We start from the raw sequence: 57,091 nt of genomic DNA, 5'->3' as shown, positions 1-57,091 counted from the left end.
TGCGCCGGGCGGCGGCAGGCGCGGAGTGGGCCGCCGCCGAGGAGGCCGCGGGCGGCGGCCTGGCCGTGCTGCTGGGCGAGGCGCGCGGCACGGAGGGTGTGGAGAGCTTCCAGCTGTACGACGCGGTGACCAGCGCTCTCGTCTCCGTCTCGCAGACACGGCCCGTGGTGGTCGTGCTCGACGACCTGCACTGGGCGGACACGGCCTCGCTCCGGCTGCTGGAGTTCGCGGCGCAGCACACCTGGTTCGAGCGGGTGCTGCTCGTCGGGACGTACCGGGACGTGGAGGTCGAGCCCGACGACCATCCGCTGCGCCCGTTGATCATGCCGCTGCTGGCGCGGGCGACGACCGTGACCCTGACCGGCCTGGCACCCGACGAGGTCGGCGCGCTCATGGCCCGTACGGCGGGCGAGGAACCGGACCCGGCGCTGGCCGCGGAGGTCCACCGGCGTACGGGCGGCAACCCGTTCTTCGTCGAGCAGACCGCCCGGCTGTGGCGCAGCGGCGGCACCGTCACCGGCGTCGCGCCGGGCGTGCGGGACGCGCTGCGGCGGCGGCTGTCGCTGCTGCCCGCGCCGGTGGAGCGGCTGCTCACGGACGCGGCGGTGCTGGGCCGCGAGTTCCACCGGCGGGTGCTGGCGGCCGCGGCGGGCGCGCCCGTGCCGCAGGTGGACCGGCTGCTGGAGCAGGCCGTGGCGGCGCGGCTCGTCGTGGCGCACGGCGCGGGCCGCTTCGCGTTCGCCCACGACCTGGTGCGCGAGACGTTGTACGGCGCGCTCGACGACACCGGCGAGGACGGGCGCGCCGAGCGGCACGCGGCGGTCGTCCGCGCCCTGGAGGGCGACGCGGTGCCCGCGGGCCACGTGGGGCCGGCCGACCTGGCGCACCACGCCCGGCTCGCGGGCGACACGCTCGAGCCGTCCCGCGCGGTGGACCACCTGCTGGCGGCGGCGCGGGACGCGGGCGTCCGGCTCGCCTTCGAGGAGAGCATCGGGCACCTGTGGAGCGCGCTGGAGCGGGCGGCGCAGGACGAGCCGCGGCGCCACGTCGTCATCGGGCTCGACCTGGGCGTCGAGCTGCACGCCAGGGGCGAGTGGCAGCAGAGCTCGCGGGTGCTGCGGGAGGCGGTCGAGCGCGCCCGCGCGCTCGACGACGACGAGCTGCTCGCGCGGGTGGCGCTCACCCTGCACCGGCTGGGCTGGCGCGGCGAGACCGACCAGCGGCTGGCCGGGGAGCTGGTGGTGGAGGCGCACCGCAGGCTGGTGCGGGACGTGCCGGGGGAGGGCGGCCCGTACGGCAGGGAGGGGCGCCCCGGCGCGCAGGGCGGGCGTACGGCGGGTGCGGGCGGTGCGGCGGGTGCGGGCGGGCGTGCGGCACGGGCCGAGGCGGCCGGTGCGGAGCTGGACGGGCCGCAGCTGGAGCGGCTCGCGCGTGAACTGGCCGTCCGCGCCGTCGTGCTGGCCCGCCGCGGCGAGGACGACGAGGCGCTGTCCTTCAGCCTGTGGAGCCGCCACGACCTGATGTGGGGGCCCGGTACCGCGGCGGAACGGGAGGCGCTGACCGAGGAGATGATCGCCGTCGCCCGCCGCGCCTCGGACGACGAGACGGAGCGGATCGCGGTCTCCCTGAGCTGGGTGGCGCTGCTGGAGCAGGGCGACCCGCGCTATCTCGAACGCTTCCACGCCTTCGTCACCATGGCGGAGCAGGACGCGGGGGAGCGGATGCGGATGGCGGCGGCGATGGACCGTTGCATCATCGCGGCGCTGGGCGCCCGCTTCGAGGAGGCGGAGGCCCGGTTCGCGGAGGCGGTCGGCGCCGGCGACCACCACGAGGACGAGCACCCGGGCTTCGCGTTCGTGACGGACCATGTGTACTGGTCGATGCTGCTGGCGCAGGGCCGGTTCGACGAGCTGGACGCCACGCACCGCCGGCTTGTCGAGCGCGGCCACCCCAACCCGCAGCTGGTGGCGGGTATCACGGCCGCCGAGCGGGGCGACGTGGACGGCGCGCTGCGGCGGCTGGCCGAGGTGTCGGCCCGGCCCGAATCGCTGTCCCGCAGCGAGGAGTCCCTGTGGCTGCGCTTCCAGGCGCAGGCGGCGGCGGTCTCGCGGGACCCGGAGCTGTGCGAGCGGGCGCGCCGCGCCATCGCGCCGTACGCGGACGAGTGGGCCGTGTCGTTCTACGGCTGCGACATCAGCGGCCCCATGGCGTACTGGCTGGGGCGGCTCGACGCGGCGCAGGAGCGCTGGGACGAGGCGGTCGACGAGTTCACCGCCGCGGCCGAGTCCGCCGACCGGCTGCGGGCCGTCGTATGGGCGGTCACCGCGCGGGCGCACCTCGGCGAGGCGCTGCTGGCGCGCGGGGCGCCCGGCGACGCGGACGCCGCCGCGGCGCTGCTGGAGGACGCCGAACGGGAGGCCGTGGCCGTCGGCATGCGGCATGTCGCCGAACGGGCCCGGCAGGCACGGCTGGCCCCGGCACCGCCGCCGGCGGTGCGCGTCGCGGACGGGCCGGACGCCCCGTACGCAGCCCGGGAGGAGTCGGACACCGCACGGGGTGGGGCCGTACGGGGCGAGGCTGGGCCCGTACGCGAGGACGCGGTCCGGGGCGGCGCCGTACGGGGCGCGCCCGGGGCGGTGTCCGGTCCCGCGGCCGGCGCCCAAGAGGAGGCTCCCGCGCGTGAGTTCCGTCGCGAGGGCGCGGTGTGGACGCTCCGGCTCGGCGGCCGTACGGTCCACATGCCCGACGCCAAAGGGCTGCGCGACCTGCACACCCTGCTCGCCAACCCCGGCACGGACATCCCGGCGGTGCGGCTGCTCGACCCCGAGGGCGGCGAACTGGTCGTCGCCGCCCGGCAGCTGGGCGGCGACGACGTGCTGGACGAGGAGGCCAAGGCGCGGTACAAGAAGCGGCTGACGCAGCTCGACCAGGAGATCGACCGCGCCGTCGAGCGCGGTGACGACCGGCGGGCCGCCGACTACGACCGGGAACGGGAGGCGCTGCTGCACGAGTTGCGCGCGGCGGCCGGTCTCGGGGGACGCAGCCGCCGCCTCGGCGACGAGGCCGAGCGGGCCCGTAAGACGGTCACCGCCCGCATCCGGGACACCCTGCGCAAGCTGGACGAGCGCCACCCGGAGCTCGCGGCCCATCTCCGTGCCACCGTCTCCACCGGTGCCGCATGCCGCTATCAGCCCGACAGCGGCACCGGTTGGCGACTCTGACCGGTGCCGCTGTTTCTGACCGGTGCGCCGGCTCTGACCGCCCTTGCGGGCCCGGTCACTTGCGGTTGTAGAGCCTCATCGTGATCGTGCCGAAGACCACCACGAGCCGTCCCTCCCTGTCCGCACCCCGTCCGCTCGAAGGGCCGGTCCCGCCGCAGGCGGCAGGCCGTCCGGCGGACACCACAGCGGCCGCGGGCGCTCAACTGACCAGGGGCGCCCGCGGCACCGGCCGTACCCGCCTCCGGGCGGGTACGGCTGTCCGTGTCCGCACCGGCTCGGCCGGGTGGGTGGTCCTCGGCACCGCCCTGATCGCCGTACGGGCCGCGCACCATTCCCCGTACGCCGCCCATTCCCCGTACGCCGCGCACCCCTTCTCGTACGTCCAGCTGGTCGCGCTGCTCTGTACGGCGGGCCTGCTCGCCGCCGTCGCCGGTACGGCGCGTGCGCTGCCGCACCTGCCCGCCCGGCCCGCGGTGCTGCTCGCCGCATGCGCGCTCGCCTGGCACGAACCGGCCGCGGCCTGGCTGTTCTCCGGGCCCCGCAGCCCGGTGTACGCGCTCGCCGTGGCGCTCCTCACCCTCACCCTCGTCCGCGGGATCACGTACGGGCGGCTGCTGAGCCCCCGTACGGCGGTGACCGAGGGCCTGCTCGCCGCGCTTACGGCGGGCGTACGGCCGGATGCCGCCGGGTTCGCCGCCGCGTACCCGCTGCTGGTCCTGCTCCGGCTGCCGCGCGGGCACCCGCACGCGCTGCTGCGTGCGGCGGCCGGCTACGTGCTCGCTTGCGGACTCCCGTTGTGCGCCGTGCCGCTGTGGCAGCACGCGGCGGCCGGGCCCTGGCCCGCGGGCGCCGGCGCGCGCCCCGGGGCTGCCGCGGTGCCGCTGCTCGCGTCCGCCGTACTGGCCCTGGCGCTCACGCGGGGCGGCAGGGGGCGGCACCTGCTGGGCGCGCTGCTGCGGCAGGCCGAACGCCCGTACGCGCACGGCGCGTTGACGATTGCCCTCGGCTGCGCGCTGGCGCTCTCCCTGGCCGCGCACCCGGAGCCCGCCACCGGTGTCCTGGCTCCGGGACCGTGCGCCCGTACGGAACGGCCTGGCGAGGCACGGCAGGCCGCGCTGTTCGCCGCGTACGCGCACCGGCTGGGCCTGGCACGGAGCACCGTCGTGCTCGCCGCACCGGACGGCGCCCCGGACACCGGCACCGGCACCGCCCGTGTACGCGTACGCGTCCTGGACCTGGCCGACGGGCGTGCCGGACCCGTGCCGGGCGGCGGCTCCCGTACGGGCTCGGGGGCGCTTCGTGCGCACGTCCTGGGCGCGCTCGTACTGGAGCGGGTGCGTCCGGAGTTCGTACGCGCCGACGGCCCGCTTGCCCGCGCCGCCGGCCTCACCCCGGAGCGGCTCGAGGCGCACGGCTACCGCCCGCTGCTGCGCGAGCGGAGCGGCGGCGACTACGTGCACCGCAGCGCCCTCACCGGCCCCGAACGCCTGCCCCAGCTGCGGGACTGGGCACGGAGCACGGCACAGCGACTATCGTCGGCCGATCGGAAGGCTTCAGTCTGCGGATGAGAGCCTGTGCGGGCCCGGTCATCCGGAAGATCCGCTTCCGGTGACCGGGGCCACATCCGCTGGCTTCCGGTCGCAGTCAGCAGAAGGAAGAGTCTATGAACGGTCGTGTCCCCGAATGAGCCCTCGTCTCACCGTCGTCGTCCCCGTCCGGAACGCCGGACCCCACCTCCCGGAGTGCCTGCGCTCCCTCGCCGCCCAGACCATGGGCGACCTCGAGGTGATACTGGTCGACGACCCGCGCGTGAGCAGCCCCGCGGACGGTGCCCCCGCGGACGGACAGCTCGCGCCCGCCCTGGAGTTCGCCGAAGGCGACGACCGGTTCCGCGTGGTGCGGCTCGCGGCGGACGAGACCGCCGACGCCCGCGCCGCGGGCACCCGGCACGCCGACTCCGGCAGCACCTACCTCGCGTTCGCCGACGGCGCGGACACCGTGCCGCCCCGCGCGTACGAGCTGCTCCTCGGCACCCTGGACGAGACCGGCTCCGACTTCGCCACCGGCGGCATCCTGCGGCTGGGCACGGACGACAGCGGACAGCCCCTGCTGAGCCCGTACGGCCCGGTCAAGAAGGCGACCGCCAAGAACCGCCCGCGTACGCACCTCAACCAGCACCGGCCGCTGATCCACGACCGGACCGTCCGGAACAAAGTCTTCCGCCGTACGTTCTGGGACTGGCTCGACCTCGGCTGGCCCGCCGGCGTGGCCGGAGAGGGCGCGCTCGCCCCGGACACCGCCGTGGCGCTGCCCGCGCACTACCTCGCCACCTCCGTCGACGTGCTGAGCGACGCCGTGTGCCACTGGCGCGAGCCGGGCGACGGGCACACCCCGCGCCCGCGCACCGACCCGGGGGCCCTGCGGGACGCGATGACCGTCGCGGACGGCGTGAGCCGCCTGCTGGGCGGCTGGACGTCCGACGCGCGGCAGGGCGCCAAGGCCGACTACGACGCGACGGCTCTGACCGGCGACCTGATGCCGTTCATGAAGGAACTCCCGGGCGCCGGCGAGGAGTTCCGCGCCCTCTTCGCCGAACTCGCCGCCGACTTCGTCTCGCGCGTCACCACGGACGTGTTCGAGGGCCTGCCGGTGGCCGCCCGCATGAAGTGGGAGCTGGCCCGTACGGGCCGCATGGCCGATCTGCTCGACGCGCTCGCCTTCGAGCGGGACAACCCGCGCGTGTTCCGTGTCACCGGCGCACGGGCGCGCGGCGCGGCGTTCCTGCGCCCCGACGGCAGCGAGATCGACGTCCCGCGCCGGCTCGCCCGCCCCGCCAAGGACGACCTGCCGCTGATCGCCCGGCTCCAGGAGTGCCGCTGGCTGCCGGACGGCACGCTGCGGCTGCGCGGCTACGCGTACGTGCGCTCCCTCGACGCCGAACACCCCCGCCAGTCACGGAAGATCGGCTGGCTGCGCCGGCGCGGCAGCAGGATGCGTACGCCGGTGCGCGTGCGTACGGTCCCGGCGCCCGAGGCGACGTCGTACTCGCGGCAGCGGCTGCACTCGTACGACTCGTCCGGCTTCGAGATCACCGTGGACCCCGCCCGGCTGCTCAAGGCGCTCGGGCGGGACGAGCGGACCGGCGTCTGGACGCTGGGCCTCGGCGTCCTCACCGGCGGACTGCTGCGGCACGCCGGCGTGGGCCCGGGCGGCGACGGCTCGGGGAAGCAGCCGCTGGCGCTCGAGACGGGCGACGGGCGGCGGATCGTGCCGGTGTTCCGGCACGGGCAGCTCCGGATCAGCGTCGAGGAGATCGGCGCGCGGCTCACCGGACACCGCATGGAAGGCGGCGAACTGGAGCTGACCGGCACCGTACGGGAAGGGCGCAAGCCCGCCACCATGGTGCTGCGCACCGGGCACGGGGAGGCGGAGACCAGCCGCGAGTACCCGGTGCGGACGGTACGGACGGAGGCCGACGGCCGGGACGTCTTCACGATACGAGTCCCGCTCGCGGACCTCGCGGCGGCCGGCACCGCGCAGAGCGCGGCGCACGGGGACGACACGGATGACGCAGACATCACCGATAATTCGAGCAGTACAGACAACGGAGACAACGGAGACAACGGGGAGCGGGCCACCGAGGACGGCGCCAACGGGGCGGACCCCGCCGCCCCCGCCGACCCCGCCGACCCCGCCGATACAGCGGACACAGCCGATACAGCCGCCGCGGACACGGCGGACGGCCCCCGCCCGGCCGAGGCGGACGCCGCCGCGGAGACCGCCACGCCCGCTCCCGTACCGGCCCCCTCGCACACCTGGCGCGCGAGCCTGGTCTTCAAGGACAGCTCGCAGTGCCGGATCGTCGCCCCGGAGGACACGGCCCTCGGCCGCTACCCCCTGACCGGCGACGGCACCTTCCGCGAACTGTGCCTGACCCCCGACGCGTCCGGCCACCTCGTCCTCACCGACCGGGCCGTCCAGCCCGTCGCGGACGCGCTCGCCTGGAGCCCGGACGGCGAACTCACCGTGTCCGGCACCTTCCCCGAGGCCCCGGAGGGCGTACGCGCGGCCGCCGCCGTCGAGCTGATCTGGCAGCACAGCGGCCACCGCGAGGAGGTGGCCGTGCCCGTCGAGCGGGACGGCGGCCGCTTCACCGCACGGCTGCGCCCGGAGGACGCGGCGCCCGGCGGGCTGCCGCTGCGCCAGGGCCGCTGGTACCCGTTCTTCCGCGCGCTGGGCGCGGACACCCGCGACGGGGACGTTCCGCTGCGGCTGCGCCCCGCGCTGCTCGGCACGCTGCCGGAGACGTACGCGGGCGAGCGGGACTTCACCCTCGAACGGCGGTTCCACGACCGGCTGTTCCTGCTCTCCGGCTCCGTCCTGGGCGTACGCGAGCGGGGCACGTACCGCCAGCACCAGTTGCAGACCGTCCTCTACCCGGCGGCCCGCCGCCGCCCGCTGCGCGACGCCGTCCTCTACAACAGCTTCGACGGCCGCCAGTTCTCGGACTCGCCGCGCGCGCTGCACGAGGAGCTGCTGCGCCGCGGCACCGAGGTCGAGCACCTGTGGGCCGTACGCGACGGGCAGGCCCTCGTACCTCCCGGCGCCCGCGCGGTGGTGCAGGGCAGCGCCGAGTGGCACGAGGCGCTCGCCCGCAGCCGGTGGCTCGTCGGCAACACACACTTCCCGCGCTGGTTCGAGCGGCGCGAGGGGCAGACCGCCGTACAGACCTGGCACGGCACCCCGCTCAAGCGCATCGGGCTGGACCTGGCGGACATGACGTTCGCGAACCACGAGTACCTGGCCAGCCTGACCGAGCGGTCCGCGCAGTGGAGCCTGCTGCTGTCGCCCAACCGGTTCAGCACCCCGATCCTGCGCCGTGCCTTCGGCTACGAGGGCGAGATCCTCGAGTCCGGCTACCCGCGCAACGATCTGCTGTACGCCGAGGACCGCGACAAGCACGCCCGCGAGGTGCGCAAGCGGCTCGACATCCCCGAGGACAAGCGCATCGTGCTGTACGCGCCGACCTGGCGGGACGACAACCGCTTCGACCGCAGCAACTGCAAGTTCGACCTGCGCCTCGACCTGGACGCGGCACACGCGGCACTCGGCGCCGACCACGTGCTGCTGGTCCGCAAGCACTACCTGGTGGCGGACGCGGTGCCGGGCACGGGCGACGGCTTCGTACGCGACGTGTCGGCCTGGCCGGACATCGCGGAGCTGCTGCTCATCTCGGACGTGCTGATCACGGACTACTCGTCGCTGATGTTCGACTTCGCGCACACCGGGCGGCCCATACTGTTCTTCACGTACGACCTGGAGCGCTACCGCGACGTCCTGCGCGGCTTCTACTTCGACTTCGAGGAACGCGCACCGGGCCCGCTGCTCGCCCGCTCCGACGAGGTGATCGCGGCCCTGACGGACGCGGACGCGGTCGCGGCGGCGCACGAGGAGCGGTACGCGCAGTTCCGGCAGGCGTTCTGCGACCTGGACGACGGGCAGGCGGCGGCCCGCGTCGTGGACCGCATGCTGGCCGGCCGCGGCGAGCCCGCTGCCACGGCGGCACCCGCCGCCGCACCGGTGCCGCCCGCCCAGCAGCAGGCGCCGGCCCCGGAGGGCCCGGAAAACGCCGAACCCGCCGCGGGTTCCGCGGCGGGCTCGGCGACTGCTGCCGACTGATTCTCAAGTAACGGACGGGACGCGCACCTTGGACGACTCGGGCGGCGGCTCCGCGAGCCTCGGCGGCTTCGCGGGCTGCCGCTCGGCCACCGGCACCACCTGCGGCAGAGCGCTCTCGCCCTCGCGCAGGAAGACCCGGCGTACGACCCGCTCGGCGGCGTGCCCGTCGTCGTACGGGCAGAACCGCTCGCGGAACGCCGCCCGCAGTTCCGTCGTACGCGGGCTGTCCCAGGCGCCCGAGGTGAACGTCTCGATCAGCTCGTCCTCGCTGCGGGCGACCGCGCCGGGCGTCTCGCCCTTGCGGCCGGAGACCAGGTCGAAGTACGTGCCGCGGGATGCGCGGTACGCCTCCCAGTCGGGGACGTAGCTGACGATCGGGCGGTCGAGCACGGCGTAGTCGAACATCACCGACGAGTAGTCCGTGATGATCGCGTCCGACGCGAGGTTCAGCTCCTCGATGCTCGGGTAGCGCGACACGTCCCTCAGCACGCCGCGCTCCTGCAGCTCGCTGAGCGCCTGGTTGGCACCGTAGAAGTAGTGGGTGCGGACCAGCAGCACGTACTTGTCGCCCAGTTCACGGCTGACCCGCTCCAGGTCGAGCTGCGGCACGAAGCCCTTGCGGTAGTCCCGCATCGTGGGCGCGTACAGCAGCGCGATCTTGTCCGGGGCGATGCCCAGCTTGCTCCGGATCTCCAGGACGTCCTCTTCGGTGGCGGTGGCGTAGACGTCGTTCCGCGGGTAGCCCGTCTCCAGGTGCTCGTACGGGCACGGGTAGACCCGGTCCCACACCTCGGTGGAGTGCGGGTTGGCGGACACGCTGTAGTCCCAGCGGGCCGCGCGCCGCAGGAGCGCGCGGAAGCTCATCCCGGCGGCCGGGAACTGCTGCTGGTCCAGGCCCATCGACTTCAGCGGCGTGCCGTGGTGCGTCTGCAGATGGATCTGCCCGGCGCGCTTCTCCACGAAGTCGGGGAAGTTGACGTTGTTCACCAGGTACTTGGCGCGGGCCATCGTCCGCCAGTAGCGCGGCGAGCGCGGCAGCACGTAGTCGGTGCCCTTGGGCAGGTCCGCCGCCGCGCTGGGGCGCACGACCCACACGGCCTTCAGGTCCGGCGCCAGCTCCGCGGCCTTGCGCTGGATCGCGGCCGGGTTGCAGGAGACCCCGCGGTCCCAGTACGCGCTGTAGACGACGAGCTTCTCGTCCAGCGGCAGCTTCCGCTGGAACGCGTAGTACGCCTTGTACACAGCGCGGCCCAGCCCGTGCTTGACCTTCCGCGCCTGCTTGCGCAGTGACCGGCGGGCCTGCTTCGCGGTCTCGAGCAGCGCGAAGCCCAGGTACGAGCGGGCGGCCATCAGCCGGAACGGCAGACCCGCGCGGCCCGAGGGCGGCGTGAACCCGTCGGGACGGTAGCGGCGGTAGTGCCGGGCGGCGATACGGAAGTACTTCCGCCGGTCGTGCGGGTGCACCCGGTCGGGCCGCTGGATGCAGAACCCGTAGTGGCTGATCATCCGCTCGAACAGCAGCGGACGCAGCGAGTCCAGGTGCGGCCGCTTGTCGATGAACGCGAACAGCGACTCGTACTGCGGGAAGATGTCGAAGTGCTTCTTGCCGGGCGACCTGGTGATGGCGCCCTGCGGCCGCTGACGGTAGATGACGCAGGGGCGCGACAGGCAGCCGATGGTCTCCGCGGAGATCATCGCCTCGTACGCGAGCGGCGCGTCCTCGTACAGGCCGGGCTCGAACGACAGCTCGTGCTCCTGGTAGAACTCCCGGCGGTACGCCTTGTTCCAGGCCACCGCGAACAGCCGGAGCAGCTCCGGGTTCTCGAAGACGCTCTCCGCACGGGTGCCCGTGGAGGCCAGCAGGTCGCCGAAGATGCTCTCCCGCACACCGTTCCACCAGTAGTGCCGGACGTGGTCGAAGACCAGCACGTCCGGCTCCCCGCAGGCATCCAGCTGGCGGACGATGGCGTCCAGCGCGCCGTCCGAGTAGCTGTCGTCGCTGTCGAGAAAGAGCAGATAGTCACCGGTGGCGTGCTCCACCCCGGCGTTGCGGGCGCGCCCGAGACCGACGTTCTCGGGTAGGTGGAGCACGGTGACACGGTCGTCACGCGCGGCGTACTCGTCGAGAATGCGGCCGCTGCCGTCCGGGGAGCAGTCGTCTACCGCGATCACTTCGAGGTCTCTGAACGACTGGCCGAGCACCGAGTCCATGCACTCGCGCAGATAACCCTGAACTTTGAATACGGGGACGATGACGCTGAGACGGGGCATTATCACCATTCCTTGGCGGACAAGATCGCCAAGTGCCTGCTGTCGGGCGGGCAGAAACGATCACCTGGAAGCGGCCGAAGGATCAACGGCCGTCGACCAGGGAGAGTCCTATATCCATGCGTATGTCGATGTGTTGGGAGATCTTCCCACATGGGGGCCGTAAGACCCCCATGTCCTGGCTTCAGAACGCCGGCCAGCAGCCTCACCTGCCGCGCTTCCGTGCCCGCACCACCGCCCGGGTGACCACCGGCGGCAGCACGTCGATCGCCACCTTGCGCAGCCGGGACCGCGGGCGCCGCGGCGCCGGGGCGGGCTTGGCCGCCGCCTTGGACTGCGAGGCCTGCCCGGACTTCGGGGCCTGCGCGGCCGCGCCGTCGGCGGCGGTGTCGGCGGTGGCCTTGTGCTTGGAGACGGGCAGCTTCGGCGGCGTCGCCTTGCGCCCGCCGACCAGCAGCATCCGGTGCCCGGCGACCTCCTGCCACTGGAGCCAGAAGTTGCCCCGCTCCTTCAGCTCCGCGTGCAGCCGGTCCTGGACCGGCTTCGGGTCACCCCAGGTGCCGTAGAACTTGTTGCTGCTGACGCAGATCGGCTTCAGCCCGCCCTCGAGCACTGCCTGCCAGGTGGCGCAGGCGACGCCGGGGGTGTGGCTGGAGCGGTAGTCGTCCAGCACCACGAGGCCGTCCCCGGACAGCGCCTCGCGGGCGTTGCCGATGTCGGGGTGCACGTGCTCGTACAGGTGCGAGGCGTCCACGTGCACGAAGCGGCAGCTGTCCGCCTTGACCTCCTCGGGCACCACGGAGGTCGGGGCCTGGATGACACGCGGCAGCTCGTCGTGGAACGAGAGGAAGTTGGCCTCGAACGAGCGACGCGTCAGCGTGGAGTACGAGCCGCTCATCTCGCGCTCGTTGTGCTCGTCCGGCGCGTCCGAGTCGAAGAGGTCGCAGACGGTGAACGTCTCGTCGTCGCGCAGGTACGCGCGCATGAGGATGGCGCTCTTCCCCATGTACGCGCCCATCTCCAGCAGATCGCCGTGGATGTCCTCGGTCTCCTGGCGCTTCAGAAACCAGTCGAAGAGGACGACGTCTGTGTTGTAGAACCAGCCCGGGACGTCGTAGAAGGACTTCGGGGCGGGCAGCTCTTCAGCCGTGGAAGCGGTGGCGGCTGCAGTCATAACGGAGGGGGCCTCCTCGGCGGTGGACATATCTGAAGACTGTATAGAGGACGGTTGCCGGTAGCCGATGGTTGCCCTGGACTTCACACGGGAATGTTCCATCGTTGGCCGGGTGTTGGACATCTGGTGTTCAACTTGTCTGAGCGAAGCCGCTACGGCGAGTTGACTCCGGTCGACTTCAGAGGCTGCTGTGGCTCGGGTGGCCGCGGAGGCCCGTGTGACTGTGCGTCCGCCGGACTCCACAGCCACCGCGGAAGCCGCGGCTCGACGAGCGGCCAGGCCACACGCCGTACGGGCGCGCTGCTCAGCACTACCGCCAGCACACCCGCGAGGACCGTCAGCAACGCGGCCACCGGGAGTCCGCCGGCCGCGATCACGTCGTATCCGCCGCTGCCCTCCACGGTCTTCACGAACAGCCCGTGCATCAAGTACGGATACAGCGTGACCGCTCCGAGCGCAGTGTAAACAGTAGCCCTTCCCGGTACGAGCGCGAGAAATGCGCACATCAGAACCGCCGCGAGCCCGAACAGCGCGAGCCGCATCAGCACGTACGTGGCCGCCGGCACACCCATGTCCGCGCCGCTCCACTGCATCAGCAGCCAGCCGCCGCTGGTGCGCGGCGCCGCCCAGTACGCGCCCGCGCCCGCGCAGAGCAGCACCGGCACCGCCAGCCAGCGCGCTCCCCGGGTGCGCAGCGGCGCGAACTGCTCGCGGCGCAGCCGCAGCCCCAGCACGAACCACGGCAGGAACATCAGCACCCGCGGCAGCGCGAGGTCGTAGCCCATGCCCGTGATGCCCGCCGCCACGGACACCAGCGCGGCCACCGCGACCGGGTGGCGCAGCGCGCGCCACAGGGGCACCGTGAGCCGCCACAAAAACAGCGCCAGCAGGAACCAGGTGAGGTAGCGCGGCTCCGTCGGCGTGATCGAGAACGGCTGGTCCCACACCACCGCGTACATCCCCGCGTACAGCGTCTCGAAGATCAGATACGGCACCAGGACATTGCTGACGAGCTTTCTGATCTGGTCCGGGCGCCCCGTGAAGCTCCGCGCGAGATGGCCGCACAGCAGCGCGAAGGCGGGCATGTGGAAGGCGTAGACGAGGAGGTACCCCGCCTTCACCGCTCTTATCTCGTCCTCCAGCGGTCCCCAGCTGTGCCCGATCACCACCAGCACGATGAGCAGGAACTTCGCGTTGTCGAGGAACGGGTCACGGCTCCGTGCCGCGGCGCTCCCCGTCCCCGCGGACGCGCGGGCGTGGGAGAGAGTGTCGGACGCCATCTGACCGAAAGTACGCAGGGTGGAAGGACTCAACCGGGAGCAATCGCCGGTGTGGCTCGAATGAGGGATGTGATCGCTGCCACTCGCGTCCGGAACGTCCCGAAGGACCCCGAACGCGCCGTGGAACGCCGTGTACGGACGCCTGAACGGCCCGGAGGCACAGGGGGCGCCCGGGTGCGCGCGGCACCGGGACGCCCCCTGTGTCAGCCGGTCACAGCCGCCGTGGGGGCAGCGGGCTCAACGGGCTCAGCGGTTCGACCGCAGCAGCGTGCGCATGGTGCGCATCGCCACCGATAGGTTGGCCAGATCGAACGTGTCCGAGGCGTGGATCTCGTCGAGCGTCGCGCGGGCACGGGAGAGGATCGCGGAGTTCTTCTCCTCCCACGCCGCGTAGCGCTGCTCCGCCGTCTGCGCGCCGCTGCCCGCCGCCAGCACGTCGGCGGTGAGCAACTGGTGTGCGGCGTACAGGTCTTCGCGGATCGCCGCCCGCGCGGTGGACTGCCAGCGGTCCGCGCGGGGCAGCGCGCCGACCCGCTCCTGGAGCTGCGTGATGCCGAGCCGGTCGGCCAGGTCGTAGTAGACCGCGGCGACGTCCAGCAGCTCGTTGCCCGTACGGCCCGCCACCGCGACCACGTCCAGCGCCGGGAAGGCCGCCGAGAAGCCCGCGACCCGCAGCGACAGCTCGGCCGGAACGCCCGCGGCGGCCAGCTCGTCGTGCACCTTCTGGTACCACTCCAGGTCGTCGCCCTTGAGCAGCTTCGGCAGCTCCGCCCACACCGTGGCGACCCGGTCGCTGAACAGCTCGATGGTGTCGGCGAGCAGCAGCGGCTGCGGCCGGTTGTTGAGCAGCCAGCGGGTGGCGCGCTCGACGAGCCGCCGCGAGTGCAGCCGGATCTTGGTCTGGATGTCGGCCGCCACCACGTTGTCCAGCGACTCGACCTCGTCCCAGATGGCGCCGAGGCCGTAGATCGCGCGGGCCGCGGTGTGCGCCCGTACGATCTCCTCGGTGCTGGCGCCGCTCTCCTCCTTGATCCGGTGCAGGAACGTCGAACCGCCCGTGTTGACCGTGTCGTTGACGAGCAGCGTCGTCACGATCTCGCGGCGCAGCGCGTGGTGGTCGATCTCGTCCGGGAAGCGCTCGCGCAGCTGCCGCGGGAAGTACGCGTGCGCCAGCCGCTGGAGGTGCGGATCGTCCGGCAGCGGGCTCTGGACCAGCTCCTCCGTCACCGTGATCTTGGTGTAGGCGAGCATCACGGCCAGCTCGGGCTGGGTCAGGCCCAGACCGCCGGCGAGCCGCTCCCGGATCTGCTTGTCGGACGGCAGGAACTCCAGCCCGCGGTCGAGCCGGCCCTCCTTGCTCAGCGCCCGCATATGGCGCTGGTTGGCCTGGAGGAGACTGGGCGCCTGCTCCAGGGAGTTGCCGAGGGCGGCGTTCTGCGCGTAGTTGTTCCGCAGGACGAGCTCGCCGACCTCGTCGGTCATCTCGGCCAGCAGGGCGTTGCGCTGCTTGACGGTCATGTCGCCGTTGCTGACGACCGCGTTGAGCAGGATCTTGATGTTCACCTCGTGGTCGGAGGTGTCCACACCGGCGCTGTTGTCGATCGCGTCGGTGTTGATCCGGCCGCCGTGCGTGGCGAACTCGATGCGGCCCAGCTGGGTCAGGCCCAGGTTGCCGCCCTCCCCCACGACCTTCACGCGCAGCTCCTGGCCGTCCACCCGGATCGCGTCGTTGGCCTTGTCGCCGACGTCCGCGTGCGTCTCCGTGTGCGCCTTCACGTACGTGCCGATGCCGCCGTTCCACAGCAGGTCGACGGGCGCCCGCAGGATCGCCTTCATCAGCTCCGCCGGGGTCATCTTGGAGATGCCCGCCGCGATGCCCAGTGCCGTACGCACCTGCGGGGTGATCGGGATGGCCTTGGCGCTCCGCGGGTGGACTCCGCCGCCCGCGGAGATCGTCCCGGTGTCGTAGTCCGCCCAGGAGGAGCGCGGCAGCTCGAAGACCCGGCGGCGCTCGGCGTACGACACGGCCGCGCCCGGGTTCGGGTCGAGGAAGATGTGCCGGTGGTCGAAGGCGGCCACCAGCCGGATGTGCTCGGAGAGCAGCATGCCGTTCCCGAACACGTCGCCGGACATGTCACCGATGCCGACCACGCTGAAGTCCTGCGTCTGCGTGTCGTGCTCCAGCTCGCGGAAGTGCCGCTTCACGGACTCCCAGGCGCCGCGCGCGGTGATGCCCATGCCCTTGTGGTCGTACCCCGCCGAGCCGCCGGAGGCGAACGCGTCGCCCAGCCAGTACCCGTACGCCACCGCCACCTCGTTGGCGATGTCGGAGAACTGCGCGGTGCCCTTGTCGGCCGCGACCACCAGGTACGTGTCGTCGCCGTCGTGCCGCACGACGTCCGCGGGGTGCTCGACCTCGCCGCCGACGAGGTTGTCGGTGATGTCCAGGAGCCCCGAGATGAACGTCTTGTAGCAGGCGATGCCCTCCGCCTGCCAGGCGTCCCGGTCCGTGCCCGGGTCGGGCAGCTGCTTGCCGACGAAGCCGCCCTTGGCGCCGACCGGCACGATGACGGTGTTCTTCACCTCCTGCGCCTTCACCAGGCCGAGGATCTCCGTACGGAAGTCCTCCCGCCGGTCGGACCAGCGCAGCCCGCCGCGTGCGACCTTGCCGAACCGCAGGTGGACGCCCTCGACCCGGGGCGAGTACACCCAGATCTCGTACGCGGGCCGCGGCGCCGGCAGATCGGGGATCTGCTGCGGGTCCAGCTTCATCGAGACGTACGTGTGCGGACTGCCGGCGCTGTCCTGCTGGAAGTAGTTGGTGCGCAGGGTCGCCTTGATGACGGTCAGGAACGAACGCAGGATGCGGTCCTCGTCCAGGCTGGCCACCTGGTCCAGGGCGCCCTCCACCTCCTCCAGCAGCCCGTCGGTCAGCTCGTGCCCGGCGGAGACGCGCTCCGGGGACATCCGCGCCTCGAACAGGTTCACCAGCAGCCGGGTGGTGTGGACGTTGTGCCGGAGGGTGTCCTCCATGTAGTCCTGGCTGAACGTGGCGCCCGCCTGGCGCAGGTACTTCGCGTACGCCCGCAGCACCATCGCCTGCCGCCAGTCGAGACCGGCGGAGAAGACCAGGGTGTTGAAGCCGTCGTTCTCGGCCTGCCCGGTCCAGACGGCGGCGAACGCCTCCTGGAAGCGGTCCCGTGCGTCGTCCCCGAACTCCTGCAGCTGGGCGGCGGGCATCCGCAGCCCGAAGTCGTAGATCCACGCCTTGCTGCGGTCGGCGCACCGCAGCTCGTACGGGCGCTCGTCGACGACCTCCACGCCCAGCGCCTGGAGCACCGGGAGGACGGCGGAGAGCGAGACGGGCTCGCCCGTGCGGTAGATCTTGAAGCGGCGCTCGCCGGGCCCGGCGCCCACCGGCTCGTACAGGCTCAGCGCGAAGTCCTCGGCGCGGTCCGCCGCCTCCACGTCCTCGCGAGTGCTGAGGGATTGCAGGTACTGCAGGTCGGCCACGGCGGCACGGGGCGGGAAGTCCGCCTTGTACCCCTCCGGGAAGGCGTTGGCGTAGCGGTGCGCCAGCTCGGCGGCCTGCTCCTCGCCGCACTCGGCGACCAGCGCCTCGTTGAAGCCGTCCTGCCAGGAGCGGGCCGCCTCGGCCAGCCTCGCCTCGATCCGGTCGGCGTCCTCGTCGGTCAGCTCGGGCAGCTCGCTGCCGGGCGTGACGCGGATGACGAAGTGCAGCCGGGAGAGGATCGACTCGGTGTTCCAGGCGGTGAAGTCGACGTTGGTGCCGCCCAGTTCCTCGGTGAGGATGTCGATCAGGCGGAGGCGTACGCCCGTTGTGTAGCGGTCGCGGGGCAGGTAGACCAGCGCGGAGTAGTACCGCCCGTACTCGTCCTGCCGCAGATACAGCCGCAGCTTGCGGCGCTCCTGGAGGTAGAGCACGGAGGTGGCGATGGAGCGCAGCTGCTCAACGCCCGTCTGGAACAGCTCGTCGCGCGGATACGTCTCGAGGATCTGCAGCAGGTCGCGGCCGTCGTGGCTGTCCGGCGTGAAGCCCGCCGTGGACAGCACCTCGGCGACCTTGCGGCGGATGACGGGCACCCGGCGGACGGACTCGGTGTAGGCGGACGACGAGAACAGGCCGAGGAAGCGGCGCTCCCCGATGACGTTGCCGTCGGCGTCGAACTTCTTCACCCCGACGTAGTCGAGATACGAGCGGCGGTGCACGGTCGAGCGGCTGTTCGCCTTCGTCAGCACCAGCAGCTTGTGCTCGCGCGCCTTCGCGCGGGCGTCGGCCGGAAGCCGGTTGAACGACGGCGAGACCGGGTGGCCCTGGTCGTCGGTGTGGCGCGGGTCGGCGCGCAGGATGCCCAGCCCCGTGCCGGGCACGGCGGACAGCAGCAGCTCCTCACCGCCGTCGGAGGGCTCGGACGCCAGCTCGTACTCGCGGTAGCCCAGGAACGTGAAGTGGTCGTCCGCGAGCCAGTTCAGCAGCTCGCGGGCCTCCTCCACCTCCAGGTCCCGCAGGTCGTCGGCGGTCGGCTCGGCGGGCAGCTCCTCGGCGATGCGCAGCGCGGCGGCGCGCATCTTGTGCCAGTCCTCCACGGCCTCCCGCACGTCGGAGAGGATGCGCAGCAGATCGGAGTTGATCTGCTTGAGGTCCTCCCGGTCCGTCTCGCGGTCGATCTCGACGTGGATCCAGGACTCCGTCACGGCGTCGTGCGGCAGCTCGCGGGAGGGCGCGTCACGGTCCGAGCGCGTGTCCCGGCCGACGTCCAGCACCTCCAGCAGCTTGCCGGTCACATCGCGGCGGACGGTGATCTGCGGGTGGATGACCACGTGGATGCCACGGCCCTGCCGGGACAGCTCGTTGGTGACCGAGTCGACGAGGAAGGGCATGTCGTCCGTGACGACTTCGACGACGGTGTGGGTGCAGGTCCAGCCGTGCTCGTCGACGGTCGGGGTGTAGGCCCGTACGTTCGCCGTGCCCTGCGGCCGGTGCTCCGCGAGGCGGTGGTGGGCGAGCGCTGCGCCGAGGATGTCGACCGGGTCGCGGTCGGTCAGGTCCTCGGGGGCGGTGTGCAGGTAGTAGCGCCGGAGGTAGACGGCGAGGGTGTCACTCCCCAGTCCCTGCTCCGCCTGACCTCCGATCGGATTCTGCTCGGCTACCCGTACGGCCTCCGCGAGCCGCTCGGCCTTTGCTTCGTCCAGCTTGGTTGGCATGTCCTCTGGCTCCTGTCGCGCGCCGTTGCGTGACGTCGGTGTGGCGGGGGCATGACGTCGAAACGCGGTGTGTCCGCTCAGGCTCGACGGTATGCCACGAGAGGTGAACAGCGGCAGCCCGAGCGCTGTCGCACGGTGGGCGCGGGGCCGAGGCTTCGTCGCCTCCGGCGGATATGGCGCTGATCACGAGCGCAAGGCTATCTCCCCGGAGCAGGGGCCCGTCATGGCCCGTATGCGTACAAAACCGGGGGGCGAACTTGGCCGAAGTGGCCAGCGGCGCTAGAGAGATGAGGCGATACGCTCTGCGGTTTCGACGGCCTCGGCAAGGCTGTCGACGACCGGAACCCCGGCCTCCGACAGGCTGGCCCGGCTGTGCGAACCCCCCGTGTACAGCACCGCCCCCGCGCCCACGTGCGCGGCCGCGAGCGCGTCGTCCAGGGCGTCCCCCACCACGACCGTACGGGCCGCCTCGACGCCGTCCAGCGCCCCCAGATGGCGCGCCATCTGCTCCGCCTTGCTGCCGCCGGATCTGCCGCCGCGCACGCCGTCCACGCGCAGAAAGTGCCCGTCGATGCCGTGCGTCCGCACCAGCGGCACCAGTCTGTCGTGCGGGGCCAGCGAACACAGCGACTGCGTGTGCCCGGCCTCCTGGCGCGCGGCGAGCAGCTCGGCGGCGCCCTCGGTCAGTCCGACGCCCTCGGCCTGCTGCCAGTAGTGCCGGTGGAAGATGGTGTCCATCACCTCCCACTCCTCGTCCGTCGGCAGCCGCCCCATCAGCCGCTCGTAGAAGCGCGGCACCGGCACGCAGTACAGCTCGCGGTAGCGGTCGAGGGTGATCGGCGGCAGGCCGAGCTCCGTGAAGGAGGCGTTGGTCGCGGCGATCACCGCGTGGATGTCGTGCAGGAGCGTGCCGTTCCAGTCCCAGACGATGTGGGTGGCACCGGCGGTGCGGTCCTTGTGGTCTCCGTGATCCTGGTGCTTGCCGTGGTCATCGTGGCCCCGCTTGTGTCCGTTCTCGTTCCCCGATCCCATGAGCACGACGGTACGCGCCGGGTCTGACAGGCCGGTAACAGATTTCCGTACGGCAGCGCGCGGGCGGCCCTAGCCGACCAGGTTCGGGATCTCCTGCGTGGCGAACCACAGCAGCTCGTGCGCGTCCGCACCGTCCACCGTGAACTGGGCGTCGTCGTCGCCCCCGTCGGCCGCGTCCAACGCCTCGGCGGCGGCCGCGACATCGGCCTCGGCGTCCGCCGCGTCCACGTGCACCGCCGCGGCCTTCGACAGCGGCACCGCCTCCGCGATCCGCACCTCGCCCAGCGCCGCCGGGTCGAGCCCCCGGTCCGGGTCCGCGACGGCCGTGCCGTCCGGCACGTCCAGCGCGACGACCACCCGGCGCCGTACGGCCGACGGGTCCGTGGCGAGGCGCCGTAGAGACGCCTGTGCCGCGCGGCCGAGCGCCGCGTACTCCAGCTCCTCGACGTCGTCGGACACGTACCACTCCCGCAGCCCCGGGGTCACGGCGTACGCACGGAGGGGGCCGGGGCCCAGCTCACCCGCCCGGTGTGCCTCGGCCAGCGCGGGGAGGGTCAGGGGGACGTAGACGCGCATGACTGCCGCTTTCGTGTATCGCCGATCCGACTGATCAGCCAGCATACGGGCACCGCGGCGGCGCCGCGCCCCTCCGTACGTTTGTGAAACCGCAGCTCAACGACGCGCGACGTCAACGCGTACGCGGCGCGACACGCGGCCGGGTGAACCGTGCCCGGGCCCTTGCCCGTACGGCGGCGCGTTGCGGTGGCGCGGCCGTCCCCGCTAGAACCGACCGGAAAGCTACCGCTCGGTACGCGCGGGTGGCCGCCGCGGACGGGGGCCGGGCAGCAGGCGTGAGGGATCGGGAAGCGGGACCGGGAAGCGGGATTCGGGATTCGGGGGAGAGCATGACGCACACGCAGACGGGCACCGGGGCGGGCGGCACCGGCCACGTACCGGAACGGGCCCGGGTCCAGCCGCTCCCGCGCGGACGCCTCGGGCGCGGTGAAGTCGGTGGTGAAGGGCGGGTGGCGGTCCTCGAGACCGTGGAGGTAGATCTCGTTCTGGTAGTTGCTGAAGCCGGGGTCGCCGCTCAACTCGGAACCGTCCCTTCGGTGCGTACGTGCCACACCCCGCACGCCTGGACGGCCACCACCGCCTCACCCGGCCCCGGATCCGGCACCACCACCGTCTCCACCCGCACCGGCTCATCCCGACCCGGAGCCACCAACCCACGAACACGCTGCACCATGAGCTACCTTTCCTCGTTCCTGAAGTGCCCGTCACCCGCGGCGTACTCGGTCATGGAGTCGAGCAGCCAGTCGGTGACGTAGTCGGCGAAGGACGCGCGTACGAAGACCAGGAAGCCGTCCGGCTCCCGGTCGGCCACCAGCAGCACCCGGGCCCCGCCCGCCAGCAGCGTCTGCGCGCACGCGCCGCTGCCGAACACCCGCGGGTGCAGGTCGATCGGGCAGACCTTGCGCAGGACGTCCCGTGCGCGGGCGCCGCCGAGCCGCAGCGTGGTGCTGTGCGCGGACACGTCGGTGTACGCGATGTCCACGCCGCCGTCGCTGCCGGAGCCGGAGCCGCCTCCGCCTTCGCCGCCGCCGTCCGCGCCGCGTGCCGTGTCCGCCGCGGCGCGCAGCGTGTCGTCGGTCTCGGCGGCCGTGCCCGGCGGGGTGACGATCAGCCACTCGTCGGGGCCGAGCCAGACGGCGGCACGGTCCCCGGAGCGCAGCACCGTGTTGGGCGTGCCGGGCAGGGCCAGCGGCAGCGGGAAGTCGAGCGGCGCCGCGGGGAGCAACCCGTACGCCGACCGCGGGCCCCGCTCCCGTACGCGCAGGTTGAACTGCGTGAGGAACGGCACCTCCCGCAGCTCCACCCCGTACGGTCCGGGGCGTCCTGCCCGCGCCAGCTCGTCCGCGCGGTCCTGGAGCGGTGAGCGCCGCCCGTACGGCTGTCCCGGCGGCGGCTCCGGCGGCTGCGGCGCCGAGTGGGTGAGCGTTCCGGGGAGTGTCGCGACCGTGTCAGCCATCCCTGCGGCTCCCTTCCCTGTCGTAGAAGACCGGCTCGGTGACCTCGGCGGCCACGGTCCGGTCGCCGAGCGGCACGTGCACCGTGCCGCCGATGCGCTCCCGGCCGCCCCGTACGAGGGCGAGCGCGAAGGTGCGGCCGAGCGCCGCGCTGCGGTAGCTGGAGGTGACGTGGCCGAGCGACGGGACCGGCGTCGCGGGCCGTTCGCCGGGGTCGTCCTCCGTGATGTGGCCGCCCTCGGGGAGGAGTTCGCGCGTGTCCCACGGGAGCAGCCCGACGAGGTGCTTGCGGTCCGTACGGGCCGTGTCGGGGCGCGTGTACGAGCGCCGGCCGATGAAGTCCTTCCGCTTGGACACCACCCAGTCCATGCCCAGGTCCTGCGGGGTGACGGTGCCGTCGGTGTCCTGTCCGACGATCACGTAGCCCTTCTCGGCCCGCAGCACGTGCATCGTCTCGGTGCCGTACGGCGTGATGCCCTCGTCCGCTCCGGCGTCCAGGACGGCGTCCCAGAGGGCGCGGCCGTACCAGCCGGAGACGTAGACCTCGAAGGCGAGTTCGCCGGAGAAGCTGATCCGCGCGACGCGCGCGGCCAGCCCGGCGACCTCGGCGTCGCGCCACGCCATGAACGGGAACTCGGCGTTGTCCAGCGGCAGTTCCGGGGCGAGCCGGGCCAGCACCGTACGGGCGCGGGGGCCGGCCACGGCGACGCCGGCCCACTGCTCGGTCACGGAGGTGCAGAACACGCGCAGGTCCGGCCACTCCGTCTGGAGCCACTCCTCCAGCCAGTCCAGTACGGCGGCGGCGTTGCCGGTGGTGGTGCTCATCCGGAAGTGGTCCTCGGCGAGCCGCATCGTCACGCCGTCGTCGAAGACCATGCCGTCGGCGGTGCACATGACGCCGTAACGGCTGGAGCCGACGCGGAGCTTGGCGAAGCCGTTGGTGTAGACCCGGTTCAGGAACTCGGCGGCGTCCGGGCCCTGAATGTCGATCTTGCCGAGGGTGGAGACGTCCATGCACGCGACGCCCTCGCGGGCCGCCCGGCACTCGCGGTCCACCGCCGCCGCCATGTCCTCGCCGGGCAGCGGGTAGTAGCGGGGCCGCTTCCACTGCCCGACGTCCTCGAAGACGGCGCCGCGCGCGACGTGCCGGGCGTGCAGCGGCGTCGTACGCACCGGGTCGTGCAGCCGCCCCCGCGCGCGGCCCGCGAGCAGCGCGAACGGCACGGGCGTGTACGGCGGCCGGTGCGTCGTCGTGCCCAGTTCCGCGACCGGCACGCCCAGCGCGGCGGCCGTGGCCGCGGCGGCGGTGACACCGGAGGTGCGGCCCTGGTCGTGGGCGGTGCCGATGGTGGTGTAGCGCTTGACGTGCTCGACGGAGCGCATGCCGCTGCCGACGGCCCGCTCGATGCCGGCGAGCGTGGCATCCCGCTGCAGGTCGACGTAGTGCGCCCCAAGGTCGCCCCCGTACGGGGCCAGCGGCCAGCGCGGCGGCACCGGTTCGGGCTCCCAGGCGCCCGGCGGGCGCGGCGTCTGCCCGGCGGTCAGACCCAGGTCGGTCGCGGCGTCCGCGCCGGCGGCGGCGCCGTCGGCGAGGCAGTCCCCCAGCCGTACGAGGCCCCGCGCGGCGCCCGCGACGCGGCGGCGCGGGTCCGGCTCGTACGGGACGTGGCAGCACAGCCGCTCGTCGTAGCGCGTACGGCCGCCGGACTGCGTGTGCAGCTGCACCGCCGGGTTCCAGCCGCCGCTGACCAGCAGCAGGTCGCAGGCCACGGCCTCGGGCGCGGCGGGCGCGGCGCCGTCCGCGTCCCGCGCCGCGAGGAGCGCGGCGGTGACGGCGCCGTCCGCGCCGCCGCGGCTGCCGGCCGCGACGTGCCCGGCGGACACTTCGATGTGCCGGTCGGCGCAGAGCGCCGCCCAGTACGGCGGCACCTCGTCGCGGGCGTCCGCGATCCGGGCGATCTCCAGGCCCGCGTCGGCCAGTTCGAGGGCGGCGGCGTACGCGCTGTCGTTGTTGGTGCAGACGACGGCGCGGCGGCCGGGCAGCGCGGCGTAGCGGTTGGCGTACGTGCGTGCCGCGCCCGCCAGCATGACGCCGGGCCGGTCGTTGTCGGCGAACAGCAGCGGCCGCTCGTGGGCGCCGGTGGCGAACACGACGCGGCGCGCGCGGATCAGCCACAGCCGGCCGCCCCCGCCGTACGCGGGCGCCTGCCGTTCGGCGGCCACCACGTGGTTGTGGTCGTAGCAGCCCAGCGCGGTCGTACGGGTCAGCACGGTGGTCTCCGTGCGGTCGGCCAGCTCGCCGGCCGTACGCCCCACCCACTCGAGCGCGGGCCGGTCCGCGACGCGTTCGCGGGTGCCGAGCAGGCTGCCGCCCAGCTCGGGCTGCTCGTCGAGCAGTACGACGCGGGCGCCTGTGGCGGCGGCCGTACGGGCGGCGGTCAGCCCGGCCGGGCCGGCGCCGACGACGAGCACGTCGCAGTGCGCGTGCATGGTGTCGTGCCGGCCGTGGTCACCCGGCTCGTCCGGGTCGAGCCGCCCCTTGCCGCGCAGGGAGACGGCGCGCAGGCCGTCGTACAGCTCGGTCACGGTGGCCTGCGCCATCGGCTCGGCGGGCCGCGCGGGCGCGTACGGACCGGGGCCGGGCGCACCCTGCCCGGGCGCACCCTGCCCGTGCGTGCCTCGCCCGTCCGGCGCGGGTGCCCAAGGGGCCAGCCCCACCAGGGCGTTGGGCTCGTCGACGCCCGCCGCGTAGACGCCGCGCGGGCGGCCGTGCGCGAGGCTGGTGGCGACCGTACGGACGCCGTTGGCGAGCAGGGCCGAGGCGAGGGTGTCGCCCTCGTAGCCGGTGTAGGCGGTGCCGTCGAAGGTGAACGTGAGCGGGCGGGCGCGGTCGACGCGGCCGCCGGCGGGCATCCGGTGGCTGTTCATGACGCGCTCACCGCGACCCGCTCGCCGGGACGGTGGCTGCCGCGCACCTCGTGCGTGACGGTGTGCCGGACGACGGTGAACCACCGGCGGCAGCCCGCCGCGTGGCTCCAGCGCTCTTCGAACCAGCCCTTCGGGTTGTCCCGCAGGAACAGGTAGCCGGCCCACTCCTCGTCGCTGAGCGCGTCGGGGTCCGCCGGGTGGACGAGGTGCGCCTGACCGCCGTAGTGGAACTCCACTTCGTCGCGGTCACCGCACCACGGGCAGGGAATCAGCTGCATGGTGTCTCCTGTGCTCGTCCGCGTGCCGTACCGGGGGCGCCGGGGCCGCGGGCCCGTGTGCGGGTCAGTGGGCCACTGCCGCCGCGCCGTGCTCGTCGATCAGCGCGCCGGTGGTGAAGCGCTCCAGGGTGTACGGCTCGTTCAGCGGGTGCGGCCGGTCGTGCGCGATGGTGTGCGCGTACACCCAGCCCGCTCCGGGGGTGGCCTTGAAACCGCCGGTCCCCCAGCCGCAGTTGAGGTACAGCCCGTCGACCGGCGTCAGCCCGACGATCGGCGACGCGTCGGGCGACACGTCCACGACGCCGCCCCAGGTGCGCAGCACCCGGGCCCGCGCGAACGCCGGGAACAGCTCCAGCGCCGCCGCCATCTGCTGCCGGATCACGTGGAAACCGCCGCGCTGGCCGTACGAGTTGTACTGGTCCACGCCCGCGCCCAGCACCAGTTCGCCCTTGTGCGCCTGGCTGACGTACACGTGCACGGCGTTGGACATCACGACGCACGGGTGCACGGGCTCGAGCAGTTCGGAGACCAGCGCCTGGAGCGGATGGCTCTGGATGGGGAGCCGCAGCCCGGCCATCCCGGCCAGCAGCGAGGAGTGCCCGGCGGCGGCGAGCGCCACACGGCCGGCGGCGATCGGGCCGCGGGACGTCTCCACCCCGGTGACCCGGTCGCCCCGCACGGTGATGCCGGTGACCTCGCAGTTCTGGATGAGGTCGACGCCGAGCGCGTCGGCGGCGCGGGCGTACGCCCAGGCCACGTGGTCGTGCTTGGCGATGCCCGCCCGCCGCTGCAACGTCGCGCCGAGCACCGGATACCGCGCGTCCTGCGAGACGTTGACGACCGGGCAGAACTCCTTGACCTGCTCCGGGGTCAGCCACTCGGCGTCGACGCCCTGCAGCCGGTTGGCCTCGACGCGCCGCACGCTGTCGCGCACGTCCTGCAGGCTGTGGGCGAGGTTGAGCACGCCGCGCTGGCTGAACAGGATGTCGTAGTCCAGCTCCTCGGACAGTCCCTCCCACAGGCGGAGGGCGTGGTCGTAGAGCGCCGCGCTCTCGTCCCAGAGGTAGTTGGAGCGGATGATCGCGGTGTTGCGGGCCATGTTGCCGCCCGCGAGCCAGCCGCGTTCGAGGACGGCGACGTTCGTGATGCCGTGGTTCCTGGCGAGGTAGTAGGCGGTGGCCAGGCCGTGCCCACCGGCGCCCACGATCACCACGTCGTACGTGCGCCGCGGGTCGGGGTTGCGCCAGAGGCCGGCGGGGTGCTCAGGGGATTCCGCGTATGCCATGGACGGGCCTTTCTGTCAGCGCGCGGGACAGGTCCAGGCAGAGAGGGTGTGCGAAGAGGTGGTGCGAGGGTGGTGCGAGGTGACGCGAAAGTTGTTTCTCATTGCGCAACACAGTTCTTCATGTGAAACGAACTGCGAGCACGAGTATGGAGGGTCGTGGCCGTGCGTCAAGCCCCCACAGAAAAAATCCAGCGCACGCGTACGCCCGTTCGTGACCGGCTCGGCCGGCGGAGGGACCGCTCCGGCTCAGGCGCGGCGCTCGATGCGCGCGCTGACCTCCGCCGCCGCCTCTCCCACCACCCGCGCGAGCTGCGGGAACACGTCCGTCGAAAGCCGGTACGACGGGCCCGAGATGCTCAGCGCGGCGACGACCTCGCCCTCGGCGCCGTAGACCGGGCACGCGATGGCGTTGAGGCCGACCTCCAGCTCCTCCGTCGTGCTGCTCCAGCCGCGCTCCCGCACCCGTTCGAGCTCGGCCTGCAGCTCACGTACGTCGCAGACGGTGTGGTCCGTGAACCGTTCGAGCCCGCCGGAGATCAGCTCACGGCCCCGTTCGGGGGACTCGAAGGCCAGCAGCACCTTGCCGCTCGAGGTGGCGTGCAGCGGCGTGCGCTGGCCCACCCAGTTGTAGGCGCTGACGGAGCGGAGCGCGCGGATCTGGCTGACATTGATGGCCTCGCCCCGGTCCAGGACGGCTATGTTCACGCCCTCGCCCGACTCCTCGGCCAGCTGCTGGCACACGGCGCGGCTCTCCCGCGTGATCTCCAGCTGGGCGCTGGCGGCACCGGCGAGCCGCACGATGCCGTACGCCAGCTGGTACTTGCCGCGGTCCGCGGTCTGCTCCACGAGGTCGCGCTGCTCCAGGGCGCCGACCAGCCGGAACGCCGTGGACTTGTGCACACCCAACTCCTCGGCGATCTCCGTCACTCCGGCCTCGCCGTGCCGGGCCAGGATGGCCAGCACGGTGACGGCGCGGTCCACCGACTGGACGAGCGAGCCCCCGCCCCTTCCGCCGGCGGTGCCGGCGTTCTGCGTCTCGTTGCCCATGGGCGAACGGTATCTCGCGTGGCCCGAACTTCTGCTTGACACCGGCTCCCGCTCGCCCCCACAGTTTGTTGCGCATAGCCAATCAGGTTGCGTCATGTGAAACAAACGAGTGGCGACTCGTCCAACGCCGTGTTCCCGCACCGCCATCACATCCCCCCTTGTCGTATTCGCGGAGGCCGCCTGCCTCCGCCCGCGTACGGAGGAACCGTCATGGAACACAGTGAGACCCTCACCCGCGAAGACACCGTCCTCGTCGCATGCCGCATCGAGGATCTGCCCCCCGGCGAGTCCGTCCGCGTCGACGCCGCCGAGGGCACCGAGGCCGTCGCCGTCTTCAACGCCGACGGCGAGCTCTACGCCATCGACGACACGTGCACCCACCAGGACGCCTCCCTGGCGGACGGCTGGCTCGAAGGCTGCACCGTGGAGTGCCCGCTGCACGCCGCCTGCTTCGACCTGCGCACCGGCATGCCCAGCGGACCGCCCGCCAAGCGGCCCGTGCGCACGCACCGCGTGACCGTGGAGGACGGCGTCGTGCGCGTGCATGTCGCCGCGCCCGTCGGGGCGTTGTGATGCGGTCCGTCGCGGTCGTCGGTGCGTCGCTGGCCGGGCTGGCGGCGGCGCGCGCGCTGCGCGCACAGGGTTACGACGGCGGGATCACGCTGATCGGGGACGAGCCGCGGGCACCGTACGACCGCCCGCCGCTGTCCAAGGACTTCCTGCTGTCCCGTACGTCCACCGAGGAGCTGGCGCTCACCACGGACGACGACGAGTCCCTCGCCGTCGACTGGCGGCTGGGCACCACGGCCACCGCCCTCGACCCGTACGAGCGCCGGATCACGCTGTCGGACGGCGGCGAGGTGCGCGCCGACGGCGTCGTCATCGCGACCGGCGCGCGGGCGAGAACGCTCCCCGGCGCCGGGGCTCCCGGCGCCGGCGGCATGTCCGGCGTGCACACGCTGCGCACCCTGGACGACGCGCTCGCGCTCCGCGAATCGCTGCGCTCGGGCGGGCCGTTGGTGGTCATCGGCGCCGGGTTCATCGGGTCCGAGGTCGCCTCGACGGCGCTCGCCGCCGGGCTCGACGTCACCGTGGTCGAGGCGCTGCCCGTGCCGCTCGCCGGACCGCTCGGCGCCGGGATGGGCGCCGTCTGCGCCGGACTGCACACCGACCACGGCGTCCCGGTGCTGTGCGGCGTTCCCGTGCGCGAACTGCTGGGCGGCGCACGGGTGGAGGGCGTACGGCTCGCCGACGGCACGGTGCTGCCCGCCGCCACCGTCCTCGTCGGGATCGGCGCGGAGCCCAACACCGACTGGCTCGCGGACTCCGGCCTGGACATACGGGACGGCGTACGCACCGACGCGCGCGGCGCCACCGCGGTGCCGCACGTCGTCGCCGCCGGCGACTGCGCCGCCTCGTACCAGCCGGGCCCGGCACGGCACGTACGCACCGAACACTGGACGGACGCGCTCCGGCAGCCGGAGACCGCCGTACGGGCGCTGCTCGCCGGACCGGACGCGGGCGCGGACACGGCGTGCGGTCCGCTGCCGTACTTCTGGTCCGAACAGTACGGCGTACGCATCCAGTTCGCGGGCGCACGCCGGGACGGCGACAGCGTACGGATCGAGTCGGGCGACCCTGAGGACCGGAGCTTCCTGGCGGTTTACGAACGGGACGGCCGGCCGACGGCGGTCCTGGGCATGGACCAGCCGAAGCAGTTCACCCGGTGGCGCCGCCGGCTCGCCGCGGACTGGGCGGCGGTGACGACGTGACGCGGGCCCTCACGCGGGGCCTGACGCGAGACCTCGGACGGGGCCTCAGACGCCCACCCGCAGGCGTCACTCGGGCAGCCACCCGAGCAGCCAGGAGATCTCCGTCGCCGCGTCGATGACGGACTTCGCCACGTCCGGCAGCCGCTCGGCGGTGAGCCGGTACGAGGGCCCCGACGCGCTCACGGCGAACACGACGGTCCCGTCGGCGGCCCGCACCGGCGCGGCGGCGGCGTTCAGCCCGAGCTCCAGCTCCTCCGAGGCCAGCCCGTAGCCCTGCCCGACGATCTCGGCCAGCTCCGCTTCCAGCACCGCCACGTCCGTCACCGTAGAGGAGGTGTACTCCTCCAGCTCCGCCGCGAACAGATCGGACCGCTCCCGCGCGGGCGTGAACGCCAGCAGCACCTTGCCGCTGGCCGTCGCGTGCAGGGGCGTACGGCGTCCCATCCAGTTCTGCGTGATGACCGCGGCCAGACCGCGCGCCTGGGCGATGTTCACGGCCATGCCGTCCTCGGAGACGGCGATGTTGACCGTCTCCCCGACTTCTTCGGCCAGCCGCTCGCAGACCGGGTTCGCCAGCGTGATCATGTCCGGCTGAAAGCGCTTGGCACCGCCCAGCCGGATCAGTTCGAACCCGAGGCAGTACTTCCCGCGCTGCTCCCGCTGCTCCACCAGCCCGCGCGCCGCCAGCGCGTTCACCAGCCGGAACGCCGTCGACTTGTGCACGTCCAGCGCCGCGGCGATCTCCGTGACCCCGGCTCTCCGTCTGCCCGCCAGGAACTCGAGCACGTCGACCGCCCGGTCGACCGCCTGCACAGTGACAGTGGTGGACGGGTCACGTGGCCTGTTGCTCATGTTGCGACTATACGGGTGACCACAATGTACGGATTTCCCTGCGGCATCGTCTTCCTACGCCTCGCCCGCCACCTCGTCGGCACGCCACGCGCGACGCCGATCAGCTCGAGCGCCCGGCAGCGTAAGACACGAAGGCAGCCCACGCGGCGGGCCCAACTCCGCGCACCGGCGGAGCGTCACGACGTACGGGCCGTACCGTTGGGGATTGCTTCCGGACGCTCACTATGCGTACGGGTGCGATTACGTTCGACCTGGCGCAGCCCGGCAGGCCCCCGCCGCCGACACGTGATGTGTGCGCACGTGGGCGGCGGAAACCCGTACGGCGAAGCCGGCACCCAGCGAGGAGCGAACACCTATGGCGAGCAGCGACATGGGCGACGAGGTCTACCAACCCGACGAGTCGGAGGTGCAGGAGGACACCAACGTGCTCGAACCGGAGGACACTCTCGTCGACCGCGGCCTGGACAGCGCTCTCGACGAGGGCTATTCACCGCCGGAGAAGCCGCTGGCCGTGGAGAGCCACGGCACGACGGGGAGCGAGCAGCTGGAGGGCGAGTCGCTCGACGAGCGGCTGTCGCGGGAGGTGCCCGACGCCGGGGAGGCACCCGGGCGCGAGACGGCGGCCGGCGGCGACGAGGACGTGACCGGCGAGGACGTCGCCGACGAGGACATGCGGCCGCCCGCCGAGGAACTGCCCGGCGGCGGCACGGAGGGCGACCGGGCGGGCCGGCTCGTGGCGCCCGACGAGGGCGCGCACCCCGACGAGGAGAAGGACGTGGTCGGCGCCGACGTCGGGATCGACGGTGCCGCCGCGTCCGCGGAGGAGGCGGCCGTACGCGTCGGGCCCGAACCCGGTCCGGAGAATCCCGAGCCGTACGGGAATCCCGAGGCGTCCTGACGCGGCGCGTACGGCCGCCCGTGCCCCTCGCGGGGGCTACTTCTCCAGCACCGTCGTCCGGTTCAGCGGCAGGTGCAGCGTCTCCCGGAAGGCGAACAGCACCACCAGCCCGGACACGACCGCCAGCGCCATCAGATAGAACCCGGGCGCCAGCGGCGTACCCGCCACCGACACCAGCCCGGTGGCCACGAACGGAGCGGTGCCGCCGAACAGCACGTACGCCGCCGTGTACCCGATGGCGGAACCGCTCGCGCGCAGCTGGCCCGGGAACATCTCGACCATCGCCGGCACGTTCGAGGTGCCGATCACCGCGACCAGCACCGCGAGCACCGACGCGCCGGCGACCGCGCCCGGCAGCCCCGTGCCGATCAGCCAGAACGCGGGCAGCGTCGCCACCGCGAAGCCGCCGCAGGCCACGAGCAGCATCGGGCGGCGCCCGTACCGGTCGCTGGCGGCGGCCATCAGCGGGCACGCCGCGCTGTACGCGAGCATCGCGACGACGCTGGTGAGCATCGCCTCCGTCTTGCTGTAGCCGACCTCTTCCGACATGTACGCGATGAGGTAGCTGCTCATGAGGTAGTAACCGACGGCGTTGGTGATGCTGTAGCCGAACAGCGTCAGCACCTGCTTCCGGCACACCCGCGCCGCCTCCCGCAGCGGCGCCTCCCGTACGGCCTCGCGCCGCTCCATCGCCCTGAACACGGGGGTGTCCTGGATGCGGCTGCGGAGGTAGAGGCCGATCAGGCCGAGCGGACCGGCCAGCAGGAACGGGATCCGCCAGCCCCAGCTCTCCAGCGCGCCGTCGCTGAGCGTGGACGTGATGACCAGCCCCGTCATGGCACCCGCCACCGAAGCCAGCCCGACGGTGAGCGGCACCACGCTGGCGTACCGCGCGCGGCGGCCGTCCGGGGCGTACTCCATGATGAACGCCGACGCGCCCGTGTACTCGCCGCCGGTGGAGAAGCCCTGCACCGTACGCAGCAGGAACAGCAGGACCGGCGCGACGATGCCGAGGGTGGCGTAGCCGGGCAGCACGCCGATCAGGAACGTCGAGCCGCTCATGCACAGCACGCTCAGCGCGAGCATGCGGTTGCGGCCGATGCGGTCGCCGTAGCGGCCGAAGAACGCGGCGCCCAGCGGCCGGGCGACGAAGCCGCCGGCGAAGACGGCCCAGGTGGCGAGGAGCGCGGCGGTCTTGTCGTACTGCGGGAAGAACAGGCCGGCGAGGGTGGCGGACATGATCGCGTACGCGCCGGAGTCGAACCACTCGACGAAGTTGCCGACGGCGGTGGCGGCGGTGACCTTGCGGCGTACCTTCTGCTCGTCCTGCTCGTCAGGGCTGTCCGTCACCGGCTCTGCGGGCAGGGTGGGCGGTACCGAGGTCGGTTGATCCGTCGTCATCTCCGTCGTCCTCCTGGCCCGGCTGGTGCGCGGCGTCGGGTGCGGGTGCGGTCTCGGTTACGGGGTCGGTTTCGGTTGCGGGGCCGGTCTCAGGGGCGGCTGCGTTCTCGTCGCGGGCGCGCAGCGCGGCCCGCTGGATCTTGCCGGTCGCCGAGCGCGGCAGTTCGGCCACGAACTCGACCAGCCGCGGATACGCGAACCGCGAGTGCGTCTCCCGGGCGAACCCCGCGATCTCGCGGGCGAGCGCCTCCGTCGGCTCGTGGCCGTCGTTCAGTTCGAGCCACGCCTTGACGGCCTGGCCGCGTACGGGGTCGGGGACCCCGACCACGCCCGCGTCGCGTACGGCCGGGTGGCCGCGCAGCACCGACTCGACCTCGTACGGGCCGACGCGGTAGCCGGACGTCTTGATCACGTCGTCCGTGCGGCCGAGGAACCAGAAGTAGCCGTCCTCGTCCACCACTGCCTGGTCCTTCGTCCGGTACCAGGGGCCGCCGAAGGTCTCGGCCGTCGCCTCCGGCCGGTTCCAGTAGCCGAGCGGGAACTGCGGGTTGGAGCCGGCGCGCAGGCAGATCTCGCCGGGCTCGCCCGGCGGCACCTCGCGCCCCTCGGCGTCGAGCAGGGCGACGTCCCAGCCGGGCAGCGGCCGGCCCATCGAGCCGGGCTTGACGGGGACGCCCGGGAAGTTGCCGAGCAGGGGGTACGACTCGGTGGACCCGTAGTAGTCCAGCGGGGTCACGCCGAACTGGGCACGGAACCACTCGATGAGATCCGCGGTGAGCGGCTCGTTCGAGCAGCACACGACGCGCAGGGACTGCGGGTGCCGCCTGCCCGCGTCCGGCACGTCCTGCCTCATCTTACGCAGGAAGGTGGGGTTGACCAGGGCCGTTGTCACCCCGTTCCGGGACATGGCGGCGAGCAGCCCGGCCGGGTCGAAGCCGCCGGCGGGCCGGTAGACGAGATGGACGGCGCCCGCGCGCAGCGGGCCCAGCAGCTTGGCCATGGACCAGGCCCAGTCGCCCGCGCCGTAGAACACGTCGCCGGGGCGCAGGTCGTGGCAGTACCGGAACTCGTTGTGGCCGAGCAGCGTGCGGTGCGCGTGCACGATGCCCTTGGCGGCGCCGGTGGTACCGGAGGTGTAGAAGATCAGCGCGGGGTCGTCGGGGGCGGTGTCGGCGGTGTCGTACTCGGGCGGCAGGGCCTCGATCGCCGGGTCGTCGACGTTCACGACCTGCCGGACCTGTCCCGCTTGTGCCGACTGCCCGGCGAAGTGCCCGACGCGGTCCAGTGCGGCGGTCTCGGTGACGAGGACGGCGGCGCCGGAGTCGGCCAGCCGGTAGCGGATGGGCTCGTCGCCCCACAGCAGGGACATGGTGACCAGGACGGCGCCGGTGCGGAGCACGCCCAGATACGTGGCGGGGGTGTCCGTACGCTGCGGCAGCAGGACGGCGACCCGGTCACCGGGGCGTACGCCGAGCCGGTGCAGATGGGCGGCGACCCGGCGGGAACGGTCCTGGATCTGCCGCCAGGTCACCTCCTCACGGCGGCCGGTGTGGTCCTCGTAGATCATCGCGAGCTTGTCGCCGCGGTGCCGGTCGGCAACGTCCGCGGCCATGTTGTAGCGCTCGGGGACGGCCCACCGGTGGCTTTCGACAAGGCGGCGGTAGGCGCGGGCGCCGTCGGCAGTCTCGCCGGAGTGCGGCGTGACGCTGGTGGTCATGCGGGGAGGGGCCTCTCGTGCGGGCGGGGGTGCGGGCGTTCGTACGGCGGGGGTTCGTACGGGCGAGGGTGCGCGGGCGGTGCGGGCGCGCGGGCGGTGCGGGCGCGCGGGCGGTGCGGGCGCGCGGGCGGTCAGCGGCGGCGGCCGGCGAGGAAGCGCGCCATCTCGCGCTGCGGTTCGCCGGTCGCGTAGGCCGCGGTGTGCACCTTCTTGGCGGCGTCGAGCGCCTCGTCGAGCGCGGCGTCATCCAGTTCGCGGATGCGGCCCTTGGTGAGGGCGACCGCGCCGGGCGGCAGCTCGACGAGCCGCTGCGCCTCGGCGCGCGCCTCCGCCTTGACCTCGTCCTCGGCGGCGAGCCGCGTGAGCAGCCCCAGCCGGTGCGCCTCGGTGCCGTCCACCAGCCGCCCGCTGAGCGCGAACTCGGTGGTCTTCGCCCGGCCCAGTACGTTCCACATGGCCCAGATGCCGGTGATGCTCGGGATGCCGGACAGCACTTCCGGCTGGCCCATCCGGCTGCCGGGGTGGCCGATCCGCAGGTCGGCGAGGAGCGCGTACTGGAATCCGGAGCCCGCGGCCACCCCGTTGACGGCGGCGACGGTCGGCTTGTCCAGGTTCCGTACGGCGCGGAAGAGGCGGCCGAAGTCGTCGATCCACGCCTCCGCGGCGGCGTGGTCGCCGGGGTCGAAGGCGGCGGTCTCGGCGAGGTCCTGACCGGCGCAGAAGGCGCTGCCCGCGCCGGTGAGGACGAGGGCGCGGCAGTGCTCGTCGGCGCCGAGCGCGTCGAGCGCGGCGACGAGTTCGGCGCGCATGCCGGCGGTCCAGGCGTTGAGCTTGCCGGGGCGGTCGAGCGTGACCTCGGCGACGTACGTCTCCGTGCCCGTTCCGCCGCCCGGCGCGGCCGGGTGGCGGGTCACGGTGACGGTGCCGGAGTCGGTACCGGAGTCGGTTTCAGCCATGGCTGGATGCCTCTCTGGGGGGGGGTCGTCGGGGAACGCCGGCGCGCGTACGGGCACGCGGCGGCGCACCGTCGTACGGCATGGGGAACGGGGAGGGAACGGGGACGGGGAGCGACGGGCGGATGTCCGCGAACGGACGTCCCGTGAGCAGTCATGCAAACAGCAGGGAACGGAATCCGGCCAACACCAATCGGGACTCTCCGTGATACCGGAGCGATATGGTCCGCCTCATGGAGCTCCGTCACCTGCGCTATTTCGCCGTGCTCGCCGAGGAACTCCACTTCGGCAGAGCCGCGGACCGGCTGCACATGGCCCAGCCCCCGCTGTCCCAGCGCATCCGCGATCTGGAACGGGAGCTGGGCGTGCGGCTGTTCGACCGTACGCGGCACCGGGTGCGGCTCACGGAGGCCGGCGCGCTGCTGCTGGAGCACGTACGGCCGGTGCTGTCCGGGGTGGAGACCGCGCGCGAGGCGATGCGCCGGATCCGGCCGGGCGAGGCGGGGGTGCTGCGGGCGGGCGTACCGCCCGACACCGGCCCGATGGTGCTGCCCACCCTGACGGCGGGCTTCGCGCGCCGGGTCCCGGACGTACTGATCGACCTGCACGAACTGACCACGGACGAGCAGCTGGCCCGGCTGCGCGAGGGCGAACTCGACGCGGGCGTGGTGCGCCACCCCTCGGACACGGTGGGGCTGGAGTCGGGGCCGGTGGCGCGGCGCGAACTGGGCGTGGTCCTGCCCGCGGACCACCCGTCGGCCGCCGCCACGGCAACGGGCGGCGCGTACCCGGGAGTTGACGGCGCGGCCGCCGCGTCCCCGTCCGCCGCGTCCCCGGGCGCGGCGGACCCCGGGAGCGGCAGCCCGTCCCCGCCCCCCGTCCGGCTACGCGACCTCAACGGCGCGCCGCTGGTCATCTTCCCGCGCTCGATGGCGCCCCGGCTCTACGACCACATGCTCACGGTCTGCCGCGACGAGGGCTTCCTGCCGGGCTCCATCCGGCACGCCCGCAACCCGTACTTCGTCCACGGCCTGGTCCTGGCCGGCCGGGGCATCCACCTCAACGAGGCCCCGGCCGCGCCGCTCCCCCACGGCCTGGTCTGGCGCCCTCTGGAGGGCGCGGTGCTGTCCTGGCGCACCTCGGTGGTCTGGGTCCCCAGCCGCCACAACGAGGCGATCTCCGCCTTCGCGGACGCCGTCTCGGAGGGCCTGGCCACGGCGGGGCACCGCATCGGTGACACTCCCGCCGCGGGCTGACCCTCCGGCGTACGTGGTCAGCCCAGGTACGCGGAGAGCTGCTGCAGCAGCATCTCGCTGCCCTGCTTGGACTGGTCCCGCTCCTCGGCGGTGGGGGAGGTCTGCGAGAGGGTGACGTCCGTACCGGCTTCGCCGCCCTCCGCCGCGTCGGCGAAGTCGGCCACCATGATGCCCGGTTCGGCGCCGGGCACGTCCATCGACATCACGAGTCTCCGCGGCTGCTCGACCTCGACGTACGAGCCGGTCAACGGGAATTCGGTGCCGTCCGGGAAGACCAGCGTGGCCTTCCAGGCGCCGCCCGGCCGTACGTCGAGCGCCACCGAGCCCGGCTTGGCGCCGAACCACTGGACGTACTGCTCGGGCGTGGTCCACGCCTCCCACACGCGCGCCGCGGGTGCGGCCACCCGGGCGGAGACGGAGTAGGAGAATCCGGTCTTCGCGCTGCCCTGCTGCTCGGTCATCGTGCTCTCCTTCGTGTCTGCGGTCCGTTTGTGCGCCGCTCCGTTCGCGGCGTGTGCAGGGTTAGACCCCGGGGGCCCGCGAAACTCATCGGCGGCGGGCGGCACTCTTCGTTCACCGGATGTGTGCCGGTGGCCGTGCGCCTCCGGTACGGGCGGCGGCACCTTGTCAAAGCCGTGACCGCCGCTCTACGGTCCCTCTGCGGAATCCCACAGTCATCCGATGTCACAGCGACACAAGGCGGTATCCGCATGAGCGAGTTCAACGGGCGCGACTCCGGCGGGCCGGAGTCCGGCGGGCGCGAGTTCGACGGGCTCTCGGCGCTCGTCACGGGCGGCGCCTCCGGTATCGGCCTCGCCACCGCGCGGTTGCTCGCCGGACGCGGCGCCCGCGTCGCCGTACTGGATCTGGACGCCGCCGGGCTCGCACCGCCACTGCACGGCTGCACGGCGGACCTTGCCGACGACGCGTCCGTACGGGCCGGGGTCGCGGACGCCGCCGGACTGCTCGGCGGGCTCGACATCCTCGTCAACAACGCCGGTGTCGGCGCCGCCGGAACCGTCGAGGACAACCCCGACGAGCAGTGGCACCAGGTGCTGGACGTCAACGTCCTCGGCATCGTCCGCACCACCCGCGCCGCCCTGCCGTATCTGCGCCGCTCCGCGCACGCGGCAATCGTCAACACCTGCTCGGTCGCGGCCACCGCCGGACTCCCGCAGCGTGCGCTCTACTCCGCGAGCAAGGGCGCCGTACTCTCGCTGACCCTCGCGATGGCCGCCGACCACAGCCGCGAGGGGGTACGGGTCAACTGCGTCAACCCCGCCACCGTCGACACCCCCTGGGTGGCCCGGCTGCTGAACGCCGCCGACGACCCCGAGGCGGAACGGGCCGCCCTGAACGCCCGCCAGCCCACCGGCCGGCTCGTCACGGCCGACGAAGTGGCGCACGCCATCGCGTACCTGGCGAGTCCGGCCGCCGCCTCCGTCACCGGCACCGCGCTGGCCGTCGACGGCGGCATGGCCGGGCTGCGGCTGCCCCCACGGCCCGCGGCCGCGCCCGCACCCCCGGCCGCGGCTCCGGCTCCGGCTCCGGCTCCGGCTCCGGCTGAGAGCGGGCCGTGAGCGGGGCGCCGGACCGTGTGATCGACGCGCACCACCACGTATGGGACCTCTCGGTGCGCGACCAGGACTGGATCACCGGCCCGGAACTCGCCCCGCTCCGCCGGAACTTCCCCCTCCGCGAACTCGAACCCCAGGCGCGGGCCGCCGGAGTCACCGCCACCGTCGTCGTACAGACCGTCACGGTGCCCGAGGAGACCCCGGAACTCCTCGCGCTCGCCGCCCGCCGCGGCACGCTCGTCGCGGGCGTTGTCGGCTGGGCCGACCTGACCTCCCCCGGGCTCGCCGACACCCTCGACGCGCTGCGCCAACTGCCCGGCGGCGACCGGCTGGTGGGCATCCGGCACCAGGTCCAGAGCGAGCCCGACCCGCGGTGGCTGCTGCGGCCCGACGTACGGCGCGGGCTGCGGCTGCTCGCCGAACGCGGCCTGGTCTACGACCTGGTGGTCAGGCCGCACCAGCTGCCCGCCGCGTACGAGGCGGCCGCCGCCTGCCCGGAACTCGCCTTCGTCCTCGACCACCTCGGGAAGCCGCCCGTCGCGTCCGGGGCGCTCGAACCCTGGGCCGGGGCCGTACGGCGGCTGGCCGCCCTGCCGAACACGGCCGGCAAGCTCTCCGGCCTGGTCACCGAGGCCGCTCCCGGCGCATGGACGGTCGGCGGCCTGCGGCCTTACGCGGAGACGGCGCTGGACGCGTTCGGTGCGGACCGGCTGATGTTCGGATCGGACTGGCCGGTGTGCGGGCTGGCCGCGGACTACACCGGGGTGCTGGCCGCGGCCCGCGCCCTGACCGGCGGGCTCAGCGCCGCGGAGCGGTCGGCGGTCTTCGCGGACACGGCGGCGCGCACGTACGGGCTCCACGGGCTCTGAGCGCGCCCCGCGGGCGGCCGGGTGCCGGGGCCCCGCCGGGTCAGGCCAGGTCGCGCAACTCGTCCCGGATCGCGCGCTCCACGGGGGTCAGCGGGATCTCCGGGCGGACCCGCTCGGGGTGCTCGGGTCCGGTGCCCCGCAGCTCCGGGGGCGGCTCCGGGGCGGCGGGCGGCGCGACGGGCGGTGTGGCGGTGCGGTACAAGAGTCTGGAGGTATGACGCAAGATGAATAAGGGAGATGAGAGATGACGGTGGAGACGGAGAGCGTAGAGGGAGATAAGAGAAAGGGAAGTGGAGAGTATTTTTTTTCAGGCAGGAGGCGGCATACGAGAGAGGAGTCCGTCGCGTGGGCTCGGAGATGTGTATAAGAGGCGGGGCGGGGGCCGTCGGCGGGGCGGGAGTGCCGGGCTCGTCATCGTCGTCGCCGAGCCAGCGCCACTCCAACGTGGGCGGCTGCGCGGCCCGTTCCCGCGCGGCACGGTCGGGCACGGCGGGTGCCTGCGGCTCCGGCGCGGCATCTTCCGTTTCGTCCGGGCCCGCATCCTCCGTCTCTGCCTCCGGAGCCGGCGGAGGCGTCGCCTCCGCGTCCTCGCCGCCGACCGTACGGGTGACCGACGCGAAGCGGTCGTCGAGCGTGTCGCCCGCGGACGAACGCCCGGTGTCCGGGGCGTCCGCGTCGTACAACTCGGACCACCAGTCGTCCTGTTGATGCGTGCGTCGCGGACCGTGCCGCTCCCCCTGATCGCTCATGCCCTCATTCTCCCCGAAGGCGCCATCGGGAACGCCCGGTCCCGGGATTCCGCCCGCCCTCCCTCCGTCCCCGGCCCTGGTCCTGGTCCTGGTCCCGTCCTACGGCCGGAAGCCGATGCGACCGCATGCCGGAGATGTGACGCTGGGCGCATGACGGACATCGCACGCAACAAGGCGTTCAGCTCGTCGGAGCGCGCCTATCTCGCCACGCAGCGCCTGGGGCGGCTCGCGACCGTCGACCCGGACGGCCAGCCGCAGGCCAACCCGGTCGGCTTCTTCCCGCAGGACGACGGCACGATCCTGGTCGGCGGCTACGCGATGGGCACCACGAAGAAGTGGCGCAATCTGCAGGCCAATCCGAAGCTCTCCCTCGTCGTCGACGACATCGCGAGCGTGTCGCCGTGGCGCGTGCGCGGGGTGGAGATACGCGGCGAGGCCGAGCTGCTCACCGGGCCGCACGGTCTCGGCGCGCACTTCAGCGAGGAGCTCATCCGCATCCACCCGCGGTGGATCCACAGCTGGAGCCTGGACGACGACTGACCGGGGCCCGGCCGACCGGAGCCCCGGCCGACGCCCGAGCCCCGGTCGCGCCATGGACCCGCCCCCGGTCGCGCCTACGCCAGCGCGCCCTCCAGCGTGAGCAGTTGGCGCTTGCGGTCCAGGCCGCCCGCGTAGCCGGTGAGTGATCCGTTCGCGCCGATGACGCGGTGGCACGGGTGGATGACCGTCAGCGGGTTCGAGCCGACGGCGCCGCCCACCGCCCGTACGGCGCGCGGGTCCACGCCCGCCATAGCGGCCAGCCGGCCGTACGTGACGGTCGCGCCGTACGGGATCTCGTCCAGCGCCGCCCACACCCGCTCGCGGAAGTCGGTGCCCCTGGTGGCGAGCCGGAGGTCGAACTCCTTGAGCTCACCGGCGAAGTACGCGTCGAACTGCTCCGCCGCGGCCGCGAACGCGGCGTCGTCCCGCCGCCAGTCCGGGAGCACCGTGGCGCCGCCCTTCTGGCCGGGTACGGACACCGACGCGAGGGCGCCGGGCTCGGGGCCCGCGAGGAGCAGTTCGCCGAGCGGGCTGGGGTGGATTGCGTACAGCATCAGTGGTTCTCCCGGGTGTGTGCGCGGGCTGCCCGGAGTCCGTCCGGGGCCTCGTCGTGAACGTCGTGCGAGTCGTGGGTTTCGTGAGCGCCGCCGTGCGAGCCGTCAGTGCCGCCGTGCGAGCCGCCGTGGGTTTCGAGAACGGCATCCGTACGGGCGCCGGTGGCCGCCGCGGGCAGCTGCGTCGCGTGCCAGAGGTGGTGCAGCGCGTACGAGCGCCACGGCCGCCAGCCGTCCGCGTTCCGCGCGTCCGCGCCGATGGCGGCGAGGCCGTGCCGTACGCCCGCGTCGCCGGGCAGGAACACGTCCGGGTCGCCGAGCGCCCGCATCCGGATGTAGCCGGCCGTCCACGGGCCGATGCCGGGCAGCGCCAGCAGCCCGCGTTCCGCCTCCTCGCGGTCGGCGCCGGGGTCGAGCGTGACGGTGCCGTCGGCGAGGGCGGCGCTCACCGTGCGCAGGGTCTTCTTCCGGCTCTGCGGCATGCCGAGTTCGGTGAACGCCGCGTCCGCGAGCGTCCCCGCCTCCGGGAACAGGTGCGTGAGCGCGCCGTCCGGCGCGGGCAGCGGCTTCCCGTACGCGGCGACGAGCGCCCCGGCGAGCCCGCGCGCGGCCCCGACGGTGACCTGCTGCCCGAGCACCGCGCGTACGGCCAGCTCGTGCGGGTCGGCGGCGCCCGGCGAACGCAGCCCGGGGGCGGCGGCCAGCAGGTGCCCCAGCAGCGGGTCGCCGGCGAGCCGTTCGGCCACGGCGTACGGGTCGGCGTCCAGGTCGAACAGCCGCCGTACGCGCTGCACGGCCGTCGTCAGGTCCCGCAGGTCCGCGAGGCGCAGCCGGGCCTCCAGCCAGCTGTGGCTGCCGCTGGCGGTGCCCCGCGTGCGTTCGTCGACCTCGACGACGCCCGTGGCGTGGGTGAGCGTCAGCGTCCGCCGGTACGTGCGCCCGCGCGCCGTCCGCCGTACCTCCTCGATGCCGGGGACGGCCCGCCGTTCGAGGAAGTCGAAAAGCTGGCCGGCGGCGTACGGGCCGCGGTACGCGAGCCGCAGCGGCACCCCCGCGCAGGGCGTGTCCCCGGCGGCGTCTCCCGTGCCTCCGGACGCGGCCGGCGGGTGCGCCGGGCCGGCCGAGCCGAGGCCGCCGCGGCGGGCGGCGCGCAGGCCGCTCGGGGTCGTCGCGTAGATCTCCCGGACGGTGTCGTTGAACTGCCGGACGCTCGCGAACCCGGCCGCGAACGCGATCTCCGTGACCGCCAGCGGCGTCGTCTGCAGCAGCACGCGCGCGGTGTGCGCCCGCTGGGCGCGCGCGAGCGCGACCGGTCCGGCGCCGAGTTCGGCGGTGAGCTGCCGCTGGACCTGGCGCGCGCTGTAGCCGAGCCGCGCGGCCAGGCCCGCGACGCCCTCGCGGTCGACGACGCCGTCCGCGATCATGCGCATGGCGCGGCCGACGACGTCGGCACGTACGTCCCACTCGGGGGACCCGGGCACCGCGTCCGGACGGCACCGGCGGCAGGCGCGGAAGCCCGCGCTCTGGGCTCCGGCGGCGGTGGCGTAGTAGCGGACGTGCTCGCGTTTCGGAGTGACTGCCGGGCAACTGGGACGGCAGTAGATCCCGGTGGTCGTCACGCCCAGGAAGAACACGCCGTCGAAACGAGCGTCCCGGCTGCGTACGGCCTCGTACCTGCTGTCTTCGGTCATCACGCGTCCCAGTCTGCGCCCCGGCGCGTGCCGGTACTAGCGGGAATCGGACGTCGCCGTACGGTGCTGTCGGCGCGCACCGTCGTACGGTGCGACGCGTGGCGCGGGCCACCGTACGGTGCCTCCTGCGCGCACCGCCGTACGGTGGAGCCGTGCGCCTCCTGCTGATGTCCGACACCCATCTGCCGCGCCGGGCCCGCGCCCTGCCCGAGGAGCTGCTCGCCCGCGTCCCGGAGGCCGACGCCGTGTTCCACGCGGGCGACTGGGTCGACACCGCCACCCTCGACCTGCTGGAGTCCCGCGCCCGCCGCCTCATCGGCGTCTACGGCAACAACGACGGCCCCGGCCTGCGCTCGCGGCTGCCCGAGGAAGCGTATGCGGAGCTGGGCGGCGTCCGTTTCGCCGTCGTCCACGAGACGGGCCCCGCGAAGGGGCGCGAGCGGCGCTGCGCCGACCGGTACCCGGACGCCGACGTGCTCGTCTTCGGGCACAGCCACATTCCGTGGGACACGACGGCGGACAACGGGCTGCGGCTGCTGAACCCCGGCTCCCCCACCGACCGCAGGCGTCAGCCGTACTGCACATACATGACCGCCGAGGTACGGGGTACCCGGCTCGCCGGCGTCCAGCTGCACCGCCTGCCGCCGCGCGTACCGCCGCGTACGCCGGACCGCCGCTGACCCGGGAGACCGGGCCGCCGGAACGCCCCGAAGGCCCGGACCGCGCGGTCCGGACACCTCAGCCGGACGGGTGATTCGGCCTCCGGGCGTCGGCCCGGCGCGACGGCGGCCGCACGGCCCGTGCGGTCTGCTGGGCCCGACGGACGGGACGGCCGCGGCCCCGGCGGCGGGCGCCCCGCACATCCACCCCCGGCAGAGAGAAGTGATCGGTCATGGCCGTGTGCGAGGTCTGCAACAACGACTACGCGATGTCCTTCGAAGTGCGGACGGCGGGCGGCGTCCACGTCTTCGACAGCCTCGAGTGCGCCGCTCACCGGCTCGCACCGATCTGTGACAACTGCCAGTGCCGGATTCTCGGCCACGGCCTCGAGGCGGACGGCGAGTTCTTCTGCTGCGCCCACTGCGCCCGTATGAAGGGCCGCGCCGAACTCGTCGACCACGCCTGAACGCCCGGCCCCGCGTGCTCCGCAAGTCGGCGATACGGCTGATCGTCCTGACCCTCGGCAGCGTCTGTCTGCTGGTGGGCATCGCCCTGCTCGTCCTCCCCGGACCGGGGCTGCTGCTCGTGTTCGCCGGACTGCTGCTCCTCGCCCGCGAGGTGCCCGCGCTGGAGCGGCACGTGGAACCGGCGCGCGAGCGGGCCATGCGGGCGGCCGAGGAGAGCGTCTCCACCCGGCTGCGGATCACCGGCTCGGTCCTCGCCGGGCTGGGGCTGATCGCCGCCGGGATCGTGTGGGGGCTGTGGCCCGAGCTGCCGCTGGGCGGCTGGGCGACCGGCTCGGGCCTGGTGCTCTCCGGGTTCATCCTGCTGGGGCTGCTGTGGTGGAGCCACCGGCGCGTCAGCGAGCGTCGCCGCTCTCCGTCGGGCTGACGGGCCGCTCCCCCGGCGGCTCCCTCCGCAGCGCCCCTCGCCGCTGCCGGCCCTGGCCCCGGCGCCGCAGCGCCCAGGCCAGGGCCAGATACGGGATCGCCAGCGCGGCGAGCAGCGGCCCCGGCGGCGACCAGGCGGAGCCGAGGGCGTAGCCCGCGAACACGAGGACGGCGACGATCTCGGCGCCCAGCCCCGCCATCGAGCTGACGGTGGCGCGGGTCCGGTCGGCGATACGGTCCTGGAGCCGCGCCTCGGCCGTCGCCACCGCCCAGTTCCCCAGCCCGTACGCGATGCCCACCAGCAGCAGGCCCGCCGGGTGGCCGCTCAGCGCACCGCAGGCCAGACAGCACGCGGCTGCCGCCAGCCCGGGCGCCAGCCAGCGCCCGCCGCGGCCCGCGCACCAGCCGCCGGCCACGGCGCCCGCCGAGACCACCAGGAGCAGCAGCGGCACGGTGGCGTCGGTGACTCCCGTGGAGACGGTCAGCAGCGGCACGTACTCGTCGTAGGACAGCGCCCCCGTCAGCACGGCGGCCAGCAGCACGGCGCGGCGGGCGGCGGGCGAGCCGCGCACCTCCGCGAGGCCCCCGCGGAGCAGCTCCCGCAGCCCGGGGTGCGGCTCCTCGTCTGGTGGCGGTTCGGGCACCGTACGGTGCTCGTTCCGGCACCCGTCCCGCCGCTCGTTCCGCCCGTCCCGCGACTCCGGGAACGCCAGGCTGACCGCCGCCCCCGCCGCGCACACCAGCACGCTGGCGACGCCCGCCGCGCGGTATCCGCCCGCGGCGATCACCGGGGCGGCCAGTGCGGTGGCCGCCATTTCCGCCACCGTACGGAGGCCGCGGGCGCGGCCGATGAGCCGCGCGTACGCGTCCGCCTCACCGGCCCGCACCAGCTCCTCGTACGTCAGCGCCTGCACGGTGCCGGAACGCAGCGAGCTGCCCGCACCCCACAGCACGAAGCCCGCCGCGAACGAAGCGTAGGACGGCAGGAACGTCCACAGCGCGAAGCCCGCACCCGTCAGCAGCGGCGCGAGCGTCAGCAGGCGGCGGCGCGAGAAGCGGTCCGCCCACAGGCCCGACGGCACCTCCAGGGCGACGGCGGTGGCCGACCACAGAACGAACAGCGAGGAGATCTGCGCGGCGGACAGCCCGGTCTCGGCGAAGAGCAGCGCGTAGACCGGGTACAGGAGGACGAGGTCCTCCAGGAAGGCGTAGGCGTACAGCGTGCGCGCCAGCCTCGCCGCAGGGGTGGATCAATGTCGTCGACGCTTCATACGGACACGTTACGCCGTGGCGTCCGCGTCCGGGAGTGGCCGTACGTCGGGAAGGCGCTGCAGCAGGCCCCAGCTGAACTCCGCGACCACGCGTTGCCGTTGCCCCGCCGCGTCGGGTGCGCTGAACGTCAGCCCCCACCGGGTCGGGGCCGAGCCCTCCAGCGGGCGCGCGGGCGCGAAGGCGCGGGCCGCCTCGTCCACGGTGCACGACCAGGGCGTCAGATCGTCGACCGTACGGAGCGGTGGCGCGGGCGCGTCCGGAGCGCGCACCAGCCACTCGTTCCACACGGGGCCGCCGCCCCGCACGCTCAGCACCTCGAACCGCAGGTCCGGCCAGAGCGGCAGCCGCCAGGTCTGCGCGTCGCAGTCGAGGTCGCCGGTCCGGCGCCGCGCGGTGTCCTCGGGCGGGCCGAGCACGGAACGGTAGCGGGCGGCGGCGCCGCGTCCGCGCGGCGAGCGGAGCATGGCCTGCCAGCGGCGGTTGGCCTCGCGCATCTCGGCGCGCCCGGAGTCCAGTTCGCGCAGCGCGTCCTCGACGAGGCCCTGCTGGAAGTCGGCCATCCGGCGCAGCAGGACGAGCTGGAACTGGCGCGGCCCGAACGCGCCTCCGGACGCGCCGGAGCCTCTGGAGCCCCCACCGGAAATGCTCACCGTACGGTCACCATCCTCGTCCTCACCCCAGCCGTACGTGCCGCAGCGTGACATGCGCCCGCCGCAGCCCGCGCCGTACGGTGCCGCCCCTGCTCGGCGCCAGCCCCAACCCCGCCGACTCCGCGACGGCCTCGGCGACGCCCCGTACGGACAGCCGGTCCGTGACGACGGTCTCCGCGAAGCAGTCCGAGCCCACGACCGTCATCGGCACGATGACCGGGCCGTGTGCGTCTTGCCGCTGCCGAAGGGGCCGTTGGTCCAGAGCAGCATGGGGCCAGGCTACCCACGGGCTGTGGCGTGGGGCCGGGCGCTGGGCGGGCGCAGGGCCCCACACCGGCATCGGCGGCCACACACCAGCCAGCCGCGTCACCAACCTGTCCGAACAGCACACCTAGCCCTTGTAGCCCGGGCCTCGTTTGCGTTCGGTCATGTGCCGGCCCAGCGCCTGCCGCTGCTTGAACATCTGCTTCTGCTGCGCCCGCAGCCGCGCGTCCGTACGGGCGGCCAGGCGGGCGTTCTCACGGAGCAGCTTGCGGTAGCTGTCCAGGCGGCGCTGAGGCAGCGTGCCCTCGTCGATCGCGGCGAGCACCGCGCAGCCCGGCTCCGACTCGTGCGCGCAGTCGTGGAAGCGGCACTCCTCGGCCAGCGTCTCGATCTCGGAGAACGCCTGGCCGACCCCCTCGTCCGCGTCCCACAGGCCGACGCCGCGCAGGCCGGGGGTGTCGATGAGCACGCCGCCGCCGGGCAGCGGCAGCAGGTCCCGGGCGGTCGTGGTGTGCCGCCCCTTGCCGTCGCGCCCGCGGGTCTGCTGCACCTCCTGGAGGTCCTCCCCCAGCAGCGCGTTGGCCAGCGTGGACTTGCCCGCTCCGGACTGGCCGAGCAGCACCGTCGTCCCGCCCGACACGACGGCGGACAGCACGTCGATCCCCTCGCCCGTCGCCGAACTGGCCGCGAGCACCTGGACTCCGGGCGCGGACACCTCGGTGTCCGCGACGAGTTGGGCCAGCGTGTCCGGGTCCGGTACGAGGTCGGCCTTGGTCAGGACGAGCAGCGGCTGCGCGCCGCTCGACCAGGCCAGCGACACGAAACGCTCGACGCGGCCGAGGTCCAGCTCGACCGCGAGGGACACGGCGATGAGGGCGTGGTCGACGTTGGCGGCGAGCACCTGGCCCTCGGTGCGCTTCGAGGAGGTGGACCGTACGAAGGCCGTACGCCGCGGCAGCAGCGCCCGTACCTCGAACTGCCCCCCGGGGCCGGTGCCGAGCACCGCCCAGTCGCCCGTGCAGATGGTGCGGAGCGGGTCGGGGGTGGCCACGGCGGAGGTGTCCGCACGGACCGTGCCGCGGGCGGTGACCGCGTCGCACTGGCCGCGGTCGACCCGTACGACGCGGGCGGGTACGAGGCTGCGCCCGGCGTCGGTGTCGGGGTCTGTGTCGGGGTCGGTGTCGGGGTCGCAGTCCGTGCCGTACTCGGTGTCGTACAGCGCGAAGGCGTCGGCGAAGTGTGCGTCCCAGCCGAACGCGGCGAGCCCGGAGGCGTCGGCCAGGTCGGAGAGGTCGGCGAATTCGCTCATGCTGGAGGGCCCTTCGGGAAGGGTGGTCCCGGCCGCACGGAGGCGAGCCGACGGCGCTGCCGGACATGCGGCGGCGCGGTGGCGGTGGCGCAGGCGTCAGCCGGGGACCACGGGGAGGGGGAGAGTGATCTTCTGCTCAGCGAGCGCCCGCACAGCGGTCCTGCGCCCGGTGAGCCTCTGGTCCGCGCAGCGCTGCACACTGGCAGCGCACACGGCGACAACAGCCGTCGTCACGGTCCACACCTCCTCTCCCTGAGTCCTCGTGCCGCACGGGCGTAATGCCGTACGGCAGGCCGCACTTGGGCGGTGCCGGCCGACCGGCAGTGTATGTGAGCGTTCCGCTGGCGCGCCAATGGTTATTTCTCCGGCGCTCTGCTTCTACGCTCCCCGCATGGCCACTACTCCGCGCTTCGCCGTCGTAGAGCTCGCCGTCGAGGACATGGCACGGACGCTGGACTTCTATCGGCGGCTCGGCCTCGAGGTGCCCCCCGGATCCGACGACCAGCCGCACGTCGAGGCGCTGCTGCCGGGCGGGCTGAAGGTCGTGTTCGACACGATCGAGACGCTGCGCGCGCTCGACCCCGACTGGGAGGGCGACAACGGGGGCGGCGGCGAGGGTACGGGGGCCTCCGCCCCTACGCGTGACTCCGCCGGTGCCGGCGGGACAGGCGGGCCGGGTATCTCGCTCGCCTTCGAGTGCGGCAGCCCGGCGGACGTGGACGCGGTGTACGGCGAACTCGTGGCGGCCGGTTACCGGGCGCGCAAGGAGCCGTGGGACGCCTTCTGGGGCATGCGGTACGCGGTGGTCGGCGACCCGGACGGCTACGGCGTGGACCTCTTCGCGCTGCTGCCGCCACCGCCGGAACCGCTCGCGGGCGAGCCCTGAGCGGAGGCCGCGCTTCCTTCCCCGCCGGTGCGGGAGGCGGGGCGGGGGCCGGGGCCGGGGCCGCCGTCCGGCTCGGGTGAACCGGCCGTACCCGCCCCGGCGTCACCGCCGCCCGTCATCTCGAACAGCACGACCGTCGCGCTGACCCGTACCGCCCCCGCGCTCGCCGCCTCCGGCGGCCGTGCCGCGGCGTGCAGGTCCTCGCCGAGCCTCCGCGCGCGTTCGCGGATGCCGTGCCAGTCCTCCGGGTCGAGCCAGAGTTCGGCGTCGGTCAGTTCGCCCAGGCTGTCCGGCGCGCGGTCCGCCGCGCGGCGCCGCAGCTCCTCGCCCAGCGCCGTGGCCACCACCAGGTACTCCGCCGTGCTGTCGGCGGTGAGCCGCCCGCCGCTGTCGGGATCGTGCCGGTAGCGCTTCGCCGTACCCCCGCGCACCTCCACCTCCTCCACCAGCTCGACGAGGCCGGCGGCGAGCAGTCTGCGCAGGTGGTAGCTGACGTTGGCCTGGGTCTGGTCGAGCACCCTGGCCGCTTCGGCGGCGCTGTACGCCCGGCCCGTCAGCAGCGAGAGCAGCCGCAGCCGCAGGGGGTGGGCGAGCACGCGGAGCCCGACGACGTCCTCTTGGGAGCGCGGCGGGTGGCGCGGGGCGGCGGGCATCGGGTCAGTATGCGCGGGCCGATCAAATCCGGTCAAAGGTGGTCGCCTCCGGTCCCTCTGCCGACTCTGCGGGTTGCGCCGGTTGCTCCGCTTGCTCCGGCTGCGGGGGTTGGGTTGACGGTGCGGTTTGTTCCGGTGGGCCCGCCTTCCCGGCCGACGGCGGCGCGGGCTCGGTGCCGGAACGGGTGGTGAGCGACCGTACGTCCCTGCTGCACAGCGCCGCCGCGGTGACCGCCGCGACCAGCGCGACACCGCCGAGCATCGTCGGGCGCGGCCCGACGCGTTCGGCGAGCGGGCCCGCCACCATCTCGCCGACCGGCAGGGCGATCGTCGAGCCGAGGGCGTCGTACGAGTAGACGCGCGCCAGCCGGTCCTGCGGGATGTTCTCCTGGAGCGAGAGGTCCCAGGCCACGCCGAACTGCTCGATCGCGATGCCGTTCACGAACATCGCCGCCATCAGCAGGACCACGTCCGCCGACTGGGCCAGCGCGAGCAGCGGCAGTGCGTCGAGCGCCACGACGGCGACGCCGATCCGCAACGCGTGCCGCGCCCGCGACCGCGCCACCAGCACCCCGCCCACCAGCGCCCCGGCCATCTGGGTGGCCAGTACGAAGCCCCACGCCGTACGGCCGAAAGTGCTGTCCGCGATGGTCGGCCCCAGCACCTGGATACCGCCCGCGGACACGGCGTTCACGACGAAGAACTGCAGCACGACGACCCAGACCCAGGTCCGGGACGTGAACTCGGTCCAGCCCTCCCGCAATTCACGCCACGGGTGCGCGCGTTCTGCCTTCTGTTCTGTCTTCTGTCCGGCCTCCGGTGTGGACGCCGTATGCGGCGCTCGGGCAAGCGCGCGGCCCGCGGCGCGGTAACCGGCCGCGGCGGCGAGGAAGGCGACGGCGTTGCAGGCCAGGCCCCAGCCGGGGTTGACGAGGGCGGTGAGCATGCCGCCGAGGGAGGCCCCGGCGATCATGCCCGCGTTCAGCCCCATCCGGGCCAGGGCGTTGGCCGCGCGCAGCTCGTACGGCGGCACGGTCTGCGGTACGAGGGCGGCCGACGCCGGAATCGAGACGGCGGACACGGCACCGTTCACGACGCTGAGCAGCACCAGTACGGGGAGGGTGGCCGACCCGAGCAGCAGGGTGGCGGCGACGGCCGCCTGCGCCAGCGCGGCGGCGACGCTGGCGCCCTGCAGGACGAGCGCCCGGGGCAGCCGGTCGGCGAGCAGTCCGCCGAAGAGGAGCAGCGCGGCGTTGGCGATGGAACGCGCCCCGACGACGATCCCGACCTCCACGGCGGACCCGCCGAGGTCGAGCACGGCGAAGGCGAGCGCGATGGGGGCCATGGCGTTGCCGAAGTACGTGAGGCAGCGCCCGACCGCGAGCTGCCGGAACCCGCGGTGCCGCAACGTACCGAGGAGCGCTCCGCGCTCGGGGAGGAGAGTCACGGAGGGGAGTCTGCGCGGCGCCGTCGCTGACCGTCAAACACATATTTGGCGCTCTGCCGCCGAGGATGCCGCCGGACCCGCACCGCGGTGGTTGCGCGCCGCTGCGGCGGAAAGAGATTGCGGTTCGCCCCCGACGCCGAGTCGAGCGCGCCGTCGCGCGGGTCGACGCTCCGCAGGGCGACGGACCCGCACATGATCCCGCCGACGCGGCGCGCAACCACCCCGGTGAGGGTTCAGGGGGTACCACCCGGGCCGCCAGGCCCAGGGGGAGGCATGGCGACTGACCGTCACCGCCATGTGGGGCACAAGCAAAAACGCGTCAGGGGCGGTTTCGTGACCGGAGTCTGGCGCGGATGTCGCTCGGGGGGAGGAACTTCGTCCAGCGTTCCGGGAATTCCGCCGGCGGGTCGCCGTCGCCGTCGCCCTCCCCCTCCGCGTCGCGCATCGCGCGCCGTGCCGCCGCCGCGGCGATGACCTCCGCCGCGGCCTTTTCGCGTGCCTGCTCGGTGATGCGGCGCGCGGCCGCCGTGGCGACGGACGGCCATACGTGGTCGATGGCGGCGTTCACCGCCGCGCCCACGAGTACCGCGAAGGCGGAGATGCCGATCCACAGCAGTACGGCGACGGGCGCGGCCAGGGAGCCGTAGATGGTCGGCCCCTCCACGGTGTTCGTGAGGTAGACGCGCAGCAGGAAGCTGCCCAGTACCCACATGACGAGGGCGACCAGCGCGCCCGGTACGTCCTCGCGCCAGGGCGACCGTACGGGTACGGACACGTGGTACAGCGTCGTCAGGAAGATGATCGAGAGGAGCAGCACCAGCGGCCAGTAGAACGTTTCGACCAGCCACTCCGTCTGCGGCAGCAGCCGTACGGCGGTGTCCGGGCCCGCGACCATCAGCGGGAGGGCGACGAGGCCGATGACGAGTGCGGCCAGGTAGAGCAGGAAGGCGAGCAGCCGGGTCTTGATGATGCCGCGGTGGCCGTCGAGGCCGTACATGACGGTGATGGTGTCGATGAAGACGTTCACCGCGCGCGAGCCGGACCACAGGGCGAGCGCGAAGCCGAGCGAGATGACGTCGGGGCGGCCGCCCTTGATGACGTCGTCGATGAGCGGCCGGGCGATCTGGTCGACGCCCCGGTCGGAGAGGACGGTCTGCGAGGCCTCGAGGAAGTTGCGGCGGATCGACTGGATGGTGTCCAGATCGACCCAGGTGTCGAGGTAGCCGAGCATCCCGATCAGGCCGAGGAGCAGGGGCGGGATGGAGATCAGCGTGAAGAAGGCGGCTTCGGCGGCGAGGCCGATCACGCGGTACTCCATGCAGGAGTTGACGGTGTCCTTCAGCAGCAGCCATGCCAGTTTGCGTTTGGGGACGTTGCTGTACATGACGCGTGCTCTGCGCAGGGCTCCGGCCGAGGACGAGCCCTCACCGGACGACGCCGCTCCGTCCGGAGAGGCCCCGGCGGAGGCGCCTCCGGACGAGGCCTCTCCGGAGGGGTGCTCGGGGGGTTCGTGGGCTGCTTGCACTTCCCTAAAGTATCCGTACGCGCGCCGCCCCCCGGGACGGCCCCGACACCCGTACGCAGCAGGGTCGCGCCTCAGTCCGCCAGTGCGTGCCCCCAGGGCGGGTTGGCGCCGCGTACGGCGCACACCGCCGCCGCGATCCGCGTGCCGAGCCGGAGCGCCGTCTCGACGCCGTCCGTGCCGAGCCCGTCGAGCCGTCCGCCCAGTGCCCCGTCGCGGTGCAGCGCGTGCAGGAAGCCCGCCATGAACGAGTCGCCCGCGCCAACCGTGTCCACGACCGTGACCTGCGGTGCCGGTACGTGCAGCCGCTTCCCGTCGAGGGACGCGAACACGCCGTCCGCGCCGAGTGTGACGACCACCAGCCGGGTGCCGTGCCCGTGGAAGACGTCGGCGGCGGCCTCGGGTGTCTCGCCGGGGCGCAGGTGGGCGAGGTCGTCGTCGGAGAGGCGGAGGATGTCGGCGGCGGCGCACCAGTGCGGCAGCCGGGCACGGTAGTCGGCGGGGTCGACGAGGAGCGGCCGCACGTTGGGGTCGACGGAGACGGTGGCCCGCGCCCGTACGTCGGCGAGCAGCTCCTCGACGTACGCGCCGCCCGGTGGCCGTACGAGTGCCAGCGAGCCGGTGTGCAGGCAGGACACCGGGGACTGTGCCGCGTCGGCCAGTTCGCGCGGGGTCCACTGCCAGTCGGCGGCGCCCTCGGCGTGGAAGGAGTAGTCGGCGCGGCCGTCGGCGTCGAGGTCGGCGACGGCGAGGGTGCTGGACTCGGGTGCGGCCACCGTCGAGCCCAGGTCGACGCCCGATGTCTCGAGGTGCTCGCGGAAGAGGCGCCCGAAGACGTCCGCGGAGAGGCGGGCGAGGAAACGGGTCGGGGTGCCGAGCCGGGACAGGGCCACGGCCGTGTTCGCCGGTCCGCCGCCGGGCAGCACCTCCAGTCCCATGGCGGGCGCGCCCGGTGGCGTGCTCGCGGGCGCCGGTGTGACGAAGGCGTCGGCGACGCATTCGCCGAGCACGGCGACGGGGGCTGCGGGGGTGGGAGCGGCGGTCATGGCGGGAGTCCAACAGGCCCGTTTCCCGAAGTCAACGCGTCGGCGGCCCCTCTCGGCACTCGGGCACGTCCGGCGCGCAATCGGGCACGGAAGGGGCGCTCCGCGGGCTTCACGGAGCGCCGGCCGGCGGCGGATGCCCGTCGCCGCCGACCTACACTGCGGCCATGTCCACCGTCACCGTCACCACCTGGTGGCTGGAGCAGAACGCCCCCGAGAACCTCCAGCCCGCCCACATCCCGGACACCGAGTCCGGCATACGGATAGCGCGCGCCGAGATCCCCAGCCCGGAGTTCAGCCGCTTCCTCTACACCGCCGTCGGCGGCGACGTGACGTGGACCGACCGGCTCGACTGGAGCCTCGCGGAGTGGCGCGCGTTCCTGGACCGGCCGGGCGTGGAGACGTGGGTGGCGTACGACCGCGGGACGCCCGCCGGTTTCATCGAACTGGACGGCGGCGCGGCGGACGGCGTGGTCGAGATCAGCTACTTCGGGCTGATTCCAGCGTTCCGCGGCCGCCGTATCGGCGGGCACCTGCTCTCGTACGGCACCGCGCGCGCGTGGGACCTGGCCGAGCGGTGGGACGGCTGTACGCCGACGGGGCGGGTGTGGGTGCACACCTGCAGCAAGGACGGGCCGCACGCCCTCGCGAACTACGAGCGCCGCGGGTTCCGGCGCTACGACACCACCACCGCCGAGGAGCCGGCGGCCGCACCGCCCGGGCCGTGGCCGGGCGCGCACGGCGGGGCCAACCCGCGGTAAACCCGGAACGCGGCAGTGTGACCGGCGGCACACCATCCCGCGATGCGGGACCAGGCTGTCCATATGATGGATCGTGGTGGACTGGCCCCGGGCCCCGTGTCAGGCTTTCTCCCATGTCTCGAGCTGGAATCGCCTTGGTGAGTCGACGCCACGTCGACCTCTGCCGCATGTCCAGCGCCATGTGTCCGGCGGGCTGACAGTCCCAGCACCGCCGTCCCCCTGAGCCGCCCCCATCGTCGCGGGCCTGTGCTCACCCCTGAGAACCTCCTGCGCGCATGCCGCGCCACGCGCGTATGCGCAGGTCGCAATGCTGCCCGCGGGCAGCGCAGGCGGTTCGGGCCAGCCCGAGACGCACACTCTCCCGCCATCCGTCAGTCCCGGAGTTCGAAGGACGTATTCGCCATGGCCGACACCCCCCAGCCTCCCGCCACCGAACGGTCCCGCCGCAAGGCGGGCCGGCACCGCGGCGAAGGCCAGTGGGCCGCCGGGCACTTCACGCCGCTCAACGGCAACGAGCAGACCAAGAAGGACGACGACGGTCTCAATGTGCGGACACGCATTGAGACGATCTACGCGCACGCCGGCTTCGACTCCATCGACGGCGCCGACCTGCGCGGCCGGATGCGCTGGTGGGGTCTCTACACCCAGCGCAAGCCCGGGATCAGCGGCGGCAAGACCGCCGTACTGGACCCGGAGGAGCTGGACGACGAGTTCTTCATGCTCCGCGTCCGCATCGACGGCGGCGCGCTGACGACCCGCCAGCTGCGGGTCGTCGGTGAGATCTCGCAGGAGTTCGCCCGCGGCACCGCGGACATCACCAACCGGCAGAACGTGCAGTTCCACTGGATCCGCATCGAGGACATGCCGGAGATCTGGCGCCGGCTGGAGGCCGTCGGGCTGTCCACCACGGAGGCGTGCGGCGACACCCCGCGCGTCGTGCTGGGTTCGCCGGTCGCGGGCATCGCCAAGGACGAGATCATCGACGGCACTCCCGCCGTCGAGGAGATCAGCCGCCGGGTCGTGGGCAACAAGGCGTACTCGAACCTGCCGCGCAAGTTCAAGACCGCAGTCTCCGGTTCGCCGCTGCTGGACGTGGCGCACGAGATCAACGACGTCGCGTTCGTCGGCGTCGAGCACCCCGAACTCGGTCCGGGCTTCGACGTCTGGGTCGGCGGCGGCCTGTCCACCAACCCCAAGCTCGGCGTACGGCTCGGGGCCTGGGTGCCGCTGGAGGACGTCGCCGACGTCCACGAGGGCGTCGTCTCGATCTTCCGCGACTACGGCTACCGCAGGCTGCGCACCCGTGCCCGGCTGAAGTTCCTGGTGGCCGACTGGGGCCCGGAGAAGTTCCGGGAGGTGCTGGAGAAGGAGTACCTGCTCCGTACGCTCGCCGACGGCCCCGCGCCCGAGAAGCCGCTCCAGCAGTGGCGGGACCACGTGGGCGTGCACGAGCAGCACGACGGCCGGTTCTACGTCGGCTTCGCGCCGCGCGTGGGCCGCGTGGACGGCACGACGCTCAGCAAGATCGCGGATCTCGCGGAGGCGCACGGATCGGGGCGCGTCCGTACGACCGTCGAGCAGAAGATGCTGATCCTCGACGTCGAGGAGGACCAGGTCGAGCCGCTCTCGGAGGGGCTGGCGGCGCTGGACCTCACCACGAAGCCGTCCGTCTTCCGGCGCGGCACGATGGCCTGCACGGGCCTGGAGTTCTGCAAGCTCGCGATCGTCGAGACGAAGCAGCGCGGGATCTCGGTGATCGACGAACTCGAGCGCCGGCTGCCGGACTTCGACGAGCCCGTCACCATCAACGTCAACGGCTGCCCCAACTCCTGCGCCCGTATCCAGGTCGCGGACATCGGTCTCAAGGGGCAGCTCGTCACGGACGCCGACGGCGAGCAGGTCGACGGCTTCCAGGTGCACCTCGGCGGCTCCCTCGGCATGGAGCCCGGCTTCGGCCGCAAGGTACGCGGGCTGAAGGTCACCGCCGAGGAACTCCCCGACTACATCGAGCGCGTGCTCCGGGCCTTCCAGGAACAGCGCGCGGACGGCGAGCGCTTCGCGCAGTGGGCGGCCCGCGCGGACGAAGGGGCGCTCAAGTGACCGAGCGCGCCGCGCCGTTCTACTGCCCGTACTGCGGCGACGAGGACCTGCGCCCCTCCGAGGCGGAATCGCCGCGCGGCGGCGCGGCCTGGGAGTGCTCGTCCTGCAACCGCGCATTCGCACTTTCTTTCCTCGGGCTGCTGGCCAAGGGCCTGCGGCGCGAGCCACCCGGCATCGAAGGGGGCACCACCCCATGACGACCGTTCAGGATCCACAGGAGGCGTCCACAGCGCATCATCGGCAGCTCGCGCTGGACGCGGGCCGTGAGCTGGAGGACGCGCCCGCGCTGGAGGTGCTGCGCTGGGCCGCCGACACGTTCGGCTCCCGTTTCTGCGTCACCTCGTCCATGGAGGACGCGGTGGTCGCGCACCTGGCCTCCCGCGTGTTGCCCGGAGTTCACGTCGTGTTCCTCGACACCGGATACCACTTTCCGGAAACGATCGGCACACGGGACGCGGTGGCAGCGGTGATGGACGTCGAGGTGATCACCCTCACCCCGCGGCAGAGCGTGGCCGAGCAGGACGCGCAGTACGGCCCGCGGCTGCACGACCGCAGCCCCGACCTGTGCTGCGCGATGCGCAAGGTCCAGCCGCTGGAGGAGGGGCTGCGGGCGTACGACGCGTGGGCGACCGGCCTGCGACGCGACGAGTCCCCGGCCCGCTCGCTCACGCCGGTGGTCGGCTGGGACGAGCGGCGGCAGAAGGTCAAGGTGTCGCCGATTGCGCGCTGGACGCAGCAGGACGTGGACGCGTACATCGCCGAGCACGGCGTCCTCACCAACCCGCTGCTGTCGGACGGTTACGCCTCCGTCGGCTGCGCGCCCTGCACCCGGCGCGTGCTGGAGGGCGAGGACGCCCGCGCGGGACGCTGGGCGGGCTTCAGCAAGACCGAGTGCGGCCTGCACCTGTGAGTGCGGAGGGGAGCGCCGCGGGGACGCGGACAGTCGGCGCGTACGGGCTCGTACGGACAGGCAGGGACTCGTACGGACACGTCCCGTACGGACACGTCCCGTACGGACACGTAGGGAGCGGCAGATGAGCCTCACAGGCCGGGGCGGAAACGCCCTGGAGCGGGGTGCGACGGTGTGGTTGACGGGTCTGCCCAGTGCGGGCAAGACGACGATCGCGCGGGCGCTGGCCGGGCGGCTGGCGGGGCAGGGGCACCGGGTGGAGGTGCTGGACGGGGACGAGATCCGCACGTTCCTCTCCGCCGGGCTGGGCTTCTCCGCCGAGGACCGGGACACCAACGTGCGGCGGATCGGCTTCGTCGCCGAACTGCTGGCCTCGCACGGCGTGAAGGCCCGGGCGTGGGGAGGTTTTTTTTTTCAAGCGGAGGACGGCATACGGGGTGGGAGTCC

General features: G+C 73.4%; 47 protein-coding genes and 1 pseudogene (1 of these 48 running past the window's edge). 20 read left to right on the top strand and 28 right to left on the bottom strand.

Translation table 11 applies throughout. The features are described from left to right. The 3 genes from DVA86_RS30790 to DVA86_RS30780 form a co-directional block, all read left to right on the top strand. On the top strand, window positions 1–3,221 hold the 3' portion of the coding sequence (locus tag DVA86_RS30790; RefSeq protein ID WP_208883264.1) for an AAA family ATPase. 259 nt of this gene lie to the left of the window's left edge; only the last 3,221 of its 3,480 coding nucleotides appear in the window; its start codon lies beyond the left edge, outside the window; the stop codon is at window positions 3,219–3,221. Window positions 3,222–3,301: 80 nt separating this feature from the next. Beyond that, entirely contained in the window at window positions 3,302–4,789 is a 1,488-nt protein-coding gene (locus tag DVA86_RS30785) for a dermokine domain-containing protein (RefSeq protein ID WP_208883263.1), read from the top strand. A 115-nt stretch (window positions 4,790–4,904) separates the two neighbouring features. Continuing rightward, window positions 4,905–8,900, top strand: coding sequence for a bifunctional glycosyltransferase/CDP-glycerol:glycerophosphate glycerophosphotransferase (locus DVA86_RS30780; RefSeq protein ID WP_208883262.1), 3,996 nt, complete (start codon window positions 4,905–4,907; stop codon window positions 8,898–8,900). Between the two features lie 3 nt (window positions 8,901–8,903). Here the strand turns inward: DVA86_RS30780 and DVA86_RS30775 are convergent, their stop codons facing one another. From DVA86_RS30775 to DVA86_RS30720, 12 genes and pseudogenes are all read right to left on the bottom strand, one after another. After that, window positions 8,904–11,171 (bottom strand): bifunctional glycosyltransferase/CDP-glycerol:glycerophosphate glycerophosphotransferase, encoded by a 2,268-nt coding sequence (locus DVA86_RS30775; protein WP_208883260.1) that lies wholly within the window; start codon window positions 11,169–11,171, stop codon window positions 8,904–8,906. Window positions 11,172–11,373: 202 nt separating this feature from the next. Further along, on the bottom strand, window positions 11,374–12,342 hold the full coding sequence (locus tag DVA86_RS30770) for a class I SAM-dependent methyltransferase (protein WP_208883258.1): 969 nt from the start codon (window positions 12,340–12,342) through the stop codon (window positions 11,374–11,376). A gap of 152 nt (window positions 12,343–12,494) precedes the next feature. After that, entirely contained in the window at window positions 12,495–13,622 is a 1,128-nt protein-coding gene (locus tag DVA86_RS30765; RefSeq protein ID WP_208883256.1) for an acyltransferase family protein, read from the bottom strand. A gap of 246 nt (window positions 13,623–13,868) precedes the next feature. Further along, entirely contained in the window at window positions 13,869–18,848 is a 4,980-nt protein-coding gene (locus tag DVA86_RS30760) for an NAD-glutamate dehydrogenase (protein ID WP_208883254.1), read from the bottom strand. 279 nt (window positions 18,849–19,127) lie between these two features. Further along, window positions 19,128–19,880 carry an HAD family hydrolase gene (locus tag DVA86_RS30755; RefSeq protein ID WP_208883252.1) on the bottom strand — a complete coding sequence of 251 codons (753 nt, stop codon included), beginning with the start codon at window positions 19,878–19,880 and terminating at the stop codon, window positions 19,128–19,130. 69 nt (window positions 19,881–19,949) lie between these two features. Further along, window positions 19,950–20,456, bottom strand: a complete 507-nt coding sequence (locus tag DVA86_RS30750; RefSeq protein ID WP_208883250.1) for a DUF6912 family protein — start codon at window positions 20,454–20,456, stop codon at window positions 19,950–19,952. A 544-nt stretch (window positions 20,457–21,000) separates the two neighbouring features. Then, window positions 21,001–21,129, bottom strand: a pseudogene (locus DVA86_RS30745) (S-(hydroxymethyl)mycothiol dehydrogenase); the annotation flags it as partial. Window positions 21,130–21,132: 3 nt separating this feature from the next. Continuing rightward, on the bottom strand, window positions 21,133–21,912 hold the full coding sequence (locus DVA86_RS30740; RefSeq protein ID WP_208883248.1) for a sarcosine oxidase subunit gamma: 780 nt from the start codon (window positions 21,910–21,912) through the stop codon (window positions 21,133–21,135). Next, entirely contained in the window at window positions 21,905–24,838 is a 2,934-nt protein-coding gene (locus DVA86_RS36040; protein WP_208883246.1) for a 2Fe-2S iron-sulfur cluster-binding protein, read from the bottom strand. The genes DVA86_RS30740 and DVA86_RS36040 overlap by 8 nt, the downstream gene beginning before the upstream one ends. Next, complete coding sequence (locus DVA86_RS30730) at window positions 24,835–25,116, bottom strand: sarcosine oxidase subunit delta (protein WP_208883244.1); 282 nt, start codon at window positions 25,114–25,116, stop codon at window positions 24,835–24,837. Before DVA86_RS30730 ends, DVA86_RS36040 begins: the two co-directional genes overlap by 4 nt. A gap of 64 nt (window positions 25,117–25,180) precedes the next feature. After that, a complete protein-coding gene (locus tag DVA86_RS30725) occupies window positions 25,181–26,401 on the bottom strand; it encodes a sarcosine oxidase subunit beta family protein (protein WP_208883242.1) in 1,221 nt (406 codons plus the stop codon). Between the two features lie 246 nt (window positions 26,402–26,647). Then, window positions 26,648–27,448 (bottom strand): IclR family transcriptional regulator, encoded by an 801-nt coding sequence (locus tag DVA86_RS30720; protein ID WP_208883240.1) that lies wholly within the window; start codon window positions 27,446–27,448, stop codon window positions 26,648–26,650. 210 nt (window positions 27,449–27,658) lie between these two features. Between DVA86_RS30720 and DVA86_RS30715 the strand changes: the two genes are divergently transcribed. Next, the gene (locus tag DVA86_RS30715; RefSeq protein WP_208883238.1) at window positions 27,659–28,021 is read left to right on the top strand and encodes a bifunctional 3-phenylpropionate/cinnamic acid dioxygenase ferredoxin subunit; all 363 of its coding nucleotides are present in this window, start codon (window positions 27,659–27,661) and stop codon (window positions 28,019–28,021) included. Then, complete coding sequence (locus DVA86_RS30710; protein ID WP_208883236.1) at window positions 28,021–29,220, top strand: NAD(P)/FAD-dependent oxidoreductase; 1,200 nt, start codon at window positions 28,021–28,023, stop codon at window positions 29,218–29,220. Before DVA86_RS30715 ends, DVA86_RS30710 begins: the two co-directional genes overlap by 1 nt. A gap of 66 nt (window positions 29,221–29,286) precedes the next feature. Here the strand turns inward: DVA86_RS30710 and DVA86_RS30705 are convergent, their stop codons facing one another. Then, window positions 29,287–30,033, bottom strand: coding sequence for an IclR family transcriptional regulator (locus DVA86_RS30705; RefSeq protein ID WP_222623465.1), 747 nt, complete (start codon window positions 30,031–30,033; stop codon window positions 29,287–29,289). Between the two features lie 394 nt (window positions 30,034–30,427). Here DVA86_RS30705 and DVA86_RS30700 point away from each other — a divergent pair, with 394 nt between their 5' ends. Continuing rightward, window positions 30,428–30,970, top strand: coding sequence for a DUF5709 domain-containing protein (locus DVA86_RS30700; protein ID WP_208883232.1), 543 nt, complete (start codon window positions 30,428–30,430; stop codon window positions 30,968–30,970). A gap of 36 nt (window positions 30,971–31,006) precedes the next feature. Here the strand turns inward: DVA86_RS30700 and DVA86_RS30695 are convergent, their stop codons facing one another. The 3 genes from DVA86_RS30695 to DVA86_RS30685 form a co-directional block, all read right to left on the bottom strand. Beyond that, window positions 31,007–32,371, bottom strand: coding sequence for an MFS transporter (locus tag DVA86_RS30695; protein ID WP_208883230.1), 1,365 nt, complete (start codon window positions 32,369–32,371; stop codon window positions 31,007–31,009). Further along, the gene (locus tag DVA86_RS30690; RefSeq protein WP_208883228.1) at window positions 32,304–34,088 is read right to left on the bottom strand and encodes an acetate--CoA ligase; all 1,785 of its coding nucleotides are present in this window, start codon (window positions 34,086–34,088) and stop codon (window positions 32,304–32,306) included. The genes DVA86_RS30695 and DVA86_RS30690 overlap by 68 nt, the downstream gene beginning before the upstream one ends. A gap of 131 nt (window positions 34,089–34,219) precedes the next feature. Further along, window positions 34,220–35,044, bottom strand: a complete 825-nt coding sequence (locus DVA86_RS30685; protein ID WP_208883226.1) for an enoyl-CoA hydratase/isomerase family protein — start codon at window positions 35,042–35,044, stop codon at window positions 34,220–34,222. Between the two features lie 230 nt (window positions 35,045–35,274). On the opposite strand from DVA86_RS30685, the gene DVA86_RS30680 reads away from it, so the two are divergent. Continuing rightward, window positions 35,275–36,297 carry a LysR family transcriptional regulator gene (locus tag DVA86_RS30680; RefSeq protein WP_208883225.1) on the top strand — a complete coding sequence of 341 codons (1,023 nt, stop codon included), beginning with the start codon at window positions 35,275–35,277 and terminating at the stop codon, window positions 36,295–36,297. Window positions 36,298–36,314: 17 nt separating this feature from the next. On the opposite strand, the gene DVA86_RS30675 is transcribed toward DVA86_RS30680, so the two are convergent. After that, window positions 36,315–36,758, bottom strand: a complete 444-nt coding sequence (locus DVA86_RS30675) for an SRPBCC family protein (protein ID WP_208883223.1) — start codon at window positions 36,756–36,758, stop codon at window positions 36,315–36,317. 249 nt (window positions 36,759–37,007) lie between these two features. Between DVA86_RS30675 and DVA86_RS30670 the strand changes: the two genes are divergently transcribed. Beyond that, window positions 37,008–37,877, top strand: a complete 870-nt coding sequence (locus DVA86_RS30670) for an SDR family NAD(P)-dependent oxidoreductase (protein ID WP_208883221.1) — start codon at window positions 37,008–37,010, stop codon at window positions 37,875–37,877. Then, window positions 37,874–38,743, top strand: a complete 870-nt coding sequence (locus DVA86_RS30665) for an amidohydrolase family protein (RefSeq protein ID WP_208883219.1) — start codon at window positions 37,874–37,876, stop codon at window positions 38,741–38,743. The genes DVA86_RS30670 and DVA86_RS30665 overlap by 4 nt, the downstream gene beginning before the upstream one ends. A gap of 40 nt (window positions 38,744–38,783) precedes the next feature. Here the strand turns inward: DVA86_RS30665 and DVA86_RS30660 are convergent, their stop codons facing one another. Further along, window positions 38,784–38,945 (bottom strand): DUF6059 family protein, encoded by a 162-nt coding sequence (locus DVA86_RS30660; RefSeq protein WP_208883217.1) that lies wholly within the window; start codon window positions 38,943–38,945, stop codon window positions 38,784–38,786. A 697-nt stretch (window positions 38,946–39,642) separates the two neighbouring features. Here DVA86_RS30660 and DVA86_RS30655 point away from each other — a divergent pair. After that, complete coding sequence (locus tag DVA86_RS30655) at window positions 39,643–40,032, top strand: PPOX class F420-dependent oxidoreductase (RefSeq protein WP_208883216.1); 390 nt, start codon at window positions 39,643–39,645, stop codon at window positions 40,030–40,032. Window positions 40,033–40,106: 74 nt separating this feature from the next. Here the strand turns inward: DVA86_RS30655 and DVA86_RS30650 are convergent, their stop codons facing one another. Both DVA86_RS30650 and DVA86_RS30645 read right to left on the bottom strand, forming a co-directional pair. After that, complete coding sequence (locus DVA86_RS30650) at window positions 40,107–40,586, bottom strand: methylated-DNA--[protein]-cysteine S-methyltransferase (RefSeq protein WP_208883214.1); 480 nt, start codon at window positions 40,584–40,586, stop codon at window positions 40,107–40,109. After that, window positions 40,586–42,277, bottom strand: coding sequence for an AlkA N-terminal domain-containing protein (locus tag DVA86_RS30645; protein WP_208885377.1), 1,692 nt, complete (start codon window positions 42,275–42,277; stop codon window positions 40,586–40,588). The genes DVA86_RS30650 and DVA86_RS30645 overlap by 1 nt, the downstream gene beginning before the upstream one ends. 152 nt (window positions 42,278–42,429) lie before the next feature. Here DVA86_RS30645 and DVA86_RS30640 point away from each other — a divergent pair, with 152 nt between their 5' ends. From DVA86_RS30640 to DVA86_RS30630, 3 genes are all read left to right on the top strand, one after another. Beyond that, the gene (locus tag DVA86_RS30640) at window positions 42,430–42,957 is read left to right on the top strand and encodes a metallophosphoesterase family protein (protein WP_208883213.1); all 528 of its coding nucleotides are present in this window, start codon (window positions 42,430–42,432) and stop codon (window positions 42,955–42,957) included. A gap of 212 nt (window positions 42,958–43,169) precedes the next feature. Next, window positions 43,170–43,403 carry a hypothetical protein gene (locus tag DVA86_RS30635; protein ID WP_208883211.1) on the top strand — a complete coding sequence of 78 codons (234 nt, stop codon included), beginning with the start codon at window positions 43,170–43,172 and terminating at the stop codon, window positions 43,401–43,403. 14 nt (window positions 43,404–43,417) lie between these two features. Continuing rightward, window positions 43,418–43,828, top strand: a complete 411-nt coding sequence (locus tag DVA86_RS30630) for a PGPGW domain-containing protein (protein ID WP_208883210.1) — start codon at window positions 43,418–43,420, stop codon at window positions 43,826–43,828. Here DVA86_RS30630 and DVA86_RS30625 read toward each other — a convergent pair. From DVA86_RS30625 to rsgA, 4 genes are all read right to left on the bottom strand, one after another. Next, window positions 43,797–44,957 carry an MFS transporter gene (locus DVA86_RS30625; RefSeq protein WP_245997787.1) on the bottom strand — a complete coding sequence of 387 codons (1,161 nt, stop codon included), beginning with the start codon at window positions 44,955–44,957 and terminating at the stop codon, window positions 43,797–43,799. The two genes, DVA86_RS30630 and DVA86_RS30625, sit on opposite strands and share 32 nt — an antisense overlap. Window positions 44,958–45,107: 150 nt before the next feature. Then, on the bottom strand, window positions 45,108–45,749 hold the full coding sequence (locus tag DVA86_RS30620) for a hypothetical protein (protein ID WP_425470946.1): 642 nt from the start codon (window positions 45,747–45,749) through the stop codon (window positions 45,108–45,110). A gap of 22 nt (window positions 45,750–45,771) precedes the next feature. After that, window positions 45,772–45,954 carry a hypothetical protein gene (locus tag DVA86_RS30615; RefSeq protein ID WP_208885635.1) on the bottom strand — a complete coding sequence of 61 codons (183 nt, stop codon included), beginning with the start codon at window positions 45,952–45,954 and terminating at the stop codon, window positions 45,772–45,774. A gap of 186 nt (window positions 45,955–46,140) precedes the next feature. Beyond that, window positions 46,141–47,322: a ribosome small subunit-dependent GTPase A gene (gene rsgA / locus DVA86_RS30610; protein ID WP_208883208.1), complete on the bottom strand. Its 1,182-nt coding sequence runs from the start codon at window positions 47,320–47,322 to the stop codon at window positions 46,141–46,143. Between the two features lie 391 nt (window positions 47,323–47,713). Between rsgA and DVA86_RS30605 the strand changes: the two genes are divergently transcribed. Next, the gene (locus tag DVA86_RS30605; protein ID WP_208883206.1) at window positions 47,714–48,208 is read left to right on the top strand and encodes a VOC family protein; all 495 of its coding nucleotides are present in this window, start codon (window positions 47,714–47,716) and stop codon (window positions 48,206–48,208) included. Here DVA86_RS30605 and DVA86_RS30600 read toward each other — a convergent pair. The 4 genes from DVA86_RS30600 to DVA86_RS30585 all read right to left on the bottom strand — a co-directional run bounded on the left by DVA86_RS30600 (window position 48,145) and on the right by DVA86_RS30585 (window position 52,876). Further along, window positions 48,145–48,861: a helix-turn-helix domain-containing protein gene (locus DVA86_RS30600; protein WP_208883204.1), complete on the bottom strand. Its 717-nt coding sequence runs from the start codon at window positions 48,859–48,861 to the stop codon at window positions 48,145–48,147. The genes DVA86_RS30605 and DVA86_RS30600 overlap by 64 nt on opposite strands. Window positions 48,862–48,883: 22 nt before the next feature. Beyond that, entirely contained in the window at window positions 48,884–50,308 is a 1,425-nt protein-coding gene (locus tag DVA86_RS30595; protein WP_208883203.1) for an MFS transporter, read from the bottom strand. Between the two features lie 319 nt (window positions 50,309–50,627). Further along, the gene (locus DVA86_RS30590) at window positions 50,628–51,692 is read right to left on the bottom strand and encodes a YihY/virulence factor BrkB family protein (RefSeq protein ID WP_208883201.1); all 1,065 of its coding nucleotides are present in this window, start codon (window positions 51,690–51,692) and stop codon (window positions 50,628–50,630) included. 212 nt (window positions 51,693–51,904) lie between these two features. Continuing rightward, complete coding sequence (locus DVA86_RS30585; protein ID WP_208883200.1) at window positions 51,905–52,876, bottom strand: carbohydrate kinase family protein; 972 nt, start codon at window positions 52,874–52,876, stop codon at window positions 51,905–51,907. Window positions 52,877–53,040: 164 nt separating this feature from the next. On the opposite strand from DVA86_RS30585, the gene DVA86_RS30580 reads away from it, so the two are divergent. From DVA86_RS30580 to DVA86_RS30560, 6 genes are all read left to right on the top strand, one after another. Further along, window positions 53,041–53,634 (top strand): GNAT family N-acetyltransferase, encoded by a 594-nt coding sequence (locus DVA86_RS30580; protein WP_208883198.1) that lies wholly within the window; start codon window positions 53,041–53,043, stop codon window positions 53,632–53,634. 113 nt (window positions 53,635–53,747) lie between these two features. After that, window positions 53,748–53,831, top strand: a complete 84-nt coding sequence (locus DVA86_RS36180; RefSeq protein WP_342776420.1) for a putative leader peptide — start codon at window positions 53,748–53,750, stop codon at window positions 53,829–53,831. A gap of 205 nt (window positions 53,832–54,036) precedes the next feature. Continuing rightward, entirely contained in the window at window positions 54,037–55,734 is a 1,698-nt protein-coding gene (locus tag DVA86_RS30575) for a nitrite/sulfite reductase (RefSeq protein WP_208883197.1), read from the top strand. After that, window positions 55,731–55,931 carry a PDDEXK family nuclease gene (locus DVA86_RS30570; protein WP_208883196.1) on the top strand — a complete coding sequence of 67 codons (201 nt, stop codon included), beginning with the start codon at window positions 55,731–55,733 and terminating at the stop codon, window positions 55,929–55,931. Before DVA86_RS30575 ends, DVA86_RS30570 begins: the two co-directional genes overlap by 4 nt. Continuing rightward, window positions 55,928–56,644, top strand: a complete 717-nt coding sequence (locus DVA86_RS30565; RefSeq protein WP_208883194.1) for a phosphoadenylyl-sulfate reductase — start codon at window positions 55,928–55,930, stop codon at window positions 56,642–56,644. The genes DVA86_RS30570 and DVA86_RS30565 overlap by 4 nt, the downstream gene beginning before the upstream one ends. 124 nt (window positions 56,645–56,768) lie before the next feature. After that, the coding region (locus tag DVA86_RS30560) for an adenylyl-sulfate kinase (protein WP_208883193.1) at window positions 56,769–57,091 on the top strand (323 nt) is incomplete at its 3' end.

The sequence above is a fragment of the Streptomyces armeniacus genome (assembly GCF_003355155.1).
In the GTDB taxonomy this organism is placed as follows: domain Bacteria; phylum Actinomycetota; class Actinomycetes; order Streptomycetales; family Streptomycetaceae; genus Streptomyces; species Streptomyces armeniacus.
Note: the sequence above shows the minus strand (reverse complement) of the source record. Positions and strands in the feature narration are given on the sequence as shown.

What these genes read in the sequence shown, in the direction of transcription:
- DVA86_RS30780 (WP_208883262.1), top strand. Translation starts at nt 4,905, where the DNA reads ATGAGCCCTCGTCTCACCGTCGTCGTCCCCGTCCGGAACGCCGGACCC.
- DVA86_RS30775 (WP_208883260.1), bottom strand. Translation starts at nt 11,171, where the DNA reads ATGCCCCGTCTCAGCGTCATCGTCCCCGTATTCAAAGTTCAGGGTTAT.
- DVA86_RS30770 (WP_208883258.1), bottom strand. Translation starts at nt 12,342, where the DNA reads ATGACTGCAGCCGCCACCGCTTCCACGGCTGAAGAGCTGCCCGCCCCG.
- DVA86_RS30765 (WP_208883256.1), bottom strand. Translation starts at nt 13,622, where the DNA reads ATGGCGTCCGACACTCTCTCCCACGCCCGCGCGTCCGCGGGGACGGGG.
- DVA86_RS30760 (WP_208883254.1), bottom strand. Translation starts at nt 18,848, where the DNA reads ATGCCAACCAAGCTGGACGAAGCAAAGGCCGAGCGGCTCGCGGAGGCC.
- DVA86_RS30755 (WP_208883252.1), bottom strand. Translation starts at nt 19,880, where the DNA reads ATGGGATCGGGGAACGAGAACGGACACAAGCGGGGCCACGATGACCAC.
- DVA86_RS30750 (WP_208883250.1), bottom strand. Translation starts at nt 20,456, where the DNA reads ATGCGCGTCTACGTCCCCCTGACCCTCCCCGCGCTGGCCGAGGCACAC.
- DVA86_RS30740 (WP_208883248.1), bottom strand. Translation starts at nt 21,912, where the DNA reads ATGGCTGACACGGTCGCGACACTCCCCGGAACGCTCACCCACTCGGCG.
- DVA86_RS36040 (WP_208883246.1), bottom strand. Translation starts at nt 24,838, where the DNA reads ATGAACAGCCACCGGATGCCCGCCGGCGGCCGCGTCGACCGCGCCCGC.
- DVA86_RS30730 (WP_208883244.1), bottom strand. Translation starts at nt 25,116, where the DNA reads ATGCAGCTGATTCCCTGCCCGTGGTGCGGTGACCGCGACGAAGTGGAG.
- DVA86_RS30725 (WP_208883242.1), bottom strand. Translation starts at nt 26,401, where the DNA reads ATGGCATACGCGGAATCCCCTGAGCACCCCGCCGGCCTCTGGCGCAAC.
- DVA86_RS30720 (WP_208883240.1), bottom strand. Translation starts at nt 27,448, where the DNA reads ATGGGCAACGAGACGCAGAACGCCGGCACCGCCGGCGGAAGGGGCGGG.
- DVA86_RS30715 (WP_208883238.1), top strand. Translation starts at nt 27,659, where the DNA reads ATGGAACACAGTGAGACCCTCACCCGCGAAGACACCGTCCTCGTCGCA.
- DVA86_RS30710 (WP_208883236.1), top strand. Translation starts at nt 28,021, where the DNA reads ATGCGGTCCGTCGCGGTCGTCGGTGCGTCGCTGGCCGGGCTGGCGGCG.
- DVA86_RS30700 (WP_208883232.1), top strand. Translation starts at nt 30,428, where the DNA reads ATGGCGAGCAGCGACATGGGCGACGAGGTCTACCAACCCGACGAGTCG.
- DVA86_RS30695 (WP_208883230.1), bottom strand. Translation starts at nt 32,371, where the DNA reads ATGACGACGGATCAACCGACCTCGGTACCGCCCACCCTGCCCGCAGAG.
- DVA86_RS30690 (WP_208883228.1), bottom strand. Translation starts at nt 34,088, where the DNA reads ATGACCACCAGCGTCACGCCGCACTCCGGCGAGACTGCCGACGGCGCC.
- DVA86_RS30685 (WP_208883226.1), bottom strand. Translation starts at nt 35,044, where the DNA reads ATGGCTGAAACCGACTCCGGTACCGACTCCGGCACCGTCACCGTGACC.
- DVA86_RS30680 (WP_208883225.1), top strand. Translation starts at nt 35,275, where the DNA reads ATGGAGCTCCGTCACCTGCGCTATTTCGCCGTGCTCGCCGAGGAACTC.
- DVA86_RS30675 (WP_208883223.1), bottom strand. Translation starts at nt 36,758, where the DNA reads ATGACCGAGCAGCAGGGCAGCGCGAAGACCGGATTCTCCTACTCCGTC.
- DVA86_RS30670 (WP_208883221.1), top strand. Translation starts at nt 37,008, where the DNA reads ATGAGCGAGTTCAACGGGCGCGACTCCGGCGGGCCGGAGTCCGGCGGG.
- DVA86_RS30655 (WP_208883216.1), top strand. Translation starts at nt 39,643, where the DNA reads ATGACGGACATCGCACGCAACAAGGCGTTCAGCTCGTCGGAGCGCGCC.
- DVA86_RS30650 (WP_208883214.1), bottom strand. Translation starts at nt 40,586, where the DNA reads ATGCTGTACGCAATCCACCCCAGCCCGCTCGGCGAACTGCTCCTCGCG.
- DVA86_RS30645 (WP_208885377.1), bottom strand. Translation starts at nt 42,277, where the DNA reads ATGACCGAAGACAGCAGGTACGAGGCCGTACGCAGCCGGGACGCTCGT.
- DVA86_RS30635 (WP_208883211.1), top strand. Translation starts at nt 43,170, where the DNA reads ATGGCCGTGTGCGAGGTCTGCAACAACGACTACGCGATGTCCTTCGAA.
- DVA86_RS30615 (WP_208885635.1), bottom strand. Translation starts at nt 45,954, where the DNA reads ATGACGGTCGTGGGCTCGGACTGCTTCGCGGAGACCGTCGTCACGGAC.
- rsgA (WP_208883208.1), bottom strand. Translation starts at nt 47,322, where the DNA reads ATGAGCGAATTCGCCGACCTCTCCGACCTGGCCGACGCCTCCGGGCTC.
- DVA86_RS30605 (WP_208883206.1), top strand. Translation starts at nt 47,714, where the DNA reads ATGGCCACTACTCCGCGCTTCGCCGTCGTAGAGCTCGCCGTCGAGGAC.
- DVA86_RS30600 (WP_208883204.1), bottom strand. Translation starts at nt 48,861, where the DNA reads ATGCCCGCCGCCCCGCGCCACCCGCCGCGCTCCCAAGAGGACGTCGTC.
- DVA86_RS30590 (WP_208883201.1), bottom strand. Translation starts at nt 51,692, where the DNA reads ATGTACAGCAACGTCCCCAAACGCAAACTGGCATGGCTGCTGCTGAAG.
- DVA86_RS30585 (WP_208883200.1), bottom strand. Translation starts at nt 52,876, where the DNA reads ATGACCGCCGCTCCCACCCCCGCAGCCCCCGTCGCCGTGCTCGGCGAA.
- DVA86_RS30580 (WP_208883198.1), top strand. Translation starts at nt 53,041, where the DNA reads ATGTCCACCGTCACCGTCACCACCTGGTGGCTGGAGCAGAACGCCCCC.
- DVA86_RS36180 (WP_342776420.1), top strand. Translation starts at nt 53,748, where the DNA reads ATGTCTCGAGCTGGAATCGCCTTGGTGAGTCGACGCCACGTCGACCTC.
- DVA86_RS30575 (WP_208883197.1), top strand. Translation starts at nt 54,037, where the DNA reads ATGGCCGACACCCCCCAGCCTCCCGCCACCGAACGGTCCCGCCGCAAG.
- DVA86_RS30565 (WP_208883194.1), top strand. Translation starts at nt 55,928, where the DNA reads ATGACGACCGTTCAGGATCCACAGGAGGCGTCCACAGCGCATCATCGG.